The organism is Streptomyces sp. SID486 (genome assembly GCF_009865385.1).
GTDB lineage: Bacteria > Actinomycetota > Actinomycetes > Streptomycetales > Streptomycetaceae > Streptomyces.
On the sequence record NZ_WWJT01000693.1, the window covers coordinates 1 to 57502 of the forward strand.

Below are 57502 nucleotides of genomic sequence, written 5' to 3' on the forward strand. Positions count from 1 at the left end.
CACCCCACGAGAAGCACCCCACGAGAAGCACCGCGCGAGGACACACACGAGGAAACGCCTGAGGACACGCACGAGGACACACACGAGGACACCATGCGAGCCATCACCGCCCAGGACCGAGACGCCGGCGTCGGCGGGCTCACCCTGACGGACCTGCCCCACCCCCATGCGGCCGAGAACGACGTCGTCGTGCGCGTCCACGCCGCGGGATTCACCCGCGGTGAGCTTGACTGGCCCGCGACCTGGACGGACCGCGCCGGCCGCGATCGCGCCCCGAGCGTGCCCGGGCACGAGGTCTCGGGCGTCGTGGCGGAACTCGGTTACGGCACCACCGGCCTCACCGTCGGACAGCGCGTCTTCGGACTGACCGACTGGACCCGCGACGGATCGCTGGCCGAGTACGTCGCCGTCGAGGCCCGCAACCTCGCCCCTCTGCCCGCCGACGTCGACCACACGGCGGCGGCCGCGCTACCGGTCCCCGGTCTGACCGCCTGGCAGGGCCTGTTCGATCACGCACACATCACCGCTGGTCAGAGCATCCTCGTCCACGGGGCCGCGGGCAGCGTGGGTTCCATCGCGGTGCAGCTCGCACAGGCGGCCGGTGCCCGCGTGACCGGCACCGGACGGGCGGCCGACCGGGACGTCGTCCTCGCTCTGGGCGCGCACGCCTTCCTGGATCTCACGGCCGATCCGCTCGATGACGCGGGTGAGGTCGACGTGGTGTTCGACGTGATCGGTGGCGACGTCCTCGCCCGGTCGGCAGCCCTCGTACGAGCAGGCGGCACGCTCGTCACCATCGCCCACCCGCCCACCGTACGGCCGCGCGACGCGAGAGCCGTGTTCTTCGTCGTCGAACCCGACCGCGCACGACTCACCGACCTCGCTCAGCGCCTCAGGGACGGGCGACTCGCGGTGCGGATCGGGGAGGTACGGCCGCTCTCCGAGGCCGTGGTGGCGTTCAGCCCCGAGCGGAGGACCGCCGGCCGGACGATCATCCACGTCGCCGAGCCCTGACAGCCCATCACCGAGCCTGACGGCTCGACGCCACGCCTTGACGGCACATCGCCGAGCCCTGACGGCTCGACGCCACGCCCTGACGGCACATCACCGCGTCCTGACCGTTCATCACCAGGACCTGGCGGTAAGGCACCGCGCCCGGAGGCACTCTTGTGCCGGCGTGCCGGGTGTAGTCGGCTGTCGCCATGCGACAGTCGACGGCACATCGGACTCGGGCATCACACGACACGGCAGGCCGCAGGAGAGTGTCCCGCAGGGGAAGGGCGGCGGTCCTGACCGCCGCCGTCCTCGCCGGGACACTGTGCGCGGTGTCCCCGCTCCAGCCCGCGCGGGCCGCGGTAACCCCGGACACCGCCCGCGCCATCGGGAGCACACGGGGGACACCGGCGCACGACTTCGGCCCCCTTCGCCTCGACACCGTGACCATTCCACAGCTCCAGGCCCGTATGGCGGCCGGCGTGCTCACCCCGTCGGAGCTCACCCGCGCCTACCTGAAACGGATCAAGACTCTCGACCCGAAGATCCACGCCGTCCTGCGTACCGATCCCTCGGCCCAGCGCCAGGCCGCCGCGAGCGACGCACGGCACCGCAGCGGATCCGTCCGTGGACCGCTCGACGGCATCCCTGTCCTCGTCAAGGACAACGTCGAGACACGGGGCCTGTCGTCCACGGCGGGCTCACTCGCCCTCGCGGGCAACCCCCCGCACTCCGACGCCGTCCTGGTGGCACGCCTGCGGCGGGCGGGCGCGGTGATCCTGGGCAAGACGAACCTGTCCGAGTGGGCGAACTTCCGCGCGCAGAAGCCCACGTCGGGGTGGTCGGCGGTGGGTGGGCAGACACACAACCCCTACGTCCTCGACCGAAACCCGTGCGGTTCGTCGGCTGGTTCGGGCGCCGCACTGGCCGCCTCCCTGGCGCAGGTCGCGATCGGCACCGAGACCGACGGCTCGATCGTGTGCCCGGCGGGCATGAACGGCGTGGTGGGCCTGAAGCCGACTCTCGGCCTGGTCAGCGCCAAGGGCGTGGTGCCGATCTCCGCGGAGCAGGACACGGCGGGACCCATGGCCCGCAACGTCACCGACGTCGCGCTCACACTGGCGGCCATCGCCGGGCGGCCCCTGAGCGCCGGAGCGCCGGCTGTCGCCGGGCGGCCCCTGAGCGCCGGAGCGGCGGCTGTCGCCGGTCCCCGGTCCGCGAGGGACGCTGCCCGACGACTGACCGGCTCGGACGGTTTCGGCGGCCGAGCGGCCGTAGCAGCGGCCGGGGTCGGGAGTCTGCGGGGCAAACGGATCGGCCTGTGGCGGCTGCCGTCCCTGGGACAGGCGGTGGACGACGTGATGACCCGCGCGGCACACCGGCTGCGTGCCGCGGGCGCCCAGGTCGTGGAGGTGACGCCGCCCTACCAGGACCGGCTCGCCGAGCTGGAGTTCCCCGCGCTGCTGACCGAGTTCCACCGGGACATCGACGCCTACCTCGCCACCCGCCACGGACCGCGCGACCTGGCCGACCTCATCGCCTTCGATCGCGCCCATCCCGCGGAGCGGACCTGCTTCGCGGGACAGGAACTCTTCGAGCAGGCCCTCGCCGCCCCGCCCACCACCGACCCCGGGTACCGCGCGAAGCGGGCGGAGCTGCGAGAGCTGTCGCGGCGCTCGATCGACGAGACGATGGCCGCCCACCACCTGGACGCGATCGCCGCACCGACCAATCCGCCCGCCTGGACGACCGACTGCGCACGCGGCGACAACGACGTGATCCCCTCCTCCACACCGGCGGCCGTCGCCGGCTACCCGTCGCTCTCCGTCCCGGCCGGGACCACGGGCGGACTCCCCGTAGGACTGCTCCTGACGGCCGGCGGCCACCAGGACGCGGCACTGCTGTCCCTGGGGGCGGCGGTGGAGAGGCGCCTCCACGCCTGGCGCGCCCCCCGGTACCTGCCGACCACCGGACCCGGCACCACCGAGCGATGAGAAAAGCCCACCGACACCTCCCCGTGACGTCGAGAGGCCCGCATCCCGGTCGGCACCCGTGCCGGCACAGCCCCCGGCGCGGTGCCGGCGGCGCGCTCCCGCGTGCGGCGGTCGCCCGCACCGGGGGAGTGGTCCGGGTTCGGAACTCGCCCAGAGAGGTGGCGAGCGACGCCGGCGCGGTTCAGCGCGCGGCCACCCAGTCCGGTGCCCAGGTCCCGGGGGCACCGTGGCGGGGCGTCGTCACGGCCAGGTGCGCCCGCAGGGTGGTCAGCGCCGGATGAGGGTTGTCCCGGTGCCACAGGAGCGAGTGGGGGTAGACCGGTGTGGGGTCGGTCACCGGGATACGGCGCAGGTCGTGACCGGCGGGCCAGACGAGGCGTGTGTCGCCGCCCATGAAGGTGGCCAGGCCGGGGGTGTCGGCGATGGTGTCGAGAAGCGCGTCGGAGCCGAAGTTGGGGCCGGTCGCCTCGATGGTGAGCCCGAATTCACGGACGAGATCCTCGTAGTAGGCGGCCCACTCGGTGCCGGGGACGATGCCCGGCATCCAGATCCGGTGTCCGGCGAGCTGCGCGACGCTGACCGACCGGGCGCCCGCCAGCGCGTGCGCGGGGCCGGTGAGGAGCTGGAGCGGTTCGTCGAGCACCCGGACGTGTTCGATGTCCTCGGGGAGCGGGCGGCCGGGTGCGGTGACGGCACGGAAGGACGCGTCGATCGTGCCGGAGCGGATGGCGTCGACGGCCGTCTCGATCCCGAACAGCATCACCACGTCGAGATCGGTCTCCGGATACGCGCGGTGGAAGCCGCGCATCAGGCCCGATGCCGCGCCGCGGGAGGCGATCACGTCGACGCGCAGCGGGCGGCGGCCGGTCCGCACGGAAGCGGCCGCGCGCTCGGCGACGCGCAGCAGCTCGCGGGCGTGCGGCAGGAACGCCTGCCCGTCGATGGTCAGTTCGGCGCCGCGCGGGGTGCGGGTGAACAGCCTCACTCCCAGGCTGCGCTCCAGCGCGGCGATGCGTTTGGAGACGGCCTGCTGGGTGACGGCCAGCTCGGCGGCGGCTTCCTGGAACTGCCCCGCGTCGGCGGCGGCGACGAAGGTACGGACGGCGTCGAAGTCCACACCCACACCCTACGGCTACAACCTTCGGTTGTGGCCGATGGGCAGCTGGTTGTTTGATACCTGGTCGCAAGCCTCGCTTGGATGCTTCTGGTCGCGCAACGGTTGTGCGGACAGCAGCGAGAGGCGGGCGCCGGTATGGGGAGCGGGCGGCGGCTGGGACGGCGCTTCGGGTGGCTGTGGGGAGCCTACGGGACCAGCGCGCTGGGCACCTGGCTCGCCTTCGGCGCGTTCGAGGTGATAGCCATCCGGGTACTGCACGCCGGACCGGCCCAGGTCGCCGCGCTCTCCTCGGCGGGAGCCGCGGTGGGCGCGGTCGCGGCGGTGCCGCTCGGCCCGTGGGTGGAGTTCCGCCGCAAGCGACCGGTACTGATCACGATGGACCTGGTGCGGTGCGCGGCACTGCTGACGATCCCGGCCGCGTTCACCCTCGGCGCACTCACCTTCCTCCAGCTCCTTCTGGTCTCGGTCGTCGTCGCGGCAGCCGACATCACCTTCCGGGCCGCCTCCGGTGCCTACCTCAAGACGCTGCTGCCGGCCGGGGACCTGCTCGTCGCGGGCGCCCGGCTGGAGTCCACGACCTGGACGACCACGATCATCGGACCGCCCCTGGGCGGGGCTGCGACCGCCCTGCTCGGCCCGGCGGCGACAGTGGCGGCCGACGCGGCCAGCTACCTGCTGTCGGCCCTGGGCATCCGCGCGAGCGGTGGGCACGAGCCGCCGCCCGAGCGTCGGCAGGCCGCACGCATGCGGGCCGGGGATCTGCTCGACGGCTGGCGCTACATCCTCGCCGACACGGCGCTACGGCCCCTGTTCTTCAACACCGTCCTGTTCAACGGCCTGCTGATGGCCGCCCAGCCGCTGCTGGCCGTGCTGATGCTCGGCCGGCTGGGGTTCGCACCCTGGCAGTACGGCCTCGCGTTCGCCGCACCCTCGGTCGGCGGACTGCTCGGGTCACGGCTGGCGCGGCCGCTGGTCACCCGGTTCGGCGATCACCAGGTCCTCGCCGTCACCGGAACGCTGCGCGCTCTGTGGCCCGTCGGCCTGGCCTTCGTGAAGCCGGGCACGGCGGGGCTGGTGCTGGTGACGGGCGTGGAGTTCGGGCTCATCTTCTGCTGCGGTGTGTTCAACCCCGTCTACGCCACCTACCGCCTCCAGCGCACCACGTCCGGCCGGGTCGCGCGCACCCTCTCCGCCTGGTCGGTCACCACCAAAGCCTCGACCGCGCTTCTGACGGCCGTCTGGGGGGTGCTCGGCGGCCTGCTCGGCCTGCGCACGGCCATCGGGCTGGCCGGGATGCTGCTGCTGGCGACCCCTGTGCTGCTGCCCCGTCGCGCGGCACGGCTCCGTCCCGAGCCGCGACCGGCACCCACCCGCACCTGAACGCCCCCGCCCCACCCGCGCCGGACGGTCTCGCTCCACCCGCGCCCAAAGGTCTCGCTCCACCCGCATCCGGCGGGACCCGCCCTGCCGCACTGCGGCGGGACCTGCCCTGCCGCGCTTCGGCGGGACCCGCCCCGCCACACCGGCGGACCCGCCCCGCCCCCGTGGTCGCCGCTCGCCGACAGGGGACCGCACCGCGCATCCCGACCGGCCATCCCTCAACCTCAACTCTAGCTTTAGGTTGAGCAGCTTCACGCTGGGCGCTCCTGCCGTAGTCGAGTCAGGAGACGGAACCGCCTCCGCGGTCGTGTAGAGTGGTGTTCACCGACGCGGGGTGGAGCAGCTCGGTAGCTCGCTGGGCTCATAACCCAGAGGTCGCAGGTTCAAATCCTGTCCCCGCTACCAAACGAAGGGGCCGGCCGTCGTCGGCCCCTTCGGCATGCCTGCCGCCCGTCGCGGTCACGCCCCCACGGCCCCCGCACGGTCGCGCCGCAGTCGCTCGTGTGCGAGGACACCTGCGTCAGAGCATGAGCAGGAGCCGTGTGTCCGCCACGAGCTTGCGGTTCACGCTGGTGCTCTGCACGAAGATGGTGAAGTCGTCGTTGTGGTCCGGCTTGACGCGGACCTCCGCGTCCGGCAGGCCGAGCAGGGTTCGGGCCTCGGGTCCGGTGTAGACCCGGTCCGTGGCCTTCTCCAGCACCGCTATCTGCTTGCGGGCCTGGATCTTCTCCGACTTGCTCAGCTGGTAGAACGCGCCGCCGGTGCGGTAGGTGTGCCCGGACTCGACGACCCACTCCCGGATCGCTGTGTCGCGCGTCACCTTGATCAGCTGGTACTGCGACGGGTCCGCCGGGGCGAGGCCGGCCGCCTTGATGGTGTCCTTGTTGACGGCTTCCGCGCCCGTGGAGAACACCGCCCGCGATCCCCGGATGCCCTGGCTGCGGCCCACCATGAACTTCTCGGTGGCCGCTCGGATGACCTGCCCGGCCTCCTCCAGGCCCTGGGTGCTCGTGGCGTCCCAGACGGCGATGTTGTCCTTCGGGAAGCCACACCGCATGGCCTCGCGCTTGCCCATCTGGTCCGGCACGAGGACGGCAAGCGTCCAGTTGTCCTGCTGCGTCTCGATCATCCCGGCCACGGCCTCGACCAGTTCCCGCGGATCACGGGCGGGTGCGTCCGGGCAGCGGTGGCTCGCGTTCTCCTGCCCGTCCGTGAGCACGAACGTCAGGAAGCTGTGGTCGCCGTACAGTTGCGCCGTCTGCGCCAGCTCCCGCTGCGACTTCAGCGTGGCCGCCAGCAGGGCCGTCATTCCCCCGGGACGGTACAACTGCTTCAGCGACGGCATGCGCAGCACGTCCTTGTCATAGATGACGCACTCCACCGTGTCCGCGAAGACGTACACGGTGACGCGGGTCTCCTGGTCCAGTTCCCCCGACCGGCGGGCGAGGTAGGCGATCTGCTGGTCGGCGACCTCGATGACCTTGCGGCTCAGGTGTGACATGGACGAACTCGCATCCAGCACAAGAGCGACGTGATTGATGTAGTTCTGGCTGCCGGACATGACGGCTCCCCCTCGTCTCTGCGACTCGATGTTCCTACCGTCTCACGCACCACTGACAATCGATCTTGGCGCTCGGCCCGCTGAAGGGGACCGTCGACGAAGAGCCGGTCCGACGAGAGACATGGACCGCTGTACTCACACCGGCGACGACATGTGCCACCGCGCTCCGCCGGCGACGACATGTGCCGGCCCACACCCGCTCAGTACCGCCGATGGCGGCACACATCCGGCAGGGGCTTGGGACCCGGGTCGGCACTGCCGTCCGACAGCGGCGCGAACGGCGCGGGATCAGCCGCAGTTGGTGGCGTACCTGCCGAAGCGCACGCCGTCGATGCTGCCCCACCAGTCCACGCAGGAACCGGCGGCGCGGACGTGGACCGGGCCGACGTAGGAACGGAAGTCGCCACCGTCGTAGTCGTCGTAGATCTCGCTGTCGCTGCGCCGGATGAACAGCTCCATGGGGACCGCGTCACCCGTGACGTGCCGGACGGCGACCGCGCAGTTCTCACCGGTGGCCGAGCTGTAGGTGAGGTAGGCCGTGCCGGTGTCGCCGACCGGTGTCGAGTTGACTACCTTGTAGCCGGTACCGCAGGCGCCGTTGTAGGCGGCCTTCGCGGCAGCGGGTGCCGCCGATGCCTGCGGTGCGAGCGCCAGGAAGGCGACCGCACTCACACCGACGGCCGCCGTAGCCTGCGCCACGCGCTTCATACCCGTCATCGTTCTTCCCCGTTTCCTGTGCGCCGCGGGCCCGATGCCTGCGTACGTCCAGTAAGACCGGCCGCCGGTCCCGCCCGTTGTACGCACCCCTGCAACAACTGCGTGCCGCATGTCATCGCCGGGCAACAGCGCGGTGAACGAAGAGTGGCCCCGGCCCGGAGGCCGGGGCCACTGCGACGGTAAGCGGGTGGCCGCGCCCTCCTATCCCTTGCCGAAGGCGATCAGGGTGCCTTCGGCGCCGGGTACGAAGAGCCGGGCCCTGGCAGTGGCGATACCGGGGACGACGGAACCGCGCCAGTCCTCCTCCGGGAGGATGTACGACATGGGCGGCGGCGCGGGATAGCGCCGGTACGACCACGCGACCTTTCCGGTCGCCTGGTCGAGCACGACGAGGCGCCCGTCGGCGTCGTCCACGTACACATAGCCATTGGCCACGAGGCGGACGGTGGCCACGTCCACGGAACTGGTGTACGTCCAGGCCGCCTTGTACGTGCTGGTGCTGAGCGCCCTGACCGTGCCGCGGTACGCGACGTACACGCGTCCCGGGCCGAAGACCGGGGTCGCGTCCGCGGGGAGCTTGCGCACGGCCGCACCCGTCTTCCGGTCGTAGGCCGTGACCGTCTCGTCGTCGCTGTCGCTGCTGCGCATCCAGGCCGCACCGGCGCCCAGCACGACGGGGTTGCCGTAGGCGCCCGAGACGTCGGGGACCTCGAAGCGGTGCAGTTCGGCGCCGGTCTTGAGGTCGAGATGGTGCCAGGCCACGCCGTCGAAGCCGATCCACACCCCGGAGGCGTCCACGACGGTCGGGGCCGCCGAGTACTCGGACAGCGCCGCCTTCCACACCCGGGCACCGGTGTCGGCACGCAGCGCCAGCGCCGTGCCGCGGCCGTCCTGCAGGTAGAGCAGGCCGCCGTACCAGACGGGCGGATACTGCATGGTGGCCGAGTCGAGCGTCACCGACCACTTCCGCCGGCCGGTGGCCGGGTCCCACGCGGCGATGGTGCCGCGTGCCGTCTGCGTGTAGAGCAGGCCACCCCCGTACGAGACCCCGGCCTGGGGCTCGTTCTGCTCCAGGGAGACGGCCGGCCACAGGTCCTTGCCGGTGGCGGCCTGGACCCCGACGAGCATCATCCGTGGGCCGCCCTCGGTGCCGTCGTCCGCGTTGACGACGGCGTACACCTTGTCGCCGACCGCGACGGGCGCCGAGACGACCGTCCCGAAGTCCCGGGACCACAGCTTCTTGTACGGCGGGGCTGCCGTGGCCCCCACGACGAGGCTGTCCGCACGGCTGTCGGCTCGGTAGCCGAGCGTCGCGTCCGTCAACTCGGCGGCGGTGGCGGCACGTCCCGGCACGGGTGCCGCCGCCTGTGGTGAACCGGTGAAGGTCAGCAGGGTGACGGCGGCGGCGCAGACGACGCCAAGTCTCCTACCTTTGTTGCGTGTTGATGTCTTCAAGGAGGTGCCCCCTGGTCGGAAAGTCGTCCAGCCAGGACGACCACGACCCACTACCCCCACGAAACCATCACATGCGCCCGGAAGACCCCAGGGGGCTCACCCGTCATTTCCGAGCGCGATCCGGGGATATGGGCCGCAAGGCGCGATACGACAGGATCACCGCGTCCGCCTCATCCGACGGGGATGCAGCCGCGCCTCGGCCGCGGTCAGGCGAGGACGTCACGGAGGTAGCCCGGCAACGCCTGGCGTACGACGGGGTCCACCTTCCAGTCCGGACCGCCGAGTTGGCCGGGGGTGACCACGGACTGGCTGCCGTTGTCGGTGTGGACGACGGCGCGGAACGTTTCACCTCGGGTGGGCCGATCGGCGAGATACGCGGCGAGGACGGTGCGGCCCAGCTCGTCAGGGTCCGCACTGGTGGTGGAGCGGCCGTAGCCTTTGCAGATCCATACGCGGCTGAAGGGTTCGTGCATCTGGATCTCCCACCTCAAACAGCGGGGCATGTCTTCGCGGATCACGACCGCGATCATGCCCTCGGACACCCCTCTCACATACCGCTACCTGCCGGTACTGGCCGGAAAAGCTTCCTCCCACTGCCGAGACGGCCGGTTCGGGCCCACGCGCCGTGTGCCGGTACGGCGAATCGGGTGAACGGGACGCGGTCCTGTGCCGGCCCCGGATCAGGTCGTCAGGCGGGCCAGGAGCGCAGGATGGTCCGCCAGGGCCGATTCGAGCATGGCCTGGGCATGGGGCTTGAAGAAGTCGAGGTCGGCGGAGTGCCAGTCGATGCCGCCGAGGGGTGGCTGCGGGTCGTACTCGATGAGGAGCTGCACCGTGCGGGCAACCTGCTCGCCCGCGAGACGGCCGACCAGTTCGAGTGCCATGTCGATGCCGGCCGACACGCCGGCGGCGGTGAGGACGGGGCCGGCCTCGACCCAGCGTTCGGCCACGGGCGTCGCGCCGAACTTGGTGAGCAGGTGGCGGAAGCCCCAGTGCGTGGTGGCCCGACGACCGTCGAGCAGGCCGGCTGCGCCGAGGATCAGGGAGCCGGTGCACACCGAGCCGACGACCTCGGCCGTCCGCGCGGCCTTGCGGATCCAGCTCAGCAGCGGCTCATCGGCCAGAGCGGCGAGGGTCGGCACGGTCCCGCCGGGCACGATCAGTGCGTAGGGCTCGGTGACCTGGTCGAAGGTGTGGCTCGGCGCCAGCCTCAGCGGGGTGTCGGTGTCGAGGGTGGTGAGGTCCTGGCCGACGACGACCACCTCGAACGACGGGTCGATCTGCGCCAGCGCCGACAGCACCTGGAGCGGCCCCACCAGGTCGAGGGGGGTGATGCCGGGATAGAGCACGAAGGCGAGCGTCTTGGTCATGCCGTCACCTTCGGCCCGCGGCAGCGGGAGTGCCAAGGGCGGATGGCGACCAAGGCGGAATTGGTGGGATACAGGTCAGTCCGGCACGGGGTGCCCACGGCCGCGGGAGGGTGGTCGGCTGCGACCGAAGCCGGGTCGCCCGTAGGAGTCGTCCGAGGCGCCGGCATGGTGCCGTGCGGAACGTGCATGCCGCGGACGTGGCGTCTGTGGTGGGGTGATCAGTCGGCTCTTCTGTCCGGTTCTTCGGGCGTCGGCCGGATCAGCGTCGCGATGCCGGCGCAGAGCAGGTCCAGGCTGCGGGTGAACTTCTCGTCCGGTCCGTGAGCGACCGCGGCGGCCACCGTCCAGGGGAAGTCCCGGTGCAGGGCGGCGACGTCCTCGGCGGTGACCCGTCCCGCGGGCGGGTCACTCTGTTCCTGGAGTACGTAGCCGGTCACGTGGCTGAGCACGGTGTCGGCGGCGGTGCCGCAGTGCTCCGGGGGCACGCCGGCCTCGGCGAGGGTGGCGAGCAGCCGTTCCATCAGGGACAGAGCGGCGGAACTGAGCGTCTTCGGGCTGCCCGCGAGCATGAGCGCCCCGCCGGGGTGCTGCCGGATGCTCTGCCGCAGGGCGACGGCCTGCGCCGTGACCCGTGCCGCCCAGCCGGCCTGCGCGGGCAGGACGGCCAGGGCGGCGCTGCCGGCCTCGTACGCCTGCCGGACCACGCGGTCGGCCATCAGCCGGAGCAGGGCGGCCTTGTCGGGCACGTGGTAGTAAAGGCTGCCGGCGTGTACGTCGAGCCGGTCCGCGACCTGGCGTACCGAGAAGCCGTGGTAGCCGGTCTGGGCGAACACCGCCATTCCCGCGTCGATGATCCGATCTGCGGTCAGTTTCACGGCGGCAGTCTAGCGACGCCCCCCACCGTTCAAACACTGTTTGAAAAACCTCCCGGCCACGCTACTGTCATGATCGGAAAATCACATGGCCTGGAGGGGGGCGGTGACGATGGACATCCTTCTGTTCAACGTGACCACGGCGGCACTGATGGTGCTGATGTTCAAAGGCGGTCTGGCCCTGGTCGGCCAGAGCACACTGGGCCGGCGGCGAATCCCCTGGGCGGCCGTCGGCCTGACCGGGCTCGCACTCGCCGGGGTGGCCCTCCAGCTCTGCTGGTCGGGGGCGATGGGCGCGCTCGACGCGGACCCGTCGAAGTCGGGCTGGTGGCGCGTGGTCACCTCGGTCTTCATGCAGAACGGCGGGGTCGGCGGGGCGGCCTGGAACATCGCGACCCTCGCCGCCGTCGCGGCCTTCGCCGACTGGTTCTGGGGTGCGCCGCTCACGCTCTGCCTGTTCGCCGCGGGCATCCTGCTGCCGGAGCAGATCGACAAGCTGTGGGGCCAGACCTCCCACAGCACCGACCCCCGTAACTTCGCCGGCAGCTCCGGCGCGACCTACTTCCTGGGCGCGACGCTGGCCGCGGCCCTGCTGCTGCGCGGCGGCGCCGAAGAGGACGCCGGCAAGGCGGCCGGCCAGGCCGGTGAGCGGGACATCGACGACGAGGGTGCGAGCCGCGGCAAGGCCGTTCGCGACAACCGGCTGCTCGCGCTCGGCGTACCGGTGCTCGGGCTGGCGATGTGGTTCGCGCAGGAGAACGGCCACGGGCTCGTCTCCTGCTACGGCTTCGCACTCGGCGCACTCGTCTGGGCCGCGTTCCGTACCGTCCTGCACCCGGACCGCGATCTCCGGCAGCCCCCGCGCACGACGGTCGCCTCACTCCCCGGGCTCATCGGCCGCAGGCCCCGCAGCGCCGGCTAGCCCGCAGGCCCCCCCGCCCGCCCCGCGCCGCAGTGGACCAGGAGGGCTGATCCGGCCGGCTACCCGGTCCCGGAGGGGCGAAGGGCCTGTTCCGGAGACCGGAAGCCGGCCGTGCGGGTGGATTCACTCAATGACTAAGCGGTCACGAAGCAGCGCGTGCGGTGCGGATGCCCGAGATGCCGACCGGTGTGCCCATGTGCTTCTGGGCCCGGCTGTTCCGCTCGTGGAGCCGCTCGTAGTACTCGCGGTCGCGCTGGACGACGGTGTCGGAGAAGAACATCCAGGACAGGATGTCGCGGTACTTGAAGCCCTTCGGCGTGAGCTGCACACGCCGTCCCAGGCGCCGCAGCAGGCCCGTCTCCTCGGCGGCGTCCAGGATCGGCTCGAACAGGTGGGCCCGGTCCTGGTATCCGAAGCGGTCCAGTTCGGCGAGGTCCAGGTCGAAGGTGTCCAGGACGAGGCGCTTGCGGATGATCTCCTCGTCGTCGAGGACGAACCCCGTGAGGGGCCGCAGGGTGTGCGCTCCGGCCTGCCTGATGTAGTCGGCGACCTCGGACATGGACGGTTTGACGGATCCCACCATGTAGTCGAGGACGCCGGTGTAGGAGCGTGCGCCGACGCCGAGCCCGAGCAGCGGTACGCCGTGGAAGGTGAGCACCTTCTGCCGGTAGCCACCGCGGCCGAGCTTCTTGTAGCGGACGGAGCCCTCCTGGACGTAGCCGTGGCCGGAGAACACCTCGCGGGCGTAGTCGTAGCGCTCGTACAGGTTCGGGGACTGCGCGTACTGGTAGGCACCGGTCTTGGAGAACCAGGCGTCCGGCCGCACCGTGAGGAAGTAGGTGCTGATCGTCGTCGGTTCGAGACGGGCCAGCTCGTCCACGGAGGTCCGCCACGTCTCGTCGGTCTGGCCGGCGAAGCCCATGATGAGGTCGGTCGACAGGTCCGGCAGGCCCTTGTCGTGCACGATCTCGATGGCCTTGCGGATGACCTGCTCACCCGCCTGGCCGCGTCCGGCTTCGCGGATCTCCTTCGGTACGAGGGACTGGATCCCTATGTTGGCGCGGGTGAGACCGAGTTGCAGCAGCCCTTCCAGGGTGGCGGGCTCGTTGACGATCGAGTCCGGGGTGGCCTCGATGGCCACCTCCTCCACGGTGGAACGCCAGTTGGGGTACACCTCGTCCAGCGTGCCGAACAGCTGCTCGAAGTGACGCAGCGACAGCAGGCTCGGGGTGCCGCCGCCGATGTAGACGGTACGCAGCCGCCGGGCGCGGATGATGTCGGCGTGGTCGCGCAGCTGCGTACAGAGCGCGTCCATGTACGCCGTGTAGACGTCCGCGTCCTCGCTGATGACGGTGTACAGGTTGCAGAAGCCGCACTTGTAACGACAGAACGGCACGTGCAGGTACAGGTTGAGCTCGGGCACCTGGTAAAGGTCCAGGTCCCGGTTCCAGACGTCCTCGGTGGTCCAGGAGCCGTCGAGCGGCCGGTAGGTGGAGCGTGACGGATAGGAGTAGTTGTACGGCGGGATGACGCCCTGACGGATGTAGTCGCTGAGCTGTGCGGCATAGCCGGTCACGCGGACTTGCCCCTCTCGTACATGTGTTCCGGTTGGGTCCTGTGAGAGTCAAACCGCGATCGGCGTCCCGCACCCAGGCGCGGTAGCCACGAACCCCCGTACCCGGCAGAGCCGTTACTTCTGTGGGAAGCTCCGAAGTCCCCCGGAGGGGGCGCTTCCGTAAGGCCGGAGCCCCTAGGATCCGTGCTCCGCACGCCCGCTGGAGCTTGCTACAACCGCTGTCGTGAAATCGCCGTCGTCCTCTGGTTGTTACGTTCGTGGCACCCGCACTCCCGGTGCGGTCTACTGCGCGGCGTGAAGAAGATCCTGCTGATCGAAGCGCTCGCGAACTCGGGTTCCTACGTGCTGGACGCCGCCGCCGCCCTCGACGCCCGCGTCTTCGTCGCCACCCACGAGGACGTCTACGAGGGCTACCCCACGGCCCTGCGCGACAAGATCCACGGCACGGTGTTCACCGACCTCACCGACCCGGACCGGGCGCTGGCGGACCTCACCGCGTTCGCCGGGACGACGGGGATCGACGCGGTGGCCGGCTGCTGGGAGTTCTTCACCCCGCTGGTCGCCCACCTGGCCCACCGCCTGGGACTGCCCGGCAACGACCCGCTGCGCGCCCATGCCTGCCGGAACAAGGCGGACATGGCCCAGGCCCTGCTGGCCGGCCGCGTCCCGGCCCCCAGGACGGTCAGCGTCCACACCGCCGAAGAGGCCGCCCACGCCCTCGGCCGCGCCGGCATCCCCTTCCCGGTGGTCGTCAAACCCGCCGAGCAGGGCGGCTCCTGGGGGGTCAGCGTCGTCGATTCCCCCGAGCGGCTCGACAGCGCCGTACGGCTCGCCCGGTCCTGGCCCGTGGCCGCCCCGCACGGCCTGCCCATGGACCAGCGCGTCGTCGTCCAGGAGTACGTGCCCGGACCCGAGTTCAGCCTCGACACGGTGGCATGGCGCGACAAGTACTTCCATCTTCCCCTCGTGGAGAAACACACCACCGGTGGCACCTTCCGCGCGGAGACCGGCCACACCTGCCCCGCCGCCTTGACGCCCGCCGGCCTCGACGCCCTGCGGACGGCGGCCGAAGCGGCTTTGCGGGCGCTCGGGATCCGCAACGGCGTCGCCCACACCGAACTCAAGACGGCGCCCGGCCGCGGCCCTGTGGTCATCGAGGTGGGCGCCCGCCTGCCGGGAGACCACCTGGTGGACGTCGTACGCCGCGCCTCGGGCATCGACGAGGCCCGGGCCTACCTCCAGGCCGTCCTCGACGAGGAGCCGGACGTACCGGAGCCCCGGCGGGGAGCGTGCGCGATCCGCTTCCTCACCCCGCCACGTGCCGGCACCTTCCAGGGGGTGACCATCCTCGGCCGGCACGACGCCCTGGTCGGCCGGCACATCACCACTCCGGCAGGCACCGCCGTCGGCGACGCTCACGACAACTCGGCCCGCATCGGACACCTGGTCTTCACCGCCCTCACGCCCGCACAGGTCAACGCCGACGCCGCCCGAGCACTCGCCCACACCCGCGTAGAAGTGAGCTGACATGCAGCGCATCGCCTTCCTCAGGTCCGCCGACATCCGGCGCGCCGACCCTTACATCCACGGCATCGCCCCCGCCCTGGCGCGGCTCGGCGCCGAGGCCCGCCTCTTCCACACCCACGCCCGTGACTGCGGCCCGGAGGACTTCCCCGGGACCAGCGAACGGCTCGACCCCGGCGCGACCCCGGACGAGTTCGTCACGCGCGTACGGGCCTGGGGGGCCGACGCGGCCGTGGCGATCTCCCTGCCGGACGAACACGCCCTGCGTGACGCCGTGGTCAAGACGAAGCTGGAAGCGAACGGCATCCGCACGGTCATGTCCCCGCTCGCCGCCACGCGCCTCCTGTGCGACAAATGGGAGACCAAGCGCCTCCTGGAGGCACACGGCATCGCCACCCCGCCCGCCGTCCTCGTCGACAGCGACCTCCTCAACGACCGGGCGCTGCCCGTCCCGGCCTACCCGGACGCCGTCCGCCTGGCCGCCCAGGACATCGGATTCCCCCTCATGGCCAAGCCCCTGTGGGACTCCACCAGCATGGGCATCGAGTTCATCCCGGACCCCGCCGCCCTCGACCGCTACCTGGCGGCACGCCCGGCGGCACACGCCGTGCTGGAGAAGTGCCTCACCGGAGAGCTCCTTTCGGTCGACATCGTCGGGGCCGGCGGCCACTACACCGTCATGCCTGTCATCCGGACCGGCACCGCGGGCGGCCCTCCCGCCTTCACCTTCGACGACCTGCGCTACGCCCGGCCGGTCCCGGACGACGGCTTCGCCCCCACCGCGCGCCGCCTGGTGGACCTGTGCACGGCGCTCGGGGTCGAGGGATCGGTCAACGTCGACATGATCCACGCCGACGGCGTCCACCACGTCCTGGAGATCAACCCCCGCATCGGCGGAGCCACGACCCTGTCCATCGCCGCCGGCGGACTCAACACCTTCACCGCACTGCTCGACATCCTGGACGGCACCTGGCCGACCAGGACCAGTGCTCCGGCCGAACGGTTCGCGGTCGAGTGCCTCACCGCCAACCCCACCCCGGCACTGCTCGCCGAACTCCGCACCCGTGTCGACCTCGTCACCTGCCACGACCTGATCATCGACGGACGCGACCACGGCGGCATCCTGACGTTCACCGTGAGCCCCGGAGACGAACAGCGGGTGGTCAAGGAACTCGCCGAGTGGTGCGCGCAGACCGGCTTCATCCCCGCCCCCATGCTCGACAAGATCCGTCGCCTGCTGACCCCCACGGACCGGTGAGCATCCCCACCAGCGGGCGACCGCCGGGTCCCGGTGCCCCGCCGGGCCGTGGCCGTCCCCGCGGGCTACGGGCCAGAGCCGGTCTGCCGGCGCTCGCCGGAGCGGGCCGTTTCGTCGCCGCACACGCGGTGGACAGCCTCGGCACCGGCCTCGTCTTCGCCTTCACCGTCGTCTACTTCACCCACGCCACCCACCTCTCCCTCGCGGAGGTCGGCGCGGCGCTCACCGTCGGCAACCTCCTCGCGCTGCCCGCCCCCGCGCTGGGCGGAGTCCTCATGGACCGCCACGGCCCCAAGGCGGTCGTCGTCACCGCCAACCTCGTCTGCGCCGCCGGTTTCACGGCGTTCCTCCTCGTCCGCCCCGCGTGGCAGGTCAGCCTCGCCTACTGCGTCGTCCAGGCCGGCATCAACCTGTACTGGACCGCTGCCCGCAGCCTGGTGCCACTGGCCGGGGTGCCCGGTGAGGAGCGTCTGTGGTTCGGCTTCATCTCCTCTCTGCGCAACCTGGGCATCGGCGCGGGCGCGGCCGTATCGGCCGTCACCACGGCCCTGTTCGGCCCGGACAGCCTCTACGTCCTCGTCGCGGCGAACGCCGGCACGTTCCTGTGCGCCGCCGCGCTCTTCGCGACCTGGCGGCCCGCCCACGCGCCCGGCGTGCCCGGCACCTCGCGTCGCCCGGCGTCCGACGGCACGGCGGCCCGGCTGCGGGGGAGCTGGCGGGCGGTCCTCACGGACGGCCGCTATCTGCTGCTCGTCGGGGCCAACCTGGCCTTCGTCCTCGCACAGATGGTCCCGCCCGTCCTGCTCGCCGTGTACGTCACCGAGACCCTGCACGCGGGCGAGTGGATCCCCGGTGCCCTCCTCGTCGTCAACACGGCCGTCGTCGCCGTGGTCACCCCCGCGGTCACCCGCCGGGCGGCACGCCACCGCCCGCAACGCGTGATCGCCGGCGGCTTCCTCGTCGGCGCCGGCGCCTTCGTCCTGTTCGCCGCGCCCCTCGCGTGGCGGGAGGGCCCCGGCTGGACCGTGGCCGGAGTCCTGACGGCGGCGATGCTCCTGTTCACCCTCTCCGAGATCCTCAGCTCACCCGCGCTCAACGAACTCTCGGTCGCCTGCGCGCCCGCCGAGGGCGACGGCCGCCACCAGGCCGCCTTCCAGCTGTCCTGGTCCGTCGGAGGCGCCGCCGCCCCGGTCGTCCTCACCACGCTCCTGAGCCGCCGGCCCGTCCTGCCCTGGCTGCTGCTCGCGGTCCTCAGCATGCTCGCCGTCCCCGCCGCCCGCGCCCTCGCCCCACCGGACCGGGAGGAACCCCCGTCGTGACCACCGCTCCTCCGGACCGGGAGGAACCCCTGTCGTGACCACCGCCCCGCTGAATCGGGAGGAACCCCCGTCGTGACCAGCGCCTTACCGGACCGGGAGGAACCCCCGTCGTGATCCTCACCATCCTCGACGACCTGGCGGAGGTGTCCGCGGCCGAGTGGGACGTCCTCGCCGCGTCCACCGGTCTCTACCTCTCCCATCAATGGCTCGCCGCCCAGCAGCACGACCCCACCGCCCGGGTCCGTTACGCCCTGGTCCACGACGGCGGCCACCTGGTTGCCGCCGCGCCGCTGTACCTGATCGACACCGAACCCAACGCCCTTTACCGCGTCCACGACCTCGTACCCGGCCGCACTCCGGCCCGGACCCTGCTCGCGGGAGGCCGCCGCGGCTACCTCAACGCGCCCCTCCTGCACCCCCGGCTCACCCCCGACAGGCGGCGCGAGGCACTGAACTCCCTGCTGACCGCGGCCGCTTCGCTCGCCGAAGCCCACCGGGCACAGTCCTGGTGGCTGTACGTCACCGACTCGGCGGCCGCCGAACTCGCCGACGCCTGCGGAACCGAACCCGTGCGGCTGGCCGACGACGCCCGCATCCCCCTGCCCGGCGGCACCTTCGACGACTATCTGGCGGCGCTGCCGTCCAAACGCCGGGTCGCCGTCCGCCGCGAACGACGGGCGTTCGCCGAGGCCGGTTACGAGGTGCGCACCCTCCGGCTGTCCGAGTGCGCCGACACCGCGGGCGCGCTGCTCGCCCGGCTCCAGGAGCGGTACGGCCACAGCGCCGACCCGGACGCCATGGCCCGGCTGCTGCGCGACCAGGCCGACGGCATGGCCGACGGCGGAGTCGTCCTCGCCGCGTACGCCGACGGCCGTATGGCCGGTTTCAGCCTCTACTACCACCACGCCGACACGCTCTGGCTCCGCGCCACCGGCTACGACTACGACCGGCTGCGCGGGGCCCACGAGTACTTCAACCTCGTCTGCTACCTCCCCATCGAGGACGCCTACGCACGCGGCGCCACCGCCCTGCACCTGGGCATGGACTCCCTGCGCGCGAAGACCCTGCGAGGCGCGGTCACCGCGCCGCTCTGGGCGATCGAGGGGGCACCGCCGCCGGGGGGACGCTCCGGCTGACCCACCCCCTTCCCGGCGCGGCACTTCCGCACGCGGCTGCCCTTCCCCCGCATTGGACCGGATCCGGCCCTACGGCGCATGAGCCCCGGGGACGTCGCCCGACCGGTGCCGCGGGCTCGCACGCGCTCCCCGGACGCTCCTGGAGCCCCGTGTCGGACTCCGGGGAACTGCCGTTGACTTGGTGCGTGCCGGACCCCTCGGCCCCGACCACAGCTGGGAGACGACGTGAGGAACGACCGACCGTGGGACAAGGCCGTGGTGATCGGCGCCAGTTACGCGGGGCTGGTGACCGCCCGGGTGCTGGCCGACTTCTTCGGCGAGGTCGTCCTCGTGGAACGGGACGCCGTCGACGAGGACACCGGCGCCCACCCCGGCGCCCCCCAGGGCTACCACGCCCACGCCATGCTGGCCAGGGGCGGCCAGATCCTGGAACGGCTGTTCCCTGGACTGCGCGCGGAGCTGCGAGCGGCGGGAGCCCCGGTGTTCGACTACGGAGAGGGCATCGACTTCCTCCTGCCCGCGGGACCGGCGCCACGCCACCGTACGGGCGTCCGCATCCAGACCTTCACACGCGACGAGCTGGAACGCCGACTGCGACGCAGAGTGCTCGCACTTCCCCAGGTCAGGCTCAGTCCCTCCACCCGGTGCACGGGGCTGACCCGTGACTCCTCCGGCCGCGTGAACGGCGTGACGTGCCGGTCGCAGGACGCACGGTCCGCGGTGGCGCCGGAGACACCGGAGTCGTTCGAGCTGGCCGCCGATCTGGTCGTGGACGCCTCGGGACGGTCGAGTTCCCTCACGGACTGGCTGAGCGCGACGGGGGTCGCCGTACCGCCCAAGAGGTCCGTGAAGGCGAAGGTCACCTACACGTCGATGAACTTCGACCGGGCCGAGGAGGGCGGCCCCGCACATCCGGACTACTACGTCGCCTACCAGATGCTGTTCGCCCCTAGTGTGCCCCGGGCCGGGGTTCTCCTCGCCGTGGAGCGCAACCGGTGGACGTGTTCGCTCTTCGGGTTCGAGGACCAGCCGCCGACCGACGACACCGGCTACCTGGCATTCGCCGAGAGCCTCGACAATCCACGCCTGGCCGAGCAGATCAGGCGGCGCAGTGTCCAGGAGCCCGCCCGCCGCTACACCAACGTCGACAATCAGTGGCGGCTCTACCACACGGTGAAGAACTGGCCCGATCGCCTCCTCGCCCTCGGGGACGCCGTCTGCGTCTTCAACCCCGTCTACGGCCAGGGACTGACGGTCGCGGCGATGGAGGCGGAACTGCTCCGGCGCATGCTGGGCCGCCGCCGGGCGGACGGCCGGCTGGACGGCGTCGGCCGCGCCTTCCAGAAGAAACTGGGGCGTCTGCTGCTGGGCCCGTGGACGCTGTCCACCAACTCGGACCTGATGTGGTCCCGGGAAGGACAGCCCCTCGCCGCGCGCTTCGCCCACTGGTACAACACCCGGCTCTTCCACGTGGCCGTCGAGGACGCGGCGGTGTGGGCCACCTTCGTCCGCGTGGTCAACATGGTGGCCTCGCCCGCCGTGCTGTTCCACCCCTCGGTGGCCCTGAAGGTCCTGACGGTCACCCGTCGGCGCACATAAGCGACGCCGCCCGGGCCGAAGGGGGGAGACCCCCGGGCGGGAGGGCTCACGGGCATCCCTTCGCTCGGGGAGACCCCCGGGGCGGAGGGCTCACGGCACCCCTTCGCTCGGGGAGAGCCCGGGGCGGAGGGCTCACGGGCACCCCTCCGCTCCGGGCCGGCCGTCGATCACCCGCCCTGGTCCCCGTCCCGCGTCACGCGGTGGTGCTCACGCCGACTCCCGCCCGGTGTGCGACTCCAGCTCCCGCTTGAGATTGCGCAGGGTCGCGCGGATGTTGCGGCTCTGGAAGGCGGAGAAGGTGCTGCCGGCCGTGACGACCCGGTCGAAGACGCCGGCCACGAAGGAGGGCCAGGCGCGGCGGTCGTCGGTCCACGTCTCGGTGACCTGCGTGCCGTCGTCCGTCGGCTCGAAACGGTACTCCCAGCTGGCGATCGGGCCGCGCAGCCACGGTCGCCGGACGCCGATCGCGTGGACGCGGAACGCGAACCGACGGCCGGGGTCGGCCGCCGTGACCGTGCACCGGGTGACCCAGCGGAACCTGCCGCGCCGGTTGCGTCCGATGAACGTGGTGCCCAGCACGGCGGGGCCGGCCCCCGTGTCCCCCGTGGTGCCGAGGTTCTCAGGGCTCCAGCGGCCCATGTCGGCCGGACGGCTCACGGCCTCGTAGGCGACCTCGGGCGCGACCCGGACGTGGATGCTCTCACTTACCGTGAAGGTGCGGGTCATGGCGGTTCCTCAGCTCGGCGCGGACATGGTTACTCTCCAGTAGCGGCTCATGGTAGGCGTCGCCCTGCCGGCGCGGCCAGGCGGCCGCCGACAGGAGTCGACGTATGTCGGTGCCCGCCTCGATCCGGGACGGGTGAGCCGTGGCCGGCTGCGGGCACGCCGCCCATGAAGAACCGCCGCCTCGGCAGCGGTAAGGAACTGGAGGCCATCTCCGCTCGCGGAAGACACCACCTGGTCCGTCGAAGCGCCCCGGGCGCCCTGAGCGCAACCACACCACCGGACCGGGCGGGCCGCGCGCAAGGGGCGCGGCGGCCCACCCCGGCCCGTGCGGCGGCGGGTGGCGCCACCGGGGCCGACCGGGGTCAGGAGAAGACGACCGAGCGGACGAGCAGACGCTCGGAGGCGCCCCGGCCGGGAAGCAGGGTGTAGTAGGTGTCGCCTTCGCAGTCGGAGCCGAGGAAGACGGTGGCGGTGGCGTCCGTGTGGTTCCGGGGTGCCCTCGAGGCGGATCCGGGTGCGGAACCCGGCCCGACGAGGTCGATGCATTCGCCGCTGGGCGGATCGTTGAGGAAGCCCACGGCCTCGTACCCCTCGGCGGTGGTGTAGGAGTAGCGGAACTGGCCGGTCGCCGCCGTGGCTGAGCCGGGCATGGCCACGAGAAGGGCGACCGCGCCGGCTGCGGCGCCGACGGCGTGGGTGAGGGAGCGAACAGGCACGGGAGTTGTCTCTCTTTCGGTTACCGGTCTGGTCGGTTCCAGCGATGCCCCGGCCCCCGTGGGCCAAGCGCCCTGTCCCCCGATCGTGGACGCCGAATCGATTCGCTGCGGCCGAACGGCTGACACCGCCGACGCCGTGCGCCCGCCTGGCTCACCACGCGGAGGGCGACCCCAGGGGGCCGGTGCAGAGTGTGCGCCGGGCGTGCGCCGTGTACCACGAGGAGGACGGCGGAGCCTCACCGGTCGTCACATGCCCCCTACGGCCCGGTGCTCCGACTGCCGGTGGAGGGGGAAGGAAGCAGAGCGGGAAAGGGGCCGGTTCGGGTGACGTCGGTTCCGACGCGGAGACCGGACGCGGATTCCGGCGTCCACCGTTCGCGGCACCTCCGACGCGCCGACGGGACTGAGGCGGATGCCGTAACGCCTGATAGCGACTCACCACCAGGGGTAGTCGGGGCGTATGGAAGCCAACGACACCACTCCGCTGCGCGCCGTCGCGCTCGTGTGCACCCTGTCCCCGTCCCCGAAGCCGTCCAGCTCCCAGCTCCTGGCCGAGCAGACCATGGAAGCGCTCGCCGGACACGGCGTGAACGGCAAGGTCATCCGCGTCGCGGACCACGATGTGCGTCCGGGCGTGGAAGTGGACATGGGCAAGGGGGACTTCTGGCCGGAGATCCGCGAGACGATCCTGGGCACGGACATCCTGATCCTCTCCACACCGATCTGGCTCGGACACCCGTCCAGCGTCGCCCAGCGGGTGCTGGAACGTCTCGACGCCGAGATCGGTGAGAGCGACGAAGAGGGCCGGATGCTCACCTACGGCAAGGTGGCCGGGGTGTGTGTGGTCGGGAACGAGGACGGGGCGCACCATGTGAGCGCCGAGCTCTTCCAGGGGCTCAACGACTGCGGCTTCACCCTGCCGCCGAACGCCGTCACCTACTGGGTGGGCGAGGCGATGCAGGGCACCGACTACCAGGATCTGGACAAGACGCCGGAGAAGACGGCGGCCACCACGGCGACCCTGGCCGCGAATGTGGCGCACCTCGCCCGCCGCCTGAAGTACGCGAACTACCCGCCTTCCTGACACCGCCCGTCTGGGCTGTCAGCCCCGGGCCCGTCCCCCCGGTTACCGTCTTCGTGGCTCCGCAATGGGGCTCCGGCCTTCGGGTCCGGCATGACGTCCCCCTTGTTGTTCATGATCCGGGGGGTGGTGTCACCGGGCCCGGAGGCATCGACGGACCGCTGATGAGGGGCTTGAGCTCCGGCTCCACCCGAGCCGGAAGAGCTTTCCGTGACGTGGGTGTGGCAGCTCGGTGCCCTGGCAAGGCCGGACGAAAGCGTGATGGAGGGGCCTGCACGTGATCGACACCGGCGACATAGCCGACACTGTGCGACGACTGAGTGAGATTCCCTCGGCCTGGAGTTCAAAGGCGATCCGGGACGCCGACCACTTCTTGTCGCGGTGGAGTGCCTCGATCCTGGCCACAACGTCACAACTCATCGCCGTCGGATGACGCCGAGGGGTGAAGGAACGGTCCAACAGACCGAGTTCACCATGCTGACGGTAGCGGCTGACCCATTTCGACGCGCAGGCACGGGAGATCCCCGTCTCGGCCGCCACATGAGCAATCGGGCTGCTCTGACAAGGCTGCACGAGCCGAAGTCTCCCCTCGGGGGACAGCGGAGCGTTCCGATGAAGCACAGGCTTTCCTAGCGCCAGGGATCGAGGGCAAGCTTGCCGAGGGTCCGGCCCGCTTCGAGTTGCCGCAGCACCGCCGGTCCCTCGGCCAAGGGATGAACGTGGGGCGTACCGGGTGGGTACACGCCGTCGGCGATGAGGGCCTCGATCTCGACGAGCAACGACTGGTAGAGGGACGGGGCAGCGACCGCCAGTGCACCGATGTGCAGACCCTTGACTTGGACCTGGTGCGTGAACACCAGGTCTTGGGTGGTGAGGGTGGCGTCGCCGGAGGCCGCGCCGAACACGACGACGCGTCCGGTGAAGGGCTTGGCGACGGAGAGGCTGGTCTTGAACGTGGCCTGTCCCACTGATTCCAGGACCAGATCGACACCGCCGGTCAGGCGGGTGATCTCCTCGGCCAGATCGGGGCGTCGACTGTCCAGGACCTCGTCGGCGCCGAGCCCTTTGACGGTGTGATGCTTCTCCGGTGAGGCCGTGGCGATCACGCGTGCGCCGTAGTGGCGGGCGAGGCGGACGGCGGCCTGCCCGACACCTCCGGCCGCGGCATGTATGAGGACTGCCTCACCCGCCTTGGTCTCGCCCAGCGGCTTCAGTGCCGTCAAGGCGGTGGCCCAGTTCAGCACCAGGCCAAGGGCTTCAGCGTCGCTCCAGCCGGACGGCACGGGAAGCACACCCGCGGTCGGCATCGTCATGTACTGCGCGAAGGCGCCCGGTCCGGCTCCGACGACGTGGGTGCCGAGCTGTAGCGGAGTCTCGACGTCCGGGCCGACCCCCACGATCTCGCCGGCGGCCTCGAAGCCCGCCACGTAGGGTGCCTGTGGGCCTCCTCCGTAGGTGCCGTGGGTCTGCATGACATCGGCGAAGTTGACCCCGGCTGCACCGACTCGGATCAGGTACTCGCCGGGCCCCGGGGTGGGGCGGCGGTGATCGGTCGTGAGAGTCAGGTCCTCCGGTCCCCGGTGTGAGTGCTGGACCAGAGCTCGTACGGTCTGCTGCTTGTTGATCTCCATGCACCGAAGGTAGGAGCCTGACACTTACGTCAAGGTCAAGCGGCTGTCAGAGATCAGTGCGGCGGGCCTCTCGCAGGTAGGCGTCGAGTGCCGCCTGCTGAGCGCTGAGCACGGCGATGCGGGCCGCGAGCCGATCGCGATGGCTCTGCACCTCGTGGAGGAACTCCGCGCACACCACATCGGTGCCGGCATCGGATCCGTCGGTGAGGCCGGGCAGGACTTCCCTGATCAGCCGCACGGGCAGCCCAGACTCCAGCAGTGAGCGGATGACGAGCACCTGGTCGATGGTGGACTGGCAGTAGTCACGGAACCCGTTGCTGAATCGGCCAGGGACGATCAAGCCCTCGTCCTCGTAGTGCCGCAACGATCGCGCACTCACGCCGCTGACTCTGGAAGCATCGCTGATCTTCATACACGCAGCCAACGTCCAAGGGCACGGCAGACTTCCGTCACGCGCTGCGAGGAGTCGAAGACCTGCTCAGGCGTCAACAACCTCATGTCCCGCAACCACCCAGGCACTTCGTTCGGATCATCCAGTGCTGCGTAACATCGCCCCTCAGGACCGGGGAGGCGTGAGACGTGGGAATCTTCCGAAGGAAGCGCGGTGGGCAGTGGATGCCTCCGCCCGAGCTGGTTGCCGAGGCCGAGGCAAATCCAGGGGGCTGGGTGTACGAGATCGACGGGAACATGGTCGATGATCCGAGGGGGGCTGTGCCCCCTGAGGCCATCATCGCGGCTTGGCAGGTAGACGCTCGCGGCCGGCTCTCGGGCGGCTACCAGGCAAATCCGAACTACCGACCTGGGGCGACAGGGCAGTAGCCCGTATGAGGCGAGGTGGTGCGGCCGTTTCATCCCGGTCGTCGGCTCGTTGGTCTGGTCGTGCCGTTGACTGACGCGCAGTGGGCGCGGATCGAGCCGTTGCTCCCGGACCGGACGCCGCGACGTCGCGACGGGGGTGGCCGGTGGAGGGATCACCGTGAGGTGATCGGTGCGATCGCCTGGAAGTTCCAGACGGGCTCGCAGTGGGCCCACCTTCCCGAGAAGTACGGGAACTGGCGAGGCGTCTACAACCGGTTGCGGATGTGGGCCGTCGACGGCACCTGGGAGGGGGTGTTCACCGCGCTCATCGCGCAGGCCGACGCCGAGAAACAACGCAACCGGGTCGTCTCGGTCGACTCGACCGTCGTGCGTGCCCACCAGCACGCGGCCGGAGCCCGCAAAAAAAGGGGCGACGACCGGCGAACCTGCGGACCACGCCATCGGCGGATCCTGCGGGCCGGCTCACCACGAAGATCCACTTGGCCTCCGACGTCCACTGCCGGCCGCCGGCCTTCACGCTTACCGCTGGGCAGGCCGGTGACGCGCCACGCATGGGTAGGATCACGCTGCACGCCGAGCGGACGGTTCGAGTCACGCCGCGCACGGCACAGGCGAAACATCGGGGGCGCATGCGATGAGTACGCACGGCAATGGTCAGTGGGGTCCGGGCGGACCCGCTTACGGCCCCGGTGGACAGCCGGGCTCAGGTCCCGCCCCTCAGCCTTACCCCGGAGGCGGACCCCATCCGTACCCCGGCGGTCCCGGCGTGGGGCCCTACCCGCCGCAGCCCGCCCCCGTGCCGCCGCAGGGGTTTCCGGGACGTCCGCAGGGCTGGGGCCCGTACCCGTCACCACCGCACGGCGGTGGCCCGCAGCCTCCGTTCCCGCGACCGCTCCGGCCGCCGCTGACGCGCGGGCAGCGGATCCTCAAGTGCGTCTACAACCCGTTCTACGCAGCTCAGCGGGCCTTCCGCCCCTCGCGCCCGGACGCCGTCGAGGACCTGACGGTACGCAAGATCCAAATGTGGCGGACCGGGCTCGGTGCCGCCGCCTGGCTCGTGCTGGTCATGTCGTACAAGCCGGTCGACACCGCTAAGGGTGCCGACGCCGTGGCGAGCGACAAGTTCGACCAGAGCTGGACCAGCACACTCTTCCTCGTGTGTGCTTTCCCGTTCGTGATCGCCCTGTTCGCGTTCGCCGCGCAGGGCGCGCTGCGTCGGCTCTATCTGCGACGGTCCCTGAAGCCCTTCGGGGCGGTGGCGGCTCTGATGGGGTCCATGGCAACGTTCCCGCTCGCCGTCGCGCCCGACCCGGCGACCACTGGCTTCCGTGATGCCATCGGGATTCCCGGCATGGTCGTCCTCATCGTCCTCTGCACATGGTCGCTGGGATTCGCCTTGTACGGGATCGCACTCTGCCTCAACCACGTGTTCCGCACCGCCGATATCCACGAGGTGCTGCCGCCGGTTCTCGCCACCGTGCTGGCGTGGGTGATGGCCACCCTAGACGTGATCGATAACGCGAACGCCGAGGTTCCCGTCCTTGCCCGGGTCGTGTTTCTGCTCGGTGCTCCGGTGTCGGTGACGGTGTTGTCGTGCTGGGAGCTGTACCGGCTGCGGAAGTACCACAACCTGCCCCTGCGACAGGCCCTCGGCCGCTAGGGCCCGTCTTCGAAGATCGCTAGAGGACGGTTCTCCTCGGCGATTTTGGCGCCGTGGTGCCGCAGGTCACCGAAGATCGCGGAGGTGCTGCCGCTGCTCTACCTGCACGGCCTGTCCACTGGCGACTTCATGCCCGCGCTGGAGCAGTTCCTCGGCTCGGCCGCCGGCCTGTCGCCGGCCACCGTCACCCGCCTGACCGCCCAGTGGCAGACTGATCACGCCGTCTTCCAGGAGTGCGACCTGCCCGGCACCGACTACGTGTACGTGTGGGTAGACGGCATCCACCTGCGCATCCGCCTGGACGAGGCCAGAGCCGCCGTCCTGGTGGTGATCGGGGTGCGCGCGGACGGCACCAAGGAACTGGTGGCCATGACCGACGGCTACCGCGAGTCGTCCGAGGCATAGGCCGGCCCGCTGCGGGACTGCGCACGCCGCGGCATGCGCGCCCCGGTCCTGGCGGTCGGCGACGGCGCGCTCGGCTTCTGGAAGGCCCTGCGCGAGGTCTTCCCCGCCTCCCGCGAGCAGAGGTGCTGGGTTCATAAAACAGCCAACGTCCTCGATGCCCTGCCCAAGTCCGCGCAGCCGGCGGCGAAGAGGGCCCTGCACGAGATCTGCAACGCCGCGGACCGCGAACACGCCGGGCAGGCCATCAAGGCGTTCGCGAAGTTCTACGGGGCGAAGTTCCCCAAGGCCGTCAAGAAGATCACACCGGTGGCGCGCGGCGAACGTACCCCATCTCGCGTCGCACTCGTGCGGGCCGGGGCCCGCTTCGAGCGCGGCATACTCGTCGAACGTTCCGATCAGGAGGCAGCGTGATCACCCTCAAGCCCGAAACCATCCGCACCGACCGGTTGGCCTTGCTTCCGCTGCAGGTCGAGCACGCCGACGAGATGGCCGCGGTGCTGTCCGACTCCGGCCTGCACACCTTCACCGGCGGCACCCCGGACACCGCCCAGGATCTACGCGCCCGCTACGAACGTCTGGTGGCCGGCTCCCCCCGCCTCGGTGAATCCTGGTGCAACTGGGTCGTCCAGCTCCGTGACGCCTCCTGCCTGGCCGGCTACGTCCAGGCGACGGTCACCACTGACGACCGCGGTGCCGCTGCGGAGATCGCCTGGGTGACAGGCACCCCCTGGCAACGACGCCGCATCGCCACCGAAGCCGCCCAAGGACTCGTCGCCTGGCTCCGGAAACACCCGGTGCACACGGTCATCGCCCACATCCACCCCGACCACCAGGCATCCGCCGCCGTCGCCACCGCAGCCGGCCTCACCCCCACCGACCAGTCACACGACGGAGAGACCAGATGGCAGCTGACGATCAGCTGACCCCACACATCCACAGGTCTTGACGATTACTCAAAGACATAGGGGCATCCTCCCGGCTCGGTGGGGCCGGGCCCGGCGTCGTGTGCTCGGCCCCCGGCACAGGTCGGACCGTGTGGTCGTGGGCGGACGGGGCAAGCGAGGGAGCGAAGGAGCAGAACACCTGCACGCCCCTCGAGAACTAGGAGACCGAGATGGTCATCGGCGTCGTCATAGCCGCCTGCGTGGTCCTGGCCGTGCTGGCATTCCTGTTGCCGCGGCTTTCGCGTCACCCGCAGAACGGCGCCCAGCGTGGGCTCGGGGCCGGTGCGCGCGCCGGCTCGAAGGCACCCGGCATCCTCGGCCGCCTGCTGAGCAAGCCGTTCAGCTCCAGCTCGCGGGCGATGGGCCGCAGCGGTGCCGCCGGGCGACAGGCCCGCGGCCGTATGCCGTTCTGAACGCACCGACGGAACCACAACGGAACCCGGCAGCGAAGTCCCACCGACCGCGACGCGCGGCACTCACGGTACTTCGGGCCGGCCCTCTGCCCGCTGTCTCCGGGGGAGTGGGGCCACGACCGGCGCCGGAACAACGCCCGCTAGTCTCCTGTCGTATGACGATGCGGGGGCGACGGCTGGGGGCCGTCATCGGGGTGGCGGTGCTCGCGGCGGTCTGTGCCTCCGGTACGGAAGGCCCGCGACCCGTGCGCGATGCCTCGGACCTCGGCTCCCTCCCGGCGGACCGCTACACCACCACATCGCAGGACTACGAGCGAGCCCAGCGGGCGTCGGCGTTGCTGGTGCGGCAGTGCATGGCGCGGCGGGGCCATCCGGACTTCCCGCTCGACCCCCGCTATCCCACTGATCCCCTCGTGGCCACCGCCGTCGCCACCGACTACGGCGCGCTGGATCCCGCCGACGCCCGCCGCTGGGGTTACGGGTGGGATCCGGCGAAGTCTCCGGTCCGGCGGCCCGAGGGCCGCCGCATGACCGATGCCGAATACGCTGACATGCCCGCCTGCGGCACAGAGGCGGACCGGCGTCTGATGCGCGGTGTCGACGTCAGCCGGGACTGGCTGTACGCGAGCACACGGGCCGTCGAGGTCGACAAGGCGGTGAAGCGGGACCCGCGCCTGCGAGCGGCCTGGGCCGTGTGGTCCCGCTGCGTGGCCGAAGACGGAGCGACCCGCTACCCCGACCCCGTCGCGGCGTACACGGACCCCGCCTGGCAGCGCGGCAGCGACGGCAACACCCGGCACACGCGGCGGGAACGCGCCACCGCCGTCGCTGACGTCATGTGCAAGCGCCGCCACCGTACGGCCCAACTCTGGTACGCCGTACGGGCGCAGAAGCAAGCGGTGGACATCGCACAGCACCGGGAGCGCTACGACGCCGGGCTGCGGGCGCTGCGGACGTACCGGGCCAACATCACCGAGGTGCTGCGGGAGCTCGGCTGACGAGCCGCCGACGCCCGCCCCGGGCGCGGCGCCGACCGGCGCGCAGACCGGCTCCGGCCGCGACGGCGAGGGCGGCCGCACCGTAGGCCCACGCCTGGAGGGGGAAGCCCGGCAGCAGCCGGCCCGCGAGGTAGAGGACGGTGCCGGCGAGTGTGAGGGAGAGCCACTCCCAGCGGCCGTCCAGAGCCACCAGGGCGATGACGAGCAGGGAGTACCAGGGGTAGCCGGGCGACAGCAGGAGCAGCGCCGTACCGGTCAGCAGCAGGGCGCCGCGCCAGGGCCGGGCCGGGTCCCCGTGCCACCACACATGGAGGGCGGTCAGCCCCAGCAGCACCACGGCGGCCGGGGCGGCCGCCGCGTCCGGCAGCAGAAGACGCAGCAGGGCGAAGCGGCTGACGTGACCCGGTTCGTAGCCTTCTTCGTGGAGGTACCCCGGCAGGTATCCGAGGACGCCGGCGCCGGAGGCGATCACGTAGGGGAGATAGGCGAGCGCGACCGCCGTCACGGCGGACACGACGACGCGCAGCACGGGTGCCGGACGGCGGCGCCCCGACAGGGCACCGGGCACCGCGAGAACGGGAAGTATCTTCACCGCGATCGCCGCCCCCAGCAGGCCGCCGCGGCGGACACCCGCCGTGGCGGTGCCGAGCGCGAGGACGGTGAGCAGCACGCCGAGAGTGTCGACATGCGCGTTGTCGACGGCTTCGAAGGCGACGGCCGGGCACCAGGCCCACAGGGAGGCACGAGCCGGGGCCCGCGCCGGGTCCCCGCGTCGGCGCAGCACCGCCAGCAGCGCCAGGGTGGTGCCGAACGCCAGGACCGCACCGCCCACCTGCATCGGCTTGTGGCGGCTGCCCGGAGGGGAGACGCTGTGGACGGCCAGGTACCAGCCCTCGGCGACGGGCGGGTAGATGGTCGGGACGGTGGGCCGGTTGATGCGAACGCACAGGCCGCCGTCGGTGTGCGTCAGTCCCCAGCCCACGCAGGTCCCGTGGGCGGGGAACAGCCAGTCGTCGCGCAGCCGCGCCAGTTCGGGGGCGGCGGGCGGATGGGCGTAGGGGGAGATCCCCGCCGCCTGGACCCGGCCGTCCCAGGCGTAGCGGTACATGTCGTTACTGGTACGGGGTGGCGCGGCCAGCCCGGCCAGCAGTACCGCGGCCGACCCGAGCAGGACGAGGACCGTCGCGGCGCGCGGGGCCAGCCCGCGCACGGCCCGGACGGCGATGGCGTACAGCGCCCAGGCCAGTGCGTATCCGACCAGCAGGCGGCCCGGGTGCTCCACGTTGTCGCCCGCGTGGAGGGTGGTGACCACGACGGCGGTGAGGGCGGCGAGGAGCCCGGCCACGACGGCGGTGCGGGCCACCGGGGCGCTGCGCGCCTTCGCCGGCGGGGTGCTGCACGGCCGCCGCTCGGCGGGGTCCGGGCCCGGCCGGCGGGATGTGGTGGTGTCGGTCATGGCCGGGCAGGCCCTCCCTGGTCCGCGGGGCGCTCGCCGGTGACGGAGAGCTGTCGATCACCTCCCTCACCTTACGAAGACGGACCGCGCACCACGGACCGGGCGTCCTTACGGAACCGTGACGTCCCCGGTGCGTGCGGGGTCCGTACCGCCCCGCGCGCCTTCGGCTCACCCGGGACAGCCGACGCGACCGCCCGCGATCGACGGTCACGGTCGCGGCACGGTCCGTGCATGCCGGGGATCACGGTTCACCGCCGTGCCGCGGGGCACTGGGGCAGGGAGCGAGAGGGGTGTGCCGTGGTGAACGAGGGCGACGAGGGCACGGTGGGCGCGGACGGCGGCGAGGGCGGGGACGGTACGGCCCAGAGGAGACTGCTGGAGGGACTGCGCGTCGACGAGCGGCGCCCGGAGCTGCCGGTCCTGCTGAACGCCGACGGCAGCCCCATAGAGACGTGGCGGGAGAACTACCCCTACGACCGCAAGATGCGCAGGGACGCCTACGAGCGGGACAAACGGGTCCTCCAGATCGAGCTGCTGAAGCTGCAGCGCTGGGTCAAGGAGACCGGGCAGCGCATCGTCGTCGTCTGCGAGGGGCGGGACGCGGCCGGCAAGGGCGGCACCATCCAGCGCTTCACCGAACGCCTCAACCCCCGTGGCGCCCGGGTGGTCGCCCTGGAGAAGCCCACCGAGCGCGAGGCCGGTCAGTGGTATTTCCAGCGCTACATCTCGCACCTGCCGGCTCGCGGGGAGATGGTCTTCTTCGACCGTTCCTGGTACAACCGGGCCGGCGTGGAGCGCGTCATGGGCTTCTGCACGGACGCCGAGTACCGGCACTTCCTGGAGCAGGCGCCGCTGTTCGAACGGCTGCTCACCGACGACGGCATCCTGCTGGTCAAGTTCTGGTTCTCCGTCTCCCGCACCGAGCAGCGCACCCGGTTCGCCATCCGGCAGGTCGACCCGGTACGCCGCTGGAAGCTCTCGCCGACGGATCTGGCCTCGCTCGACCGCTGGGACGACTACACGACCGCCAAGGTCGACATGTTCCGGGCCACGGACACCACGCACGCGCCGTGGACGGTGGTGAAGAACAACGACAAGCGGCGTGGCCGCATCGAAGCCATGCGCAGCCTGCTCTACCGCTGCGACTACCCGGCCAAGGACGAGGAGGCGGTCGGCAAGCCCGATCCGCTGATCGTCGGAGCGGCGGACACCCTGCTGGAACCCGGCGAGGAGCAGACCGTCCTTTCCCCCACCCCGCTCGCCGGACACGGCGACGGCCCGGGCCTGCACCCCCGGCAGGGCTGAACCGGGAGCCCCGGCGGCCCGGTCTCGTAGGCCCGCCCCCAGCGGCCCGGTCCCGACGGCTCGGCGTCACCGGCCCGGACTGGGCGGCTCGGTGGTTCCTGAGGGGAAGGGTAACCACGACCGTCGACCCCCGGCCCACGCCCCCTCGGGACCATCGCTCCCTAGCACACGGCGGTGTCGACCGGGTCGCGGACGGGGTCCGCCGCGGGCTCGGCGGCGGCCGGGGACCCCGAGGCGAGCACCTGGGCCGGGCGGCGCGCGGTACGGCGGTCCAGGCGCAGGGCGACCACGGCCAGGGTGATCGCGGTGACGGTCATGGCGGCGCCCGCCCACGCGGTGGCGGCGTAACCCAGGCCCGCGTCGATGACGGTGCCGCCCAGCCACGGGCCACCGGTGTTGCCGAGGTTGAAGGCGGCCGTCGTGGTGGCCCCGGCCAGGGTCGGGGCGGCGCCGGCCACGTCGAACATGCGGGCGTTGAGGGCCGGGGCGGTGAAGAAGGCGGAGAGGCCGAGCAGGAAGGACAGGGCGATGGCCACGGCTGCCGTCCCGGCCAGCAGAGCGAGGGCCGCCAGGAAGGCCGTCGAAGCGGTGATGCCCCAGATCATGACGCCGAACAGATGGGCGTCGGCCACCCGGCCGCCGACGGTGGTACCGACGAGCGCGCCGATGCCGAACAGTCCGAGGATCCACGGGACCCACGTCGACTCCAGCCCGGCAACGTCCGTGAGCAGCGGCGACAGATAACTGAAGGCGCAGAACACCCCACCGGCGCCCAGGGCCGTGATGCCGATGGCGAGCCACACCTGACGGTCGCCGTAGATGCGCAGCTCGCGGCCGAGCGTCGGCCGCTCGGCGGGCAGCGGGATCGGGGGGATCAGCGCCAGGATGCCGACGAGAGCGACGGCGGAGGCCGCCCCGACCGACCAGAACGCGGAACGCCAGCCCAGGTTCTCGCCGAGGAACGCACCGGCCGGGACACCGAGGACGTTGGCGATGGACAGGCCGCCGATCATGACAGCCATCGCGCGGGCCCGCTGGTCCCTGTCGACCGTGGCGATGGCGACGGCCGCACCGACCGCCCAGAAGCCGGCGCACGCCAGGGCCGAGACGACGCGGGAGGCGAAGAGCAGCTCGTAAGTGGGAGCGAGCGCCCCCGCGACCTGTCCGAGGCCGAAGAGACTGATCAAGGTGATCAGGGTGGTGCGACGCGGCAGCCGGAGCGTGCCCACGGCCAGCAGGGGCGCCCCGACGACCATCCCGATCGCGAAGGCGGATATGAGAAGACCCGCCTGCGGGATGCTGACATCCATGTCCTCGGCGATGGGCCTCAGCAGCCCGGACAGCATGAATTCGCTGGTGCCGAGTGCGAAGACGGAGAGTCCGAGGACGTAGACGGCCATGGGCATGCGGGGGCGTGCGGTGTCTGGGGGCATGACACTCACCAACCCGCACGGACGCGATCACATTCCCGCCGTCCTGCTGCCCAAGCCGTGCGGCGGTCCACCAGGGGCCGGCCGCCGGCAACCGGAGACGGCCCCTTCAGTCGGTGTCCGTCGCGGCGAGCACCGCCAGACGCCGGCCGCCGGGGGAGAGCGCCGCCAGACCGATGTCCCAGGCGACCTGTTCGAACCACTGCGTACCGGCGTCGAAGGCGTGCCAGCCGCAGTCGAGCACCTGGGCTTCGGCCTCGGCGGCGGTGGCACCTTCCGGGCTTCCGGCCAGCGCGGCCAGCGACCGCCAGGCCGCCAGACGGCCGTAGGCGCCGTACGAGCCGGAGCTGTACGCCCCGCCCGTCGACGCCGCTGCGAACAGCACCCGCCACGCCAGGGCAGGCGGACAGACGGTGACCGACAGGGGGGTCTTCTTCCCCGTCCCGCGCAGGCACTCCAGACCCAGTGCCAGGAGCGCGCTCGGAACCGTCCGGGCATCCAGGGGCTCGGCGAGGTCGAACACCCGGGCCTCGACACGCCCGTTGGACTGCTCGGCCCAGTTGGCCGGTGCCGCACCGATCCTCGACGCGACGGCCGGTGTCGTCGTCTCCCGCGCCGCAGGGACGTGCGCGTCGGCGATCACCGCCGAGGGGCGGTCCTCGGACGGTCCGTACGGCATCGAGTGACTGCTCCCACGGATGCCGTAACTCGGCAGGTCCGCTTCCTCCTCCATGCCGGACCGGGTCAGCGGCAGCCAGCCGAGCGGGTGATGACTCCAGTGCGGCGACGTCGCCCAGCCCGCGATCCCCGGAACCTCCCCGACGGCCACCCCCCTGAGCACCAACTCGTGGACGAGGCAGGCCCGCAGCTCCTCCGGAGCGTGCCCGGTGAACGCCACGTTCAGGTCCTCCGCCGCCTGGCCGGAAGCCAGCAACGAGGCCGTGTAGCGATCCAGCCTCCGGCTGGTGACCTCTGCCGATGACACCAGCCGGAGCGCCTGCGCGACATGGCCGGGGCCTGCGGTGGTGGCCAGCAGCCGCAGGAGATGGTCGAAGACACTCCGGTACTGCCACACCGGCTCCCCGGTGCCGTACGCCCGGGCGAGAGCGATCCCGAGGTCCGCGACCCAGCCGGCGTCCCCCTGAGCGACCCGGCCGTCGGCCACGGCCCACACGCCGTGGACCTCCTTCAGGTCCGCCAGCCCCGCCACGATCTCCTGTATCTGATCAGCCACGGCACCGAGCATACGAACCCGGCGGCCCCAGCCGTGAACAGCGCCTGTCCGGGACCGGCTTCAGCCCCCGGACAGGGCCCCACGGCCCCATGGCTCCGGTGACCGTCACCACGGCGCCGGCGTACGTGCCGTCGGCCACCTCGTCAGGTCAGACGTCGCTCGTGGACCTGCGTCGGCGCGCGGCGACCGTCGCTCCGGCGCCGAGCACGACGGCGGCGGCGCTGGTCAGGGCGAGCGGCACCGTCGCCGAAGAGGCACCCGTCTCCGCGAGGGTGCCCTGGGCGCCGGTTCCCGTGGCCGTCTTCCCGGTCACCTGCTGGGACGCGCCACCCTGCGCCGAGGGACCGGAATCGTCCTGGGGCTCCGGCGCACCGGGCCGCTGGTCGTCGTGCGGGTCGGGCCGGCCGGGTTCGGCGTCCCCGGTCGGGCCGGTCTCGGTGCCCGCGGGCGTGAGCTTGAAGTCGTAGCGGTTCATCGGGCCCAGGATGCACGGGTGGTAGGCGTCGGAGGCGTCGCCGGCCAGCAGGGCGAGGCCGTCGGCGTCCTCGGCCGCGGAGTCGACCGTCATGCGCAGCTTCACGTCGGTGTGCTCGCCCGGCTTCATCACGTCGATGTGGGCGATGTGCTGCGAGCCCTTGCCGTCCACGGTCTGCCAGTCGGTGCCGTTGGACCACTCGACCTTCAGCACGCTCTTCGCGTCACGGCTTTCCCCGGCCACGTGGAAGAAGACCAGGGGATCCACGCTCAGCGTGCGCTCCGTGCCGTTGTCCACGCGCAGGACGAAGTCGACGGTGCTCCCGGCGGCGACCTTGGCCGGCAGCCCCACCGCGAGGGAGGTCAGCCCGTTCTCCCGGACGCACTCCTTGGCGGCGGCGAGCGCCTTGTCGGCGGCCTCCTTGGCCGTCCGGGCCTGCTCCAGGGCCTGCTTGGTCCGGCTGTACGCGCGGACGGCCGCCACCCGGGCGTCGTCGAGTGCCGTGTCGGCCTGCCGGGCCGCCGCGTCGGCCTTCTGCTGGGCCGCGACCGCCTCGGCCAGGTCGCTCTCCGCGGCATCGAGGGCCGCCTGCGCCTCGGCCTTGCCGGTGTCGCCCTCGGCCGCTTCGAGCGCGGCCTTGGCGTCCGCGACCGCCTGCTCCGCCTTGAGCTTGGTGCCGGCCGCCTCCTTGGCAGCCTTGTCCGCGGCGATCACCGCCGCCTTGAGGGGGTGGGTGTCCGAGTCGAGGGCCTCCAGGGCGGCCTTGACCTCCTTCTGTCCCTCCGCCTCGGCGGTGACGGCCGCGTCGTAGGCCCTCTGCGCGTCGGTGGCGGCCTTGAGCAGCTCCGCGTACGTCGGCAGGTTCTGCGTCAGCCCCGCGGCCGTCCCGTCGGCGAAGGCCGGAGCGGCGGTGATCAGCGCGATGGGCGCGGCCGCGGTGACGGTGGCGGCCACGGCGAGGGAACGGCGGAACTTCACGGGCATCCTTTCGCAACCAGGTCGGCGGTCATCGGGCGACCCACGTCGTCAGCCTGGCAGTCGGTGATCATATAGTCCGTGTGAAGGAACGGTGATCCTTTTTCCGGACGCGCTGCTCCTGGGGGCAGGCGACGGCAGCCCGGCACAGCTCGTCGGTTGGCGGCTGCGACGCCGCCTGACCGACCAGGCGCCGGAACGCGCTCACGACCGGCGGCCCGGACTCTCCGCGGTGGCCTCCGCCGGCGACTTGCGTGCCAGGTCCGGGACTTCGCAGTCCGCGGCCGCGTAGCCGATGGGAAAGAGGATGTACGGCCGCTCGTTGCCGGGCCGCTCGCAGATCGAGGTGAGGAAGCCCATCGGGTTGGGTGTGTGCGTCAGCGTGCTCAGCCCCATCGCGTGCAGCGCGGCGATGAAGAACCCGCACGCGATGCCCACGCTTTCGTTCACGTAGTAGTTCTTGCGCAGCGAACCGTCCGGCATCGCGGTGCTCTTCTCGGCGAAACAGACGACGATCCACGGCACGACGTCGAGGAAGCTCTTGTCCGAACTCGTTTCGAGACGGGCGAGCGCGGCACGCCACTCGGGCGGGATCCGGCCGCCCTCGTAATTGGCCTGTTCCTCCTCCTCGGCCGCGACCCGGATGCGGTGCTTGGTCTCGGCGTCACCGATCACCGCGAACTTCCACGGCTGGAAGTGGGCCCCGGAGGGGGCGGTGTTGGCCGCGGCGATGGCGAGGTCGATGCAGGCGCGCGGGACCGGCTCGTCGCTGAAGAACCGCACGCTGCGCCGACGGTCGAGGAAGGACACGAAGTCCCGGCCCCTGCGGACCATCTCGTCCTCGTCGTACCGGTCGGGTCGGTAAGGGACGAACGGGTGGGTGTGCTGCCTCACGACTGCTCCTCGTGGACGGGGAGTCGCCAGCGTGGGCCCCTGACAGCCGAATCGGCAACAGTCCCCTCACTCCCTTGCTAATCTGACGAACACTGAGGCGCAGACGTGCCTTCGAGGCAGCAGATCGGCAGATGCGGTGGCACGGCAAGGACTCGACGCGCTCGACGGCCGGATGCTGCGACTGCTCCGGGAGCGCCCCCGCGAGGGCCTGCTGGAGATCGCCCGCCGGCTCGGCGTCGCACGCGGAACACTGCAGGCGCGGCTCGACCGACTCGCCGAGTCCGGTGTCGTGACCGGTTTCGGCCCGGACGTGGACGTCGCCGCTCTCGGGCACGGGGTGGAGGCGTTCACCACGTTCGAGGTGGATCAGCCGGCCCGCGCGGCCATCGTCGCCCGCTTGCGGGCCGTGCCGCAGATCCTGGAGGCCCGCATCGTGACCGGCCCCGGCGACATCTGGTGCCGGATCGCCGGCACGAGCAACCAGCACGTGCAGCAGGTGATCGACCATGTCCTCGAGGTTCCCGGGGTCCGCCGCAGCACGACGGTCATCGCCCTGAGCGCGGTCATCCCCTACCGGGTCCAGCCCCTGGTCGACGAGGTCGCCGGTGGGTCGCGGAATCCGGACACACGTCGTGGACGAGGGGTGACCGAGAGCCGTTCCGGTGGATGAGCCCCCGTGCGGTGCCGGTGGCCGCTCGGTACGACCGTCTGGCCCGGTGGCGGCCGCCCGACGCGTCGAGGACGTCCACGCGCACACCTCCCCACCGCGCCGCCCGGGTCGTACGGCCGCCGGGGCGCCCCCTCGGGCGGACGCCGTCCACGCGAGGGGGCGCCCCGGCGGTGCGGGGCGGCGACGGTGCGGTCACTTCAGTCCGTCGTCGAGCGCGGTCATCAGCAGACCGTTGGGCGTGTCACCGGACATCTCCCAGACGAAGCCGCCCAGGAGCCCCTTGGACCTGATCCAGGCGGTCTTCCTCCCGATGGACCAGGCGTCGTCGAACGTCCACCACTGGCCGCCCGGGCCGGTGTAGCCGTAGGTCGACACGGACTGCTCGTCGTGGTGGACGGTCATCGCCGGGAAGGTGGTGACGAGGTTGTCGTAGCCGCGCACGCCGGCCTCGGTGTCGAACTGGCCGGGCGCCGCGCCGCCGGCGTCCTGCCACTCACCGGCGACCCCGCCGTCCGTCACGCCTTGCCAGCCGCGCCCGTAGAACGGGAAGCCCACCGTCAGCTTGCGCGGATTGACCCCGGCCTGCAGATAGACCTTGATCGCGTCCTCGACGCTGAAGTGGAAGGGGTAGGGGTCCTGCGCGTCGGCGTAGAGGTCGGAACCGTGGCCGGTGCGCCTGGGCTCCCACGAATTGTCGCTGCCGGCGCCGTGGAAGTCGTATCCCTGCACGTCGGCGTAGTCGAGCGAGTCGAAGATCCGGCTGAGGTCCCAGCCGGCGGAGATCTTCGCCGGGTCGGCGGGCGTGAACGCGGTCAGCAGCCGGTGTCCGCCGCCGAGCGCGTCGAGCTGCTTGCGGAACTCGGCCAGCAGCGCGGTGAGGTTGGCCTTGTCCTGGGCGCCGTAGTGGTTGCCCGGGTGTCCTTCGGAGCCGGGCCACTCCCAGTCGATGTCGATACCGTCGAAGATCCCGGCGGCCGTGCCCGGGCCGCCCGCGCCGTTGTAGACGGGCAGGTCACCCTTGATCCACACGTCGACACAGGACTTGACGAACTTCTCCCGGGACGCCTGCGTGGCAGCGGCGTCCGAGAAGAACTTCGAGTACGTCCAGCCCCCGAGCGACACCAGGACCTTCAGCTTCGGGTACTTGGCCTTGAGCTTCCTCAACTGGTTGAGGTTGCCGCGGAGTCTGCCCCAGCCGTCGTCGGCGACCCCGTCCACCGACTGTGCGGCCGACATGGGACGCGCGTAGTCGGCGTCCGCGTCGCCCGCGCCGGTGCCCTCGTCGGGGTCCTGCGGGTTCGCGGAGACGCCCTTGGTCACCCCCGCCTGACAGGTGAGGTCGGCCGGGTCGAGGTTCTCGAAGGCGTAGTTGACCACGTCCAGCCTGGCCGCGGCGCCCGAGGTGTCCAGGTTCTTCACGAAGTACTGGCGGCCGTAGATGCCCCACTGCGCGAAGTAGCCCACCTTGAGCTGCTTGCCCTGACCGGCGACGTCGTCGGTCGTGGCGGCCACCGTGTTCGACGCGGGCGAGGAGTTGTCGGCGGTGTCGCGGGCCTTGACCGTGAAGGTGTAGGCGGTGGCGGGGGAGAGCCCGTCGACGGTGGCCGTCGTGACGTCCGCGCCGACGGTCTTCGCCAGCGTGCCGCCGCGGTACACGTCGTAGGCCGCCACGGCCACGTTGTCGGTGGCCTTGTCCCACGCCAGGCCGACACTGACGGAGGACTTGCCGGTGGCGCGCAGATCGCCGGGCGCCGTAGGGGGAGTCGGATCGGTCGCCGGGTCCACGGTCTTGACGGTCGACGGGGCACTCGGCGCTCCCACGTTGCCGCGCGCGTCCCTGGCGCGCACGGTGAACGTGTAGCTCGTCGCCGGCGTCAGGCCGGTGACGGTGGCGGAGGTACCGGTCGTGGTGGCCACGGTGCCGGAGCCGCTGAGCACCTCGTAGGACGCCACCGGGTGGTCGCCGCCCTGTGCGGCGGCCCAGCGCAGCGCGACCGAACGCGCCGTGACCGCGGTCGCCTCCGGGGCCCCCGGCGCGGTCGGCGGGACGTCCGGGGTGCCGTCGCACTTGTCGCCGTTGACGGTGCAGCCCGTGGGGGCGCCGATCGGCCCGTCGGCGATGAACCAGTAGCTGTAGGGCTCGGTGCTGCCGCCGGCCGGGACGCCGGCGTTGTAGAAGGCGTTCTTCACGCTCACGTGCCGCCCGGAGACGGTCGCGGCACCGTTGTAGTGGCCCGTCACGGAGACCCCGGCCGGCAGGTCGAACTCCAGGTCCCAGCCGCTGACGGCGGCCGAGCCGCCGTTGTGGACGACGTACGTGCCTTTCCACCAGGAGCCGTTGTCCTGGGCGGTGAACGTCGCCGTCAGCGTCCCGGCCGCGTGAGCGGGAGCGGCGAGCGTGGTGAGCAGCGCGAGCGGCAGAAGCAGCGCGGTGCCCAGGGCGGCGATCCGTCGCCGAGACCGGACACCCCGACGCCGGGCGCCGGGGCGTGCGCCGACACCCCAGAACGGGGTTCCGCGCGGCGGCGTGGACGGCTGGGTGCGTGCGGGTGCGGGTGGCTCTGTGCGTGGTGGTCTGCGCAGGTGGAACATGGCTCTCCCTGTGATCGTGGGGTGGTACAGGGCCGAGGTGAACCGGGTGTGCGCGTTGCCTGACTGAGGGCTCAACGTAGAAGGTCTGGACCAATGCGTCAACGGCTTCGGGTGAGACCCGGATCCTGTCCCGCACCGGCGCACGGGACCGGCAGGTCCGGCCGCACCGGCGCACGGGACCGGCAGGGCCGGCCGCACCGGCGCACGGGACCGGCAGGGCCGGCCGCACCGAGCGACCGCGTCCGTCGGCACATGGGCCGCGGCCGTCACGCCGTGCCCCCGGAAAGGGGCTGGCATCGGCTTCGTCCGGTGGACTACGGTGTTCAGCCATGACCACCGGGACGGCATCACGCCACACACGGATCGGTGACCCGGTGCCCCTCTGAGCGCCGTACGGGCCGATGCCGGCCCGCCGTTGGACCCGTTGACCTGCGCTGCTCCGCGGGCTCCCCCTCCGTCGTGTTGAACACAGGATCGACACCTCAACCACGACAGGAGAGTTCATGCCCAGCGAAAACCTGCGGATTCCCACCGCGGACGGCCTGGCCGATGCGTTCGCCACCTACCCCGACGACGGTGAGCGGCACCCCGGAGTGCTGATGTACGCGGACGGCTTCGGGATCCGGCCCGTGCTGCGGGAGATGGCCCGCGAACTGGCCGGGCACGGGTACTACGTGCTCGTCCCCAACCTCTTCTACCGGCACGGCCCGGCACCGGTGATCGAACTCCCCGAGCACATCGGAGAAGAGGTCCGGCCCGCCGTCTTCGCCCGGTTGATGCCCTTGATCGAGGCGCACACGCCCGAACGTGTCCTGAGCGACGCCGACGCCTACCTCAGGTTCCTCACCGCTCGGCCCGAGGTCAGCGCCGGACCGGTCGCCGTCACCGGCTACTGCATCGGTGGCCTCCTGGCGACGCGCACCGCCGTGGCACACCCCGGCCAGGTGGCCGCCCTCGCAGCGTTCCACGGCCCGGTAGGAGCCGACGGACCCGACAGCCTTTCCGAGCTCACCGCCGAGGTTCATTTCGGCCACGCCGAGAGCGACTTGACGCCCGAGGCCCTTGGAGAGCTCAACAAGGCCCTTGACGCGGCGGGCGTCGGCTACACCTCCGAGATCTACCCCGGCACCGTCCACGGCTTCACCATGTCCGACACCGATGCCTTCGACCCCGCCGCGGTGCGGCTCCACTGGGACCGCCTGCTGCCCCTCCTCGCCCGTGCCCTGACCGAGCGCTGACGATCCGACCCCAGGGCGGAGCATGCGGTCTCAGACCTGATGCTCCGCCCTCGGGGCGGACGATCCGGCCCCAGGGCGGACGATCCGGCCCGAAGCCGGGCCCGGAGGCATTCGTCTTCCGGACACCGCCCGCACCGGGATCGCCTCAGGCCGAACCTTTCCGGGGGGTGTCCGGCCGGAATGCCGGAGACCCTCACGGGACTCCGGCCGGCATGCAGGAGTCCCGTGAGGGTCCGCGGCCAGGCGCCTCGGCTGCCCCCTCCGGTGTCCCGTCAGTCGCTCGTAGGCCGAATGCCAGGTCCGCAGGACACATCGGGGTGGATGTGTGAGCGTGGTCCCATGGGCGACAACAGTGCGGCTGAGCCCCAGCCGCAGGCGCCGCAGCGCCTGCGGTCCGGCGGCGGGATCCCGACGGTCGGCGTGGAGGAGGAGCTCTTCCTGGTCCGCCCGGACACCGGCGCCGTGGTCGGCGCCGGCCCCGTGGTGGCCGCCCGGGCCGCCCGGGAGCTGGGTGACCTGGTGGCCGGAGAGTTCACCGACCTGCAGGTCGAGGTGCGGACCCCGCCCTGCACGCACATGGCCGAGTTGCACACGCAGCTGGTACGGCTACGGCAGGCCGTCGCCGCCTCCGCGGCCGCTGAGGGGCTGCGGGTCTGCCCCTCGGGGACACCGGTGATCGGGGGGACGAAGCCCCCTGTGGGCGACCACCCCCGGTACCGGGCCGGCGTGGAACTGTACCGGTCGCTGATGGACGATTTCGCACTCTGTGCCCTGCACGTCCACGTGTTCCTCCCGGACCGCGACGTGGCGGCCCAGGTCGGCAACCACCTCCGCCCCTGGCTGCCGCTGCTGATGGAGATGACGGCGAACTCGCCGTACTACGACGGCCGTGACACCGGCTACGCAAGCTGGCGCTCCGTGCTCCGCCTGCGCATCCCGAGCCTGGGACCGCCGCCGTACGCCGAGTCCTTCGAGGACTACCGGCGCACCGCCGCGGCCATGGCCGAAGCGGGCGCGATGTCCTTCGCCGAGCTGCCGTTCTGGGACATCCGCCCGCATCCGCGGTTGCCGACCCTGGAAGTGCGGTGCATGGACGTGCCCGCCGACCCCGCCGACTCCGCTGCGGTGGCAGCCGTCGTACGCGCCCTGGTGGTGACTTCCGCCCGCCTGGTGCGGCAGGGAGACCCCGGCCCCCGGCTGATCAGCGAGCTGCTGCGCGGTGCGTACTGGTACGGAACCCGTGACGGCTGGACCGGTCGGGGCCTGGACTTGCTGTCAGGAACGATGCTGGCCGCCCCGGAACGGGCCCGGCGGCTGCTGCACCACATCCGTACCGCACTGGACGAGCTGGGAGACACCGCCCGGGTCACCGCCTTCCTCGACCGGCTGGCCGCCCACGGCACGGGCGCCCACCGGCAGCGCGCCGCCTTCCGCGCAGGCGGACTGGCGCACGTCGTCGACGACCTGGTCGGCTCGACGGCCCGTACCGACCGCGCATCGGTCAAGGAGGCAGCCGCCCCGGCACTGACACCCCTCCGCGCCGACGACGACCACACCCCGACCCCCTGACGAACCCTCCTGACGACGCGACGCCGGCGCACACCCCACCGCGCCGGCCCCCCGACGGCGCGACGTCGGCGCCCACGCCACAGTGCCGCCCCCCGACGGCACGACGTCGGCACGCACGCCACAGTGCGGGCCCCTGGAGGTCGACAGCAGACCGGTGGACGCAACCCGTGAAGACAGCTACCCCGACAGGTCACGACACCCGGAGAACTGGATGGTCCACACCCCGCAGCTCGCCTCAGGCCCCCAGGCGGGCAGCAGCAGAGTCCTCGGCGCCGCCTCCTCCGCCGGCACCGGCAGACTGCGCCGCGACGGCTACGCCCGGCTGCGAGGCACGGACCTCGGCCTGGACGCGGAGGAACTCGCAGGAGACCTCGCCCAGCTCGCCCGGGCCTTCGAAGACCTGCCCCTCGATCCCCACTCGCCTGACTCCAACCGGTTCCGCCGCTACTCACACGCCGTCTACCTGGCCTGGACGGACGAGCTGTCCTTCATCCCCGGCACGCCGGACGACGAATTCGGTACCGTGTCGGAGTTCTGGCAGGACGAGTACAACCCGGAGTTCCCGGACGCCCACCGCAAGCTGCCCGATCTCACCCCGGAGCTGCAGAGCAACCGAGCGGTACGGGCGATCATCCGCGCCGACCTGGCCGAGGCGCTCTGGCTGCCGCAGCTGCACACGGCACCCGTCTATCTCGCCATCCACATGATCAGACTGGCCGTCCGGGACCGGACCCAGGTCGCCGTGTCCTCACCCAACTGCCTGCACCGGGACGGCGGCTCACCGGCACTGTGCACCTTCGCCCACCTCATCGACCGCCGCGACATCACCGGCGGCGAGAACGTCATCGCCACACCGGAGAGCGCCGGCCGGCAACCCGACGACGTGGACCCCGGCGACATCCACGAGCGCTTCGTGCTGAGTGATCTGCTCGACGGCTACGGCGTCCACGACCACAGCGTCAGCCACTACGTCGGTCCGGTGCGCCTCGCGGAGAACGCCGAGAACGGTCACCGCGACGTCTTCATCGTCGGCATCGCTCCCTTCACCCCCGGCCTGTGAGGTCCTGCCCATCCCATCGGCTGGCCCTGGCACGCCGATGGGGTGACATGCCAGGCCGGGGTGGCATGCCACTCCGGGGTGGCATCCCGCCGACGGGATCGCCGCCCGTCCGAGACCCCGGGCCGCACGTCTTCCAGGACGTCCGCGTCACCGCCGCGCAGGTCAGCCGTGTGTCACGGCGGCGGGCCCGCGAAACCGGACGTCGCTCGGCTGCGTCCTGAGGCTCGACAGGCTCGGTCGCTGCAATGCGAGAACACGGGGGATGGCGTGAGCCAGGCGCTCTACACGGAACGATCGTGGAATCCGATGGCACGGACCGTCGAGCTGACGGAGGAAGACCTGCGCCGCGCCGGCAAGGTCACACCGCTGAGCGAGCTGAACCTGCCGGCCATGGCCGAGGCGTTCCAGCGCGGCCACTGGCTCGGCGGGGGCGGCACGGAACGTCCGCTGGAGCGGCTGGCCGCAGGCAGTGGCGTCGTCCCGGTCACCCGCGTCACCGGCACCACCGCCCCCGTGAAGGTGCGCCGGGCGGCCGAGTTCGCCCGGCGACTCGGAGAGCTGGCGGTACGGCACTGCGGCGGGCCCGCGCAGCTGGACGTCCTGGCCGAGCGGGCGCGGGCGGAGGGCGTGCCGCTGTGGATGGCCCGACGGTACGCGCACGGACCGGCCGGCCAGGTGGGTGTGGCGGTGGACCGTCGCCTGGTACGCGTCGACGTGTGGGGTCCGGGCGCTCCGACCGTACGGATACGGGCGCCGCGCGGGTTGCTGAGCAGCACCGCCGACCAGGCGCAGGGGCTGCGCATGACGGTCGGGGACGCACCGGCCGCCCTCGTCCTGAAGAGGAAGCTGCGCAAATCCCGGAGCTACGCACAGGCGCGGCTGCCCCAGGGCGTCTGGGAGCTGCGGCGGGAGAACCGCACGAGCTCATGGCTGCTGCGCGACGAGCGGCGGGTGGCCCTGATACAGCGACCGCCCCGCCGTCCCGACCTCGACCCCGGCACGGTGCTGCTGCCCCTCGCGCCCGTGCAGTACGAGAGCCCGGACCCGCTGGACGCCGTCATGGCCCATGCCTTCGCGGCCGCCTTCGGCCTCGGCGACACCACGGGCACGGCCCGCTTCCGGCTCCAGCGCCCGCACACCACCGCCGGCGAACCGGTCGCCACCGACAGCGCCTGGGACCGCCCCTGGTTCAGCAACCTGGGCAGCGGCGGTGACGACAACGAAGCGGGCGCGTCGGACGGCTGGGGCTCCGACGGCGGGGACGGCGGAGACGGAGGCGGGGGTGGTGGCGATGGAGGCGACGGCGGCGGAGACGGTGGCGGGGACTAGCGGCACAGGCACGGGCATGGTGATCGAGGCAGCAGGGCAGGGACCGCTCGCTACGGCCGGTTCGCCGCCTGCTTGACGGCCCTGATCACCGGTGCCGTCTCGAGGTGGGCGATGGCCGGGAGAGCGGCGACCCGGGTGGTCAGGTACCGGTACAGCCCCCGTGGGCCCGTGCACACCACGCTCGCGTACAGGTCGGCCGGTCCGGAACCCGCGCTCGCCCGCTGGTTCGGCGAATCCCGCTGAACCGACGTGCGGAGCAGCGGCCACCGCGGAGGGACCGGTGTCACGGAGGCTCGCGGGAAAGTGGAGGGTCGTACAAAACCGTTGGTCGGGAGAGGACGGCCCCTGCTATGTTTCCGGAGGCCGTGCGACAGATCAAGGAGGTGGTACCCGTGAACGCAGGACCGACATGGGTGCTCCCCTCCGGGGTCACGGTCGGGCGGTAGACAGACCGCCCGGGAGCGCCGTACCAGTGCACTCCCGAAAGGCACGACCATGCATTTCACTTCCGAGCAGCGTCTCGACGACGGCGTCCTCGAACGCGAGTTCATCCTCGGCGAGATCCCCGGCATCCTGTGGACACCCGCATCGGCATCCGCGTCCGAGCCGGCGCCGCTGATCCTCCTCGGCAACCCTCCCCTCGGCCTGCGCAGGATGTACCCCCGACTGCTGGGCCGGGCCCGGCATTCCGCGGCGGACGGCTTCGCCACGGCCACCATCGAGCTTCCCGGAAGCGGTGACCGGCCCCGCCGGCCCGCCGCCGAGCAGGCCCGCGCCGACCTGCGTCGGGCGATGGAGGCCGGCGAGCCGGTCAGCGGGGACATCGTCGACGCCCTCGTCCTCCCGCTGGTCGACGAGGCGGTCCCGGAGTGTCAGGCCACCCTGGACGCCCTCCTCTCGCTGCCCGAGATCGACGGCCCGGTCGGCTACTCGGGCGGAGTGATCTCCATCGGCGTCCGGCTGGCGGTGGTCGAACCGCGCATCTCGGCCGCCGTACTGTTCGCCGGAAGTCTCGTGCCCCGCGCCATGTTCGAGGAAGCCCGGCAGGTCACCATCCCCCTGCACGTCCTGCTGCAGTGGGACGACGAGGGCAACGACCGGCAGGCGGCCCTGGACCTGTTCGACGCCTTCGGCTCCGAGGAGAAGTCCCTGCACGCCCATCTCGGAGGGCACACCGGCGTCCCGCAGTACGCGGGGGACGCCGCGGCCCGGTTCTTCACCCGGCATCTGAAGTGAGGCCGGGCCGCCTGACCGGCGGCACGCGCTAGCCGACGCCGGCCGGCCTGCCTCACGACGGGGACGGGCCCCGGACCGCCACGGCCCGCGCACCGGGGCCCCTGCCGGGAGTCCGGCAGGGGCCCGCGGCGCCAGGAGCCGCGGGGTTCACTCCACCAGTTCCGGTATCCGTATCGGGCGGCGGAATCCGCCGGAACGCAGCGCCAGGATCCCGGCGCCTGCCAGAGCCCAGACGACGCCCACGATCTTGGCCGGGGTGTCCAGGCTGATCCACAGGGCCACGTTCACGACGAGCCCGAGGCCCGGCAGCACCAGTTGGAGTACGGCGGCGGCGGGCCCGCGGGCCTCCGGCCGCCCCGCCCGCCGGTCACGGACCCAGAAGCCGATCACCGCCAGGTTCACCGCGGCGAAGGCGACGTAGGCGCCGAAGTTGATCAGCGACGCGGCGCTGCCGAGGTCCAGGAAGACCGCGGAGGCGGCGATGACACCCACGACGAGCACGTTGACGGCGGGGACCCCCGTCCGCGGATCGAGCCGCCCGAAGACCGAGTGCGGCAGCATCCCGTCGCGTCCCATGGCGAAGAGCAGCCGTGCCGCGCTCATCTGCTGCGTCAGTCCGCAGCCCAGGACGGCGGTGAGGTACCCGCCGACGAAGACGGTCTGGAACGCGGCACCCCCGATGTACCGGGCGATCCGCGGTGAGGCGCCCACGATGTCGCCCACGGCCGAGACGTCCGGAAAGAGCGTCTGCATGACGTACGTGACGGCGAGGAAGAACACCCCGGCGGCGGCCACGATGAGCAGGATGGCCCGCGGGATGTCCCGGCGCGGGTGCTCGGCCTCCTCGGAGAGCGTGGACACGGCGTCGAACCCCAGGAACGACAGGGCCAGCAGCGACGCACCGCCGAACAGGTCGGGCAGCGCCACCGTCGCCGGGTCGAACCCCGCGGCACCGAAGGACCGGCCGTGGGTGACGACGGCGCGCACGGCGAAGACGAGGAACGCGACGGCCACCCCGCCCTGGACGAGCACGAGCGCCACGTTCACCTTGGCGGCCGGCCGCACGCCCACCAGGTTCAGTGCCGTGCAGATCACCACGGTGGACAGCACCCACACCCACGCCGGGACAGCCGGGAGGACGGCCCCCATGTAGATCGCGGCCAGCAGGGCGTTGAGCATCGGGAGCAGCACGTAGTCGAGCGTGGCCGACCAGCCCACCAGGAATCCCACGGGGGCGCCGAGCGCCTTGCCGGCGTAGGTGTACACGGATCCGGCGGAGGTGATACGACGGGCCATCCGGGCGTAGCTGAGCGCGGTGAGCCCCACGGCGATGAGGACGGCCAGGTAGGCCAGCGGCACATGGCCGTCGGTCGTTTCGGAGACCAGGCCGAAGGTGTCGAACACCGCCAGGGGCGCCATGAAGGCCAGCCCGAGGAAGACGATGTGGCGCAGCTTCAGGCCACCCCGCAGCCGGGCACCGCCCGGTGCACCCGCGGCTGCCCCGCCTGTCGCCGCGGTGCCGTCGGCGGGCACGGAGGCGGCGGAGACGGCCGCGGAGGAGTCGGGGGCCGGCGAGGAGACGTCAGGCATGGGCGTGACCGCCTTCGGCGTGGGCGGAGCAGGAGGTGAGTGCGCCGTAGTGGCCGGCGGTGGTGCGGGCTGCGGCGGCCTCGTGGACGACCTCGCCGCCGACCCAGGTGACCTCGGCCCGCTGCTGGAGCAGCGCCGCCGGGTCCGGTTCGAGCGCGTAGAGATCCTCGGACCACGCGACGAGGTCCGCCCGGGCGCCCTCACGGATGACGCCGTACTCGCCCTCCCGGTGCCAGGCCCAGGCGCCCTCGGCGGTGTAGCCGCGCAGCGTCTCGTCCAGGCCCAGGCGCTCCGCCGCGGTCCAGGCGTCCCTGCCGTCCAGCCCGGCGCGCGTCAGGGCCGAGTAGAAGCCGATCAGCGGGTCCATCTCTCCCACCTGCCAGTCGCTGGAAAGGGCCACATGGGCGCCGGACGCCATGAGGGAGCGCAGCCGCCAGGCCCGGTCCCAGCGGGTCTCGCCGACGTTCTCCATCCAGGTGCCGGCCACGAGGTCCGGGGAGCAGTGGCGCGGCTGCATGGCCGCGGTGACGCCGAGCCCGGCGAAGCGCGGCAGGTCTTCCGGGGCGAGGCACTCGACGTGCACGATCCCATGGCGGCGGTCACGGGTGCCGTTGGTGCGCGCGGCGTGCTCGATGGCGTCCAGGGCGAGACGGATGCCGCCGTCGCCGGTGGCGTGGGTGTGGGTCTGGAAGCCGAGGCGGTCCAGTTCGGTGACGACCTGCGTGAGTTCGCCCAGCGGCGCCGAGGGGTGGCCGCGGTGACCGGGCCGGTTGGCGTAGTCGTCCAGCATCCAGGCGTTGTGGGGCTCGATCACGTCGTCGGCGTAGAGCTTGACCGGGCCGAACGCCAGCCGGTCGCCGCCCGGGGCGGAGTCGGCCGCCGCACGCAGCTCCCGTCGGAACGCGCCGTCGGAGCCCATGGGGTGGAAGAGCGCGGCGATGACGCGGGAGCTGAGGCGCCCTTCGTCCCGGGCGCGCCGGAACAGGTCGATCTCCGCGAGCGGCACCTGCGGTTCGACCACGGTGGTGATGCCGGCGGCGGTGGCCATCTCCAGGCTGCCCAGCAGCTTGCGGTAGCGCCGCTGCGGCGCGTACATGGGGATGTCGCGCTGGAGGCCGGCCAGGCCCGCCGTGGTCATGGCACTGGTGTAGAAGTCGGTGACCCACCCGGTCGCACGCCCGTCGGCGTCCCGCTCCGGGCGGCCCCAGGGGATGTCACCGCCGTCGTCCAGGCCCAGCGCGCGGACGGCGGCGTCGTTGAGCCACACGGAGTGCTGGTCGTAGGTGGTGACGAAGACGGGGCGGGAGGTGATGCCCGCCAGGTCCCGGGCACGGGGGCGGCGGCCGTGGACCACCGAGTAGACGGCGTTCTCGGCGCAGATCCAGGTCAGGTCCGGGCGGGCGCCGGCGAGTTCGGTGAGGCGGCGGCGGACCTCCTCCAGCGTGTCGGCCCCCTCCAGGCTGACGGCGTCGGGATCGAAGCCGAGCAGCAGGTGGTTGTGGCTGTCGATGATGCCCGGGGTGAGCAGGCCGCCGTCCAGACGACGGTGCTCGCGGGCCGCGGGGGCGTCCGTCTCCTCGCCCACGAAGGCGATGCGCCCACCGGTGACGCCGACGGCGCCGGCCCACGGCCGGGCGTCGTCGAAGGTGCGCACACGTGCGCCGGTGATCAGGGTGTCGAGCATGGTGGTCCTCGGTTCTGGGTCGCACTGCGAACGAGCGCTGGAAACGCGGGCGGAGACGGCGCACGAGTTTTTTGCCACCAGCGTCAAAGAATGGGTCGAGTGTCATGAGAACCTCGGCTACTGTCAAGACATGGCCCGCCCCAAGAACCAGGACGAACGTCGCGCCCACCTCATCCAGGCGGTGATCGACACCACCGCCAGCACCGGGCTGCGCTCCCTGTCGCTGGCCGACGTCGCGCGCAGGGCTGGACTGACGCGCGGGGCGGTCCTGTACTACTACGACGACCTCGACGCGCTGCTGAGCGAGGCGTACCGCGCCGGCATGGAGCGCTTCTGCGACCGCCGCGACGCGCTCCGGGACGCGATCGCGGATCCGGCGCGGCTGCTGGGGGAGACGATCCGCGCCGGACTGCCGACGGGGCCCGACGACGCGCTGATGCGCCTGCTGTACGAGTTCGACGTGATGGCGGGCAGTTCACCGCTGCACACCGCGCTGGTCGAGGCGATGTACGAGCGGCAACTGGCGACGTATCGCACCGTGCTGGAGCGGGGGGCCGCCGCCGGTGCGTTCGACCTCTCGCTGGACACATCGACGGCGGCCCTGAACCTCGTCGCGCTGGAGGACGCGTACGGGCTGCACATCGTGGCCGGCAACAGCCAGATGAGCGTGGGCCGAGCCGTCGAGGCGATGTTCGCCGCGGCGCGAGCGTTCGGCGCGCCCGCTCTGTGAGAGACCCCGGAATCGGCACGCTCGACCGGCCGGTGCCTTCTGGATCGGTGCCGGTGCCGGTGCCGGTGCCGGTGCCGATCGCCTTCGGTGTCGCTGATGTCTCCGGTGCGGTGCCGGTGCCTTCGGTGTCTCCGGTGCCTGCGGTGTCTACGGTCCGGTGCCGGTGCCTCCTGGGACGGTGCTCAGGTGCCGGAGGTCCGGCGTCATGCTCCGCTGACGGGTGCTCGCGCGGCGTCCAGTCGCTTGACGTGTTCGTCGCTCAGCTTCAGGTCGACCGCGTCGAGTGCCTCGTCCAGCTGGGCCGTGGTGCTCACGCCGACCAGCGGCACGATCATCGGTGAGCCTTGCAGCATCCAGGCGTACACCACCTGGCCCGCGGTGGCCCCGAGCTCGCGCGCGACGTCCGCCAGCACGCGCAGCGAAGTGTCCGTCGCGTCGTGGCGGTACTCCGGCGGCACCGGCTTGGCTCCGGAGTAGGCGCCGTTGAGCAGTGAGCTGTACGCCAGGACGGTCACGTCCTGATGAGCCGTGGCGTAGGCGAGCATCTCGTCGTCCAGCGCGACCTGGTAGTCGAAGTCGGCTTCCGGGGCCGGCGCGAGGTAGGTGTGCCGCTGCTGGATGGCCGCGAAGGAGGGGAGGCCCGCCCGGTGGGCGATGTCCCGTGCCGTGGCGAAGCGCGGCGCGCTCTGGTTGCTCATGCCGATCTGGTCGACCAGGCCGTCGGAGACGAGCTGTGCGAACGCTTCGGTGCTTTCCTCCAGTGGAGTCGCCGGGTCGTCGATGTGCCCGTAGAGCAGGTCGACCGTGTCACGGCCCAGCCGCCGCAGGCTGCCCTCGACCGCCGTACGGACCGTGCCGGGGGCCAAACCCTCCCGGTTGCCCGGCCATTCGCCGTCCCCTGAGGGCAGCGCGCCGATCTTCGTGGCGACGGTGATCTCGTCGTGCAGGCCACGGTCGGCCAGCCAGCGGCCCACGAGCCGTTCACTGTCACCGCCGTCGCTGCCGTCCCGCCAGAAGCAGTAGCAGTTGGCGGTGTCGATGAAGGTGCCGCCGCGCTCCACGAACCGGTCCAGCAGGGCGAACGACGTCGGACCGTCCACCACCGATCCGAACGGCAGCGTGCCCATGCACAGTACGGAAACACGGCGAGATCCCAAGGTGCGGTAACGCAAGACAGTCCCCTTCCGAAGCGCCCCGTCCAACGGCGGCTCGGGGATACTCGCAGTTGGAGTGCACCGCAAGGCAAGAGCCGACGGCCGTGCCCTGCATGAGCGCACGTCCACCGTCGGGAGTGGACACCTCGAGCGGTTCTGCACCGTGACAGCACTCCGGGACGGCCGCTGTCCTTCTGTGCGCCTCCCTGGATGAAGCCGGTGTCCTTCGGTGCGCCTCCTGGGATGAGGCCGGTGTCTTTCGGTGCGCCTCACGGGATGAAGGGGGAGGCGGAGCGGCAGTCGTCACGTCCCCCGGGTCTCGGACAGGAACGCGGGATCGATGCCGGCGGCGGTCACGTCACGCCGTACGAGACCGGCGAACCGTCGTATCTCCCGGAGCAGCGAGGAGTCGTCGACGACCCCGCTGCGTACCCCCGGCGAGAAGACCGATCCGATCCGCCAGCCTCCCGGGGCCCGGGTGATGCTGATCACCCCTTTTTCGGCGAAGGACATCGAGTCGAGCACGAAATCGGGACGCTCACTCTCCGGCTCACGGATCCATTCCAGCAATACGGACGCGAGTTCTGCCACCGGGAAGCGGACTTCCTCGTAGACCAGCACATCACCGTCAGCCACCCGCAGATCGGCTTCGACGTTGGTGAAGAGCTGTTCCACGCTGGTACCGCGAAGGTCCTCGGTGGTGAAGTCAGAACAGGAGAAGATCACGTCCCCACACATTAGTGGGGCGCTGCCGCCGCATGTCAGCCCGGTCATGACGGTGTCCCGGGCACCGTTCTCCGGAGACCGGCTGCGGGAGCATAGGACGAGCTTGCCGGCGAGGGTACCGCGGTGCCTCACGAAGGGCTCTTCGCCCGGTCCTCGCGGTAGAGCACGAGGTGTTCGTGGTGCAGCACGCCGTCCCGGAGGTCCCCCATGGCGGTGACGCCGGTGCCGTCGACGTGGTCGAGGTGGCCGCCGCTCACCGTGCACCGGTCGGTGTACGCACGGCGCCGATCTCCTCGGGTCTCGTCGTAACGCCCGTCCTGGCAGCGGCTCCTGACGGATGTGACCGTCTGCGGTCACCCACATGCCGACCGGACACGGTGCCGCATTCCGGCACCTGCTCGCGCGGCACGGGTGAATCCGGGAAGCTGAGCCGGCACTTCCGACCGGCGGCTCGGCGCCTGTGGCAACCAGCGGGTACGGAACGGGCTTTAGGCTGTCCCAGAGATCGATCAAGGAGCTAGGGCAGTGCGAATAGGGCGTCACCAGGTGACCGAGGCCGCTGTGTCGGCAGCGCGCGAGGACTTCACCAACCGGATCGGGGGTCAGGTGCGGTCCATGTCGAGGGGCGGCCGGATGGCCACCTACGAATGGCAGGCGCTCGCCGACGAGTTCCTCGACTACCTGGGCGCCCTCTCCGTCGCGACCCCCGACCTGGACACTCCGGAGGCCAAGGCCGCCCTCAAGGACGCCTCCGAGGCAGCGGCCGGCGCCGTCGCCTACGCGGCGTACCACCCGCACTGCAGCTTCCAGATCTTCCTGGACTACGTGAACTTCGGCATGAGCTACGACCCGGGTGAGGACGCCCCCGAGGAGAGCGTGACGCCGGGGGAGTGGACCGACGCGCTCTGCCTGGCAGTGCTCACGGGCCGGGCCGAGCGGCACGGCGAGGCGTTCCACTTCGCCCGGCGGAAGTTCGCCGAGAAGGCGCAGGGAACACCCGCCGGCGAGCTGGTCACCGCACTGACGGCCGTGGTCCTGGACGACACCGGCGACGACGAGGAGTATCCGCCGAGCGCCCAGGCGAAACTCGCCGCCCTCGACGCGGCCCAGGCCCGCATCCGCACCCGTGCCCAGCAGACCGGTGAGCCCCTTGCGGACCGGCCGGACAGCGCGGCGCTGCACACCCTGCGCGCGCTGGCCGCCGAGGACCAGAGCGCCTTCGATGCCGGGCTGGCCGACCTGCTGGCCAGGCACGCCGCCGTGCACGGTGGCCGCGCGACCTCCCCGCGCACTCTCCTGCCGCTCGTACCCATCGCCCTCGCCGCACTCGCGTACCGGACCCTGGGCTGGGCCCCGGCCGTCCGCACCGACTACCTCCCGTACGCCCTGATCACCGGCTTCGAGACCCGGCCACCTCGGGTCGGGGGGTTCGGCCGCGACCGGCGTCCCGACGCGGTCGCCGCGCTCGCCGCGGGCCCGCTGGTGGTGGAACGGCCCGCCTGCGAACGGACCGTGAGCCCGCGGCTCGAGGCCAGGTACGAGGAACACATCCGCGAGGCGTTCACCCCCGTCGACGGAGAGCCCCTCGCCGTCTGGCAGCTCGGCGGTGTCATGGAGGACCAGGTGCGTCTCTTCAAGTGGCGCGCGGGAAACTCCGCCGATGTCACGGACGCCCAGCTCGAGAACCTTCGCCTGGCCTCCCGAACAGGAGCCGCCGTGTTCCGCGTAGCCCAGGCGGAGCCGGGCACCGTGGCTACGGTGACGATCGACGGCCGCGAGCTGCGCTACGTGGCCGAGCGGGACAAGGAAGCCGGCGCCGGCACCTGGCAACAGGCCACGGCCTGCGCCCTGATCACCGGCACACGCGAGGATCTCGCCCCGCTGGTCCTCACCGGCCCGGCCTTCGCCCAGCCGGACGGTTCCGCCTTCGCCCCGTACCGCGAAGCCCTCCACGCCTACCTGAAGGGCACCGATCCCGAGTCCGCCGCGCAGCGGGCGCTGCAGCAGGACGAGAAGGCCGAGGACTGGGGTTTCGCCATGCCGCCGGCCGTGCTGCTGTCACAGCTCGTGGAGGGCGACGAGGAGAGCTTCAACCTGGCCCTGGCCGACGCGCTCGAAACCCACCGTGACCACTACCAGGTCGCCGACCGCGCCGGCGATCCGGACGCCTCCGTCAGCCTCGACATTCTTGCCCTGGCCTGCCACGCCCGCCGCCGGGGCTGGGACATCCGCGTCGAGTCCCCCTACCTTCCACAGCGTCTCCTGCGGGCCGCGGAACCCTTCTAGGGCGTGTTCCCCTGGCGGGACCTGCCGGCCGGGTACGGGCTGTGCGGCCGGGCGTACGACCTGTCCCGCCGGTGGCAGCGGGACGGGACCTGGCATCGGATCCTCACCGCGCTGGGGCCCGGGCCGACGCGAAAGAGCTGATCACCGGGGACATCGACGTCGACTCCACGGCGTGCCGGGCCCACCGGTACGCCGCCGGGGCGAGGAAAGGGGGAGCCGCCGAAGGAGCCGCCCGGAGGCGTCGCCGAGGTAGGACAAGTTCGCCGTCCGCCACGAGGCGCCCGTGCTGGTGGCAGCCGTCGACGAGTGGCTGCGACCAGCACGGTCGAAGGAAGTCTCAGCCGTCTCGGCCCTGCCATGTGGTCACGCAGGCTTCGTTCCCCTCGGGGTCGGCAAGTACCCAGAAAGCGGGGGCACGGGTCGCTGACACGAGGCGGCCTCCAGCCGCCAGTGCGGCCTCGATCCGCCGGGGCGCCTCGTCATGCGGAACACAGACGTCGAAGTGGATGCGCTTGCGCTGCGGGCGCGCCTGGTCCATCTGCTGGAACCAGATGGCAGGGCCCTGCCCGACCGGGTCGACGAGCGGATCCTCCGGTCCCTCGGCACCCGCCTCATCCGTATAGCCCAGCACCGCCTTCCAGAACGGCCGGATCCCGGCGATGTCCAGGGCGTCAATCGCGATCTCCAGAAGCTGGACGGACCGCAGTGCCCCCGTTCCGGTTTCGGGCTCTGCCAGAAGCCCGGCCCGATCAGCCGTGGCGGAGATCCGACGCGCGAGCTCGACATCCCGGGTGGTAACCGCTGCGCGGTCCGACGACTGCAGAGTGAAGACGACCCGATCGGGGCGGACATCGACCCGAAGGTGCCGGTCGGCGTCGTCGCCGCACACCGCGACAGTGTCCGCCGCCAAGCCCGTCGCCTGAGCCATCGATCCGACCCGGACCGACGTGCGCAAGGTGCCCAGCAGGAAGCGCCACCCGTGGTGCTGGACAGCCTCTGATGCTTCCTGCCGACTCAATATCTGCTCCATGGCCGCATCCTCGCAGCCCCCGCTGTCAGCCCCGCCTGCCGGTACTTCTGGATCTGACCGGATCCGCGAGGACGCGGGCGCCGGCCCCGTCAGGCCGCGGGGAGGTCCATGGGGTCGTCGGGGGCGTCAGGCAAGCCGCGATCACTCGAAGGTGTGGCGACGAGGGGGGAGGGGTGGACGATCTTCGAACGGCGGGGTGTCATATGGCTGTTGCCTGCGGTGAAGGGCAGCGTGCAGGAGAGCCCAGGGGAGAGGACGGATCGAGCAGATGGCGCGCACCGACTGGAGTGAACGAGGGCTGTGCCGGAAGGCCGACCCGGACGAGCTGTTCGTCGAGGGTGCCGCTCAGACCCGCGCCAAAGCACTGTGCGCCGGCTGCGGCGTGCGAACGGAGTGTCTCGCCTACGCGCTGGACCAACGCATCGAGCACGGAGTCTGGGGAGGCATGACCGAGCGCGAGCGCCGTGCCCTGCTGCGCAGGCGGCCGACGGTCACGTCCTGGCAGCGCCTGTTGGAGACAGCCCGAGCTCAGCACGCGCGTGCCCACGTCTCCACGGCGGGGGCCTGACGGCCGGTCACCCTCTCGAAGGTCCCGGCACCCTCGTCAGCCGAGATCGGGCAAGGGGCGTCGTGCGACCTCTCGGGCTTCCTCC

48 protein-coding genes, 1 tRNA gene and 4 pseudogenes (1 of these 53 cut by a window edge) are annotated in these 57502 nt (G+C 71.7%); 27 read left to right on the plus strand and 26 right to left on the minus strand.

Annotation, left to right across the window (positions count from 1 at the left end):
* The first annotated feature begins 93 nt into the window (after window positions 1-93).
* On the plus strand, window positions 94-1014 hold the full coding sequence (locus GT045_RS31980; RefSeq protein ID WP_161336315.1) for an NADP-dependent oxidoreductase: 921 nt from the start codon (window positions 94-96) through the stop codon (window positions 1012-1014).
* A gap of 449 nt (window positions 1015-1463) precedes the next feature.
* Window positions 1464-2987, plus strand: coding sequence for an amidase family protein (locus GT045_RS31985; protein WP_237539036.1), 1524 nt, complete (start codon window positions 1464-1466; stop codon window positions 2985-2987).
* 181 nt (window positions 2988-3168) lie between these two features.
* On the opposite strand, the gene GT045_RS31990 is transcribed toward GT045_RS31985, so the two are convergent.
* On the minus strand, window positions 3169-4104 hold the full coding sequence (locus GT045_RS31990; RefSeq protein ID WP_161336317.1) for a LysR family transcriptional regulator: 936 nt from the start codon (window positions 4102-4104) through the stop codon (window positions 3169-3171).
* Window positions 4105-4239: 135 nt separating this feature from the next.
* Here GT045_RS31990 and GT045_RS31995 point away from each other — a divergent pair, with 135 nt between their 5' ends.
* Both GT045_RS31995 and GT045_RS32000 read left to right on the plus strand, forming a co-directional pair.
* Window positions 4240-5484, plus strand: a complete 1245-nt coding sequence (locus GT045_RS31995) for an MFS transporter (protein WP_161336352.1) — start codon at window positions 4240-4242, stop codon at window positions 5482-5484.
* Window positions 5485-5812: 328 nt separating this feature from the next.
* Window positions 5813-5889 (plus strand) — tRNA-Met (locus GT045_RS32000).
* A gap of 115 nt (window positions 5890-6004) precedes the next feature.
* On the opposite strand, the gene GT045_RS32005 is transcribed toward GT045_RS32000, so the two are convergent.
* The 6 genes from GT045_RS32005 to GT045_RS32030 form a co-directional block, all read right to left on the minus strand.
* Window positions 6005-7045: a vWA domain-containing protein gene (locus GT045_RS32005; RefSeq protein WP_161336318.1), complete on the minus strand. Its 1041-nt coding sequence runs from the start codon at window positions 7043-7045 to the stop codon at window positions 6005-6007.
* 288 nt (window positions 7046-7333) lie between these two features.
* Window positions 7334-7762 (minus strand): spore-associated protein A, encoded by a 429-nt coding sequence (locus GT045_RS32010; RefSeq protein ID WP_237539031.1) that lies wholly within the window; start codon window positions 7760-7762, stop codon window positions 7334-7336.
* A gap of 201 nt (window positions 7763-7963) precedes the next feature.
* Window positions 7964-9217 carry a PQQ-binding-like beta-propeller repeat protein gene (locus tag GT045_RS32015; protein WP_161297591.1) on the minus strand — a complete coding sequence of 418 codons (1254 nt, stop codon included), beginning with the start codon at window positions 9215-9217 and terminating at the stop codon, window positions 7964-7966.
* Window positions 9218-9423: 206 nt separating this feature from the next.
* Entirely contained in the window at window positions 9424-9690 is a 267-nt protein-coding gene (locus tag GT045_RS32020; RefSeq protein ID WP_161297599.1) for a hypothetical protein, read from the minus strand.
* 207 nt (window positions 9691-9897) lie between these two features.
* Window positions 9898-10587: a DJ-1/PfpI family protein gene (locus tag GT045_RS32025; RefSeq protein WP_161336319.1), complete on the minus strand. Its 690-nt coding sequence runs from the start codon at window positions 10585-10587 to the stop codon at window positions 9898-9900.
* Window positions 10588-10805: 218 nt separating this feature from the next.
* Complete coding sequence (locus GT045_RS32030) at window positions 10806-11462, minus strand: TetR/AcrR family transcriptional regulator (RefSeq protein ID WP_161297593.1); 657 nt, start codon at window positions 11460-11462, stop codon at window positions 10806-10808.
* 109 nt (window positions 11463-11571) lie between these two features.
* Here GT045_RS32030 and GT045_RS32035 point away from each other — a divergent pair, with 109 nt between their 5' ends.
* Entirely contained in the window at window positions 11572-12381 is an 810-nt protein-coding gene (locus tag GT045_RS32035; protein WP_161336320.1) for a hypothetical protein, read from the plus strand.
* 142 nt (window positions 12382-12523) lie between these two features.
* On the opposite strand, the gene GT045_RS32040 is transcribed toward GT045_RS32035, so the two are convergent.
* Window positions 12524-13957, minus strand: coding sequence for a radical SAM protein (locus GT045_RS32040; protein WP_161297595.1), 1434 nt, complete (start codon window positions 13955-13957; stop codon window positions 12524-12526).
* 294 nt (window positions 13958-14251) lie between these two features.
* On the opposite strand from GT045_RS32040, the gene GT045_RS32045 reads away from it, so the two are divergent.
* From GT045_RS32045 to GT045_RS32065, 5 genes are all read left to right on the plus strand, one after another.
* Complete coding sequence (locus tag GT045_RS32045; RefSeq protein WP_345942815.1) at window positions 14252-15484, plus strand: ATP-grasp domain-containing protein; 1233 nt, start codon at window positions 14252-14254, stop codon at window positions 15482-15484.
* Between the two features lies 1 nt (window position 15485).
* Window positions 15486-16739, plus strand: coding sequence for an ATP-grasp domain-containing protein (locus GT045_RS32050; RefSeq protein WP_161336321.1), 1254 nt, complete (start codon window positions 15486-15488; stop codon window positions 16737-16739).
* 128 nt (window positions 16740-16867) lie between these two features.
* Window positions 16868-18058 (plus strand): MFS transporter, encoded by a 1191-nt coding sequence (locus GT045_RS32055; RefSeq protein WP_161336322.1) that lies wholly within the window; start codon window positions 16868-16870, stop codon window positions 18056-18058.
* 110 nt (window positions 18059-18168) lie between these two features.
* Window positions 18169-19194, plus strand: coding sequence for a GNAT family N-acetyltransferase (locus GT045_RS32060; protein WP_161336323.1), 1026 nt, complete (start codon window positions 18169-18171; stop codon window positions 19192-19194).
* Window positions 19195-19419: 225 nt separating this feature from the next.
* A complete protein-coding gene (locus tag GT045_RS32065; RefSeq protein ID WP_161336324.1) occupies window positions 19420-20793 on the plus strand; it encodes an FAD-dependent monooxygenase in 1374 nt (457 codons plus the stop codon).
* Between the two features lie 207 nt (window positions 20794-21000).
* Here GT045_RS32065 and GT045_RS32070 read toward each other — a convergent pair whose 3' ends face one another.
* Both GT045_RS32070 and GT045_RS32075 read right to left on the minus strand, forming a co-directional pair.
* The gene (locus GT045_RS32070; RefSeq protein WP_161336325.1) at window positions 21001-21519 is read right to left on the minus strand and encodes an SRPBCC family protein; all 519 of its coding nucleotides are present in this window, start codon (window positions 21517-21519) and stop codon (window positions 21001-21003) included.
* 362 nt (window positions 21520-21881) lie between these two features.
* Window positions 21882-22235, minus strand: coding sequence for a hypothetical protein (locus GT045_RS32075; protein WP_345942816.1), 354 nt, complete (start codon window positions 22233-22235; stop codon window positions 21882-21884).
* A gap of 460 nt (window positions 22236-22695) precedes the next feature.
* On the opposite strand from GT045_RS32075, the gene GT045_RS32080 reads away from it, so the two are divergent.
* On the plus strand, window positions 22696-23319 hold the full coding sequence (locus tag GT045_RS32080) for an NAD(P)H-dependent oxidoreductase (protein WP_161336326.1): 624 nt from the start codon (window positions 22696-22698) through the stop codon (window positions 23317-23319).
* A 276-nt stretch (window positions 23320-23595) separates the two neighbouring features.
* Here the strand turns inward: GT045_RS32080 and GT045_RS32085 are convergent.
* The 3 genes and pseudogenes from GT045_RS32085 to GT045_RS32095 all read right to left on the minus strand — a co-directional run.
* Window positions 23596-23937 (minus strand): annotated as a pseudogene (locus GT045_RS32085) (leucine zipper domain-containing protein); the annotation flags it as partial.
* 8 nt (window positions 23938-23945) lie between these two features.
* Window positions 23946-24947 carry an NADPH:quinone oxidoreductase family protein gene (locus GT045_RS32090; protein WP_161336327.1) on the minus strand — a complete coding sequence of 334 codons (1002 nt, stop codon included), beginning with the start codon at window positions 24945-24947 and terminating at the stop codon, window positions 23946-23948.
* Between the two features lie 46 nt (window positions 24948-24993).
* A complete protein-coding gene (locus GT045_RS32095; protein WP_161336328.1) occupies window positions 24994-25359 on the minus strand; it encodes a MerR family transcriptional regulator in 366 nt (121 codons plus the stop codon).
* Window positions 25360-26562: 1203 nt separating this feature from the next.
* On the opposite strand from GT045_RS32095, the gene GT045_RS32105 reads away from it, so the two are divergent.
* The 5 genes and pseudogenes from GT045_RS32105 (at window position 26563) to GT045_RS32125 (ending at window position 30186) form a co-directional block, all read left to right on the plus strand.
* Complete coding sequence (locus GT045_RS32105; protein WP_345942817.1) at window positions 26563-27426, plus strand: hypothetical protein; 864 nt, start codon at window positions 26563-26565, stop codon at window positions 27424-27426.
* A gap of 21 nt (window positions 27427-27447) precedes the next feature.
* Window positions 27448-28242 (plus strand): annotated as a pseudogene (locus tag GT045_RS32110) (IS256 family transposase); the annotation flags it as partial.
* A complete protein-coding gene (locus GT045_RS32115) occupies window positions 28239-28754 on the plus strand; it encodes a GNAT family N-acetyltransferase (protein ID WP_161336330.1) in 516 nt (171 codons plus the stop codon). The pseudogene GT045_RS32110 and the gene GT045_RS32115, both read left to right, overlap by 4 nt.
* A 191-nt stretch (window positions 28755-28945) precedes the next feature.
* On the plus strand, window positions 28946-29188 hold the full coding sequence (locus GT045_RS32120) for a DUF6411 family protein (RefSeq protein WP_161289212.1): 243 nt from the start codon (window positions 28946-28948) through the stop codon (window positions 29186-29188).
* A gap of 155 nt (window positions 29189-29343) precedes the next feature.
* On the plus strand, window positions 29344-30186 hold the full coding sequence (locus tag GT045_RS32125) for a hypothetical protein (RefSeq protein ID WP_237539033.1): 843 nt from the start codon (window positions 29344-29346) through the stop codon (window positions 30184-30186).
* Here GT045_RS32125 and GT045_RS32130 read toward each other — a convergent pair.
* Window positions 30158-31642 (minus strand): glycosyltransferase 87 family protein, encoded by a 1485-nt coding sequence (locus GT045_RS32130; RefSeq protein WP_161336331.1) that lies wholly within the window; start codon window positions 31640-31642, stop codon window positions 30158-30160. The genes GT045_RS32125 and GT045_RS32130 overlap by 29 nt on opposite strands.
* 324 nt (window positions 31643-31966) lie before the next feature.
* Here GT045_RS32130 and ppk2 point away from each other — a divergent pair, with 324 nt between their 5' ends.
* On the plus strand, window positions 31967-32947 hold the full coding sequence (gene ppk2 / locus GT045_RS32135) for a polyphosphate kinase 2 (RefSeq protein WP_345942820.1): 981 nt from the start codon (window positions 31967-31969) through the stop codon (window positions 32945-32947).
* 161 nt (window positions 32948-33108) lie between these two features.
* Here the strand turns inward: ppk2 and GT045_RS32140 are convergent, their stop codons facing one another.
* The 4 genes from GT045_RS32140 to GT045_RS32155 form a co-directional block, all read right to left on the minus strand.
* The gene (locus GT045_RS32140) at window positions 33109-34353 is read right to left on the minus strand and encodes a Cmx/CmrA family chloramphenicol efflux MFS transporter (RefSeq protein ID WP_161336357.1); all 1245 of its coding nucleotides are present in this window, start codon (window positions 34351-34353) and stop codon (window positions 33109-33111) included.
* Window positions 34354-34486: 133 nt separating this feature from the next.
* Window positions 34487-35611 carry a DUF6183 family protein gene (locus tag GT045_RS32145; protein WP_161336332.1) on the minus strand — a complete coding sequence of 375 codons (1125 nt, stop codon included), beginning with the start codon at window positions 35609-35611 and terminating at the stop codon, window positions 34487-34489.
* Between the two features lie 148 nt (window positions 35612-35759).
* On the minus strand, window positions 35760-37064 hold the full coding sequence (locus GT045_RS32150) for a hypothetical protein (RefSeq protein ID WP_345942818.1): 1305 nt from the start codon (window positions 37062-37064) through the stop codon (window positions 35760-35762).
* 201 nt (window positions 37065-37265) lie between these two features.
* On the minus strand, window positions 37266-37955 hold the full coding sequence (locus GT045_RS32155; protein WP_161336333.1) for a nitroreductase family protein: 690 nt from the start codon (window positions 37953-37955) through the stop codon (window positions 37266-37268).
* 136 nt (window positions 37956-38091) lie between these two features.
* On the opposite strand from GT045_RS32155, the gene GT045_RS32160 reads away from it, so the two are divergent.
* Window positions 38092-38625, plus strand: coding sequence for an Lrp/AsnC family transcriptional regulator (locus GT045_RS32160; RefSeq protein WP_345942819.1), 534 nt, complete (start codon window positions 38092-38094; stop codon window positions 38623-38625).
* A 192-nt stretch (window positions 38626-38817) separates the two neighbouring features.
* Here the strand turns inward: GT045_RS32160 and GT045_RS32165 are convergent, their stop codons facing one another.
* Window positions 38818-41292, minus strand: coding sequence for a glycosyl hydrolase family 18 protein (locus tag GT045_RS32165; protein WP_237539034.1), 2475 nt, complete (start codon window positions 41290-41292; stop codon window positions 38818-38820).
* Window positions 41293-41720: 428 nt separating this feature from the next.
* Between GT045_RS32165 and GT045_RS32170 the strand changes: the two genes are divergently transcribed.
* From GT045_RS32170 to GT045_RS32190, 5 genes are all read left to right on the plus strand, one after another.
* On the plus strand, window positions 41721-42455 hold the full coding sequence (locus GT045_RS32170; RefSeq protein WP_161296856.1) for a dienelactone hydrolase family protein: 735 nt from the start codon (window positions 41721-41723) through the stop codon (window positions 42453-42455).
* A gap of 339 nt (window positions 42456-42794) precedes the next feature.
* The gene (locus GT045_RS32175) at window positions 42795-44024 is read left to right on the plus strand and encodes a glutamate--cysteine ligase (protein WP_161336334.1); all 1230 of its coding nucleotides are present in this window, start codon (window positions 42795-42797) and stop codon (window positions 44022-44024) included.
* Between the two features lie 154 nt (window positions 44025-44178).
* Complete coding sequence (locus tag GT045_RS32180; protein ID WP_161336335.1) at window positions 44179-45084, plus strand: 2OG-Fe dioxygenase family protein; 906 nt, start codon at window positions 44179-44181, stop codon at window positions 45082-45084.
* 306 nt (window positions 45085-45390) lie between these two features.
* Window positions 45391-46413 (plus strand): hypothetical protein, encoded by a 1023-nt coding sequence (locus GT045_RS32185; protein ID WP_161336336.1) that lies wholly within the window; start codon window positions 45391-45393, stop codon window positions 46411-46413.
* Between the two features lie 495 nt (window positions 46414-46908).
* Window positions 46909-47649, plus strand: a complete 741-nt coding sequence (locus GT045_RS32190; RefSeq protein ID WP_161336337.1) for an alpha/beta hydrolase — start codon at window positions 46909-46911, stop codon at window positions 47647-47649.
* A 147-nt stretch (window positions 47650-47796) separates the two neighbouring features.
* Here the strand turns inward: GT045_RS32190 and GT045_RS32195 are convergent, their stop codons facing one another.
* Together GT045_RS32195 and GT045_RS32200 are read right to left on the minus strand one after the other, a co-directional pair.
* Window positions 47797-49239 (minus strand): APC family permease, encoded by a 1443-nt coding sequence (locus tag GT045_RS32195; RefSeq protein WP_161336338.1) that lies wholly within the window; start codon window positions 49237-49239, stop codon window positions 47797-47799.
* Window positions 49232-50923 (minus strand): amidohydrolase, encoded by a 1692-nt coding sequence (locus GT045_RS32200; RefSeq protein ID WP_161336339.1) that lies wholly within the window; start codon window positions 50921-50923, stop codon window positions 49232-49234. Before GT045_RS32200 ends, GT045_RS32195 begins: the two co-directional genes overlap by 8 nt.
* 130 nt (window positions 50924-51053) lie before the next feature.
* Here GT045_RS32200 and GT045_RS32205 point away from each other — a divergent pair, with 130 nt between their 5' ends.
* Window positions 51054-51653: a TetR family transcriptional regulator gene (locus tag GT045_RS32205; protein WP_161336340.1), complete on the plus strand. Its 600-nt coding sequence runs from the start codon at window positions 51054-51056 to the stop codon at window positions 51651-51653.
* 203 nt (window positions 51654-51856) lie between these two features.
* On the opposite strand, the gene GT045_RS32210 is transcribed toward GT045_RS32205, so the two are convergent.
* From GT045_RS32210 to GT045_RS32220, 3 genes and pseudogenes are all read right to left on the minus strand, one after another.
* Window positions 51857-52780, minus strand: coding sequence for an aldo/keto reductase (locus GT045_RS32210; protein WP_237539035.1), 924 nt, complete (start codon window positions 52778-52780; stop codon window positions 51857-51859).
* Window positions 52781-53110: 330 nt separating this feature from the next.
* The gene (locus GT045_RS32215; RefSeq protein WP_161336342.1) at window positions 53111-53581 is read right to left on the minus strand and encodes a hypothetical protein; all 471 of its coding nucleotides are present in this window, start codon (window positions 53579-53581) and stop codon (window positions 53111-53113) included.
* Between the two features lie 80 nt (window positions 53582-53661).
* Window positions 53662-53896: pseudogene (locus GT045_RS32220) on the minus strand (Atu4866 domain-containing protein).
* Window positions 53897-54079: 183 nt separating this feature from the next.
* Between GT045_RS32220 and GT045_RS32225 the strand changes: the two are divergent.
* Window positions 54080-55819 carry an immunity 49 family protein gene (locus tag GT045_RS32225; protein WP_161336361.1) on the plus strand — a complete coding sequence of 580 codons (1740 nt, stop codon included), beginning with the start codon at window positions 54080-54082 and terminating at the stop codon, window positions 55817-55819.
* 9 nt (window positions 55820-55828) lie between these two features.
* A pseudogene (locus tag GT045_RS40155) lies at window positions 55829-56028 on the plus strand (IS5/IS1182 family transposase); the annotation flags it as partial.
* Between the two features lie 128 nt (window positions 56029-56156).
* Here GT045_RS40155 and GT045_RS32230 read toward each other — a convergent pair.
* Window positions 56157-56849 carry a VOC family protein gene (locus GT045_RS32230; RefSeq protein ID WP_161336343.1) on the minus strand — a complete coding sequence of 231 codons (693 nt, stop codon included), beginning with the start codon at window positions 56847-56849 and terminating at the stop codon, window positions 56157-56159.
* A 268-nt stretch (window positions 56850-57117) separates the two neighbouring features.
* On the opposite strand from GT045_RS32230, the gene GT045_RS32235 reads away from it, so the two are divergent.
* Window positions 57118-57417: a WhiB family transcriptional regulator gene (locus GT045_RS32235; protein ID WP_161290071.1), complete on the plus strand. Its 300-nt coding sequence runs from the start codon at window positions 57118-57120 to the stop codon at window positions 57415-57417.
* A gap of 36 nt (window positions 57418-57453) precedes the next feature.
* Here the strand turns inward: GT045_RS32235 and GT045_RS32240 are convergent, their stop codons facing one another.
* On the minus strand, window positions 57454-57502 hold the 3' end of the coding sequence (locus GT045_RS32240) for a TetR family transcriptional regulator (RefSeq protein WP_161290073.1). It continues 587 nt past the right edge of the window; only the last 49 of its 636 coding nucleotides appear in the window; its start codon lies off the right edge, out of view; its stop codon occupies window positions 57454-57456.

Coding starts and splice junctions, on each gene's coding strand:
- GT045_RS31980 (WP_161336315.1), top strand. CDS start 94: ATGCGAGCCATCACCGCCCAGGACCGAGACGCCGGCGTCGGCGGGCTC.
- GT045_RS31985 (WP_237539036.1), top strand. CDS start 1,464: ATGGCGGCCGGCGTGCTCACCCCGTCGGAGCTCACCCGCGCCTACCTG.
- GT045_RS32175 (WP_161336334.1), top strand. CDS start 42,795: ATGGGCGACAACAGTGCGGCTGAGCCCCAGCCGCAGGCGCCGCAGCGC.
- GT045_RS32210 (WP_237539035.1), bottom strand. CDS start 52,780: ATGGGCACGCTGCCGTTCGGATCGGTGGTGGACGGTCCGACGTCGTTC.
- GT045_RS32035 (WP_161336320.1), top strand. CDS start 11,572: ATGGACATCCTTCTGTTCAACGTGACCACGGCGGCACTGATGGTGCTG.
- GT045_RS32235 (WP_161290071.1), top strand. CDS start 57,118: ATGGCGCGCACCGACTGGAGTGAACGAGGGCTGTGCCGGAAGGCCGAC.
- GT045_RS32125 (WP_237539033.1), top strand. CDS start 29,344: ATGACGATGCGGGGGCGACGGCTGGGGGCCGTCATCGGGGTGGCGGTG.
- GT045_RS32140 (WP_161336357.1), bottom strand. CDS start 34,353: ATGCCCATGGCCGTCTACGTCCTCGGACTCTCCGTCTTCGCACTCGGC.
- GT045_RS32185 (WP_161336336.1), top strand. CDS start 45,391: ATGGCACGGACCGTCGAGCTGACGGAGGAAGACCTGCGCCGCGCCGGC.
- GT045_RS32005 (WP_161336318.1), bottom strand. CDS start 7,045: ATGTCCGGCAGCCAGAACTACATCAATCACGTCGCTCTTGTGCTGGAT.
- GT045_RS32230 (WP_161336343.1), bottom strand. CDS start 56,849: ATGGAGCAGATATTGAGTCGGCAGGAAGCATCAGAGGCTGTCCAGCAC.
- GT045_RS32120 (WP_161289212.1), top strand. CDS start 28,946: ATGGTCATCGGCGTCGTCATAGCCGCCTGCGTGGTCCTGGCCGTGCTG.
- GT045_RS32195 (WP_161336338.1), bottom strand. CDS start 49,239: ATGCCTGACGTCTCCTCGCCGGCCCCCGACTCCTCCGCGGCCGTCTCC.
- GT045_RS32095 (WP_161336328.1), bottom strand. CDS start 25,359: ATGAAGATCAGCGATGCTTCCAGAGTCAGCGGCGTGAGTGCGCGATCG.
- GT045_RS32025 (WP_161336319.1), bottom strand. CDS start 10,587: ATGACCAAGACGCTCGCCTTCGTGCTCTATCCCGGCATCACCCCCCTC.
- GT045_RS32070 (WP_161336325.1), bottom strand. CDS start 21,519: ATGACCCGCACCTTCACGGTAAGTGAGAGCATCCACGTCCGGGTCGCG.
- GT045_RS32050 (WP_161336321.1), top strand. CDS start 15,486: ATGCAGCGCATCGCCTTCCTCAGGTCCGCCGACATCCGGCGCGCCGAC.
- GT045_RS32010 (WP_237539031.1), bottom strand. CDS start 7,762: ATGACGGGTATGAAGCGCGTGGCGCAGGCTACGGCGGCCGTCGGTGTG.
- GT045_RS32080 (WP_161336326.1), top strand. CDS start 22,696: ATGGAAGCCAACGACACCACTCCGCTGCGCGCCGTCGCGCTCGTGTGC.
- GT045_RS32130 (WP_161336331.1), bottom strand. CDS start 31,642: ATGACCGACACCACCACATCCCGCCGGCCGGGCCCGGACCCCGCCGAG.
- GT045_RS32170 (WP_161296856.1), top strand. CDS start 41,721: ATGCCCAGCGAAAACCTGCGGATTCCCACCGCGGACGGCCTGGCCGAT.
- GT045_RS32200 (WP_161336339.1), bottom strand. CDS start 50,923: ATGCTCGACACCCTGATCACCGGCGCACGTGTGCGCACCTTCGACGAC.
- GT045_RS31995 (WP_161336352.1), top strand. CDS start 4,240: ATGGGGAGCGGGCGGCGGCTGGGACGGCGCTTCGGGTGGCTGTGGGGA.
- GT045_RS32215 (WP_161336342.1), bottom strand. CDS start 53,581: ATGACCGGGCTGACATGCGGCGGCAGCGCCCCACTAATGTGTGGGGAC.
- GT045_RS32020 (WP_161297599.1), bottom strand. CDS start 9,690: ATGCACGAACCCTTCAGCCGCGTATGGATCTGCAAAGGCTACGGCCGC.
- GT045_RS32205 (WP_161336340.1), top strand. CDS start 51,054: ATGGCCCGCCCCAAGAACCAGGACGAACGTCGCGCCCACCTCATCCAG.
- GT045_RS32090 (WP_161336327.1), bottom strand. CDS start 24,947: ATGGAGATCAACAAGCAGCAGACCGTACGAGCTCTGGTCCAGCACTCA.
- GT045_RS32190 (WP_161336337.1), top strand. CDS start 46,909: ATGCATTTCACTTCCGAGCAGCGTCTCGACGACGGCGTCCTCGAACGC.